44 protein-coding genes, 1 tRNA gene and 2 pseudogenes (1 of these 47 running past the window's edge) are annotated in these 57,671 nt (G+C 69.4%); 25 read left to right on the forward strand and 22 right to left on the reverse strand.

Going from position 1 to position 57,671, the window contains the following annotated elements:
- Positions 1-325 (reverse strand): annotated as a pseudogene (locus SPK54_RS08905) (hypothetical protein); the annotation flags it as partial.
- 191 nt (positions 326-516) lie between these two features.
- On the opposite strand from SPK54_RS08905, the gene msrA reads away from it, so the two are divergent.
- The 5 genes from msrA (at position 517) to tpx (ending at position 4,355) form a co-directional block, all read left to right on the forward strand.
- Positions 517-1,851, forward strand: a complete 1,335-nt coding sequence (msrA, locus tag SPK54_RS08910; protein WP_330947555.1) for a peptide-methionine (S)-S-oxide reductase MsrA — start codon at positions 517-519, stop codon at positions 1,849-1,851.
- A complete protein-coding gene (locus tag SPK54_RS08915; protein WP_330947556.1) occupies positions 1,848-2,675 on the forward strand; it encodes an amidohydrolase in 828 nt (275 codons plus the stop codon). The genes msrA and SPK54_RS08915 overlap by 4 nt, the downstream gene beginning before the upstream one ends.
- A complete protein-coding gene (locus tag SPK54_RS08920) occupies positions 2,672-3,016 on the forward strand; it encodes a biotin--protein ligase (protein ID WP_330947557.1) in 345 nt (114 codons plus the stop codon). Before SPK54_RS08915 ends, SPK54_RS08920 begins: the two co-directional genes overlap by 4 nt.
- The gene (locus tag SPK54_RS08925; protein ID WP_330947558.1) at positions 3,013-3,783 is read left to right on the forward strand and encodes a biotin/lipoate A/B protein ligase family protein; all 771 of its coding nucleotides are present in this window, start codon (positions 3,013-3,015) and stop codon (positions 3,781-3,783) included. Before SPK54_RS08920 ends, SPK54_RS08925 begins: the two co-directional genes overlap by 4 nt.
- A 71-nt stretch (positions 3,784-3,854) precedes the next feature.
- Complete coding sequence (tpx, locus tag SPK54_RS08930; RefSeq protein ID WP_330947559.1) at positions 3,855-4,355, forward strand: thiol peroxidase; 501 nt, start codon at positions 3,855-3,857, stop codon at positions 4,353-4,355.
- A 111-nt stretch (positions 4,356-4,466) separates the two neighbouring features.
- Here tpx and SPK54_RS08935 read toward each other — a convergent pair whose 3' ends face one another.
- Both SPK54_RS08935 and SPK54_RS08940 read right to left on the reverse strand, forming a co-directional pair.
- Positions 4,467-5,336 carry a pirin family protein gene (locus SPK54_RS08935; protein ID WP_330947560.1) on the reverse strand — a complete coding sequence of 290 codons (870 nt, stop codon included), beginning with the start codon at positions 5,334-5,336 and terminating at the stop codon, positions 4,467-4,469.
- A 123-nt stretch (positions 5,337-5,459) separates the two neighbouring features.
- Positions 5,460-5,843, reverse strand: a complete 384-nt coding sequence (locus SPK54_RS08940; RefSeq protein ID WP_330947561.1) for a hypothetical protein — start codon at positions 5,841-5,843, stop codon at positions 5,460-5,462.
- Between the two features lie 141 nt (positions 5,844-5,984).
- Between SPK54_RS08940 and SPK54_RS08945 the strand changes: the two genes are divergently transcribed.
- On the forward strand, positions 5,985-8,015 hold the full coding sequence (locus tag SPK54_RS08945; protein ID WP_330947562.1) for a diguanylate cyclase: 2,031 nt from the start codon (positions 5,985-5,987) through the stop codon (positions 8,013-8,015).
- A 102-nt stretch (positions 8,016-8,117) separates the two neighbouring features.
- On the opposite strand, the gene SPK54_RS08950 is transcribed toward SPK54_RS08945, so the two are convergent.
- The 3 genes and pseudogenes from SPK54_RS08950 to SPK54_RS08960 form a co-directional block, all read right to left on the reverse strand.
- Entirely contained in the window at positions 8,118-9,782 is a 1,665-nt protein-coding gene (locus SPK54_RS08950) for a pseudouridine synthase (protein WP_330947563.1), read from the reverse strand.
- A gap of 175 nt (positions 9,783-9,957) precedes the next feature.
- Positions 9,958-10,506: pseudogene (gene scpB / locus SPK54_RS08955) on the reverse strand (SMC-Scp complex subunit ScpB); the annotation flags it as partial.
- Positions 10,507-10,511: 5 nt separating this feature from the next.
- Positions 10,512-11,417, reverse strand: coding sequence for a ScpA family protein (locus SPK54_RS08960; protein ID WP_330947564.1), 906 nt, complete (start codon positions 11,415-11,417; stop codon positions 10,512-10,514).
- A 345-nt stretch (positions 11,418-11,762) separates the two neighbouring features.
- Here SPK54_RS08960 and SPK54_RS08965 point away from each other — a divergent pair, with 345 nt between their 5' ends.
- The 12 genes from SPK54_RS08965 (at position 11,763) to pbpC (ending at position 34,370) form a co-directional block, all read left to right on the forward strand.
- Positions 11,763-12,062: a YciI family protein gene (locus SPK54_RS08965; protein WP_330947565.1), complete on the forward strand. Its 300-nt coding sequence runs from the start codon at positions 11,763-11,765 to the stop codon at positions 12,060-12,062.
- 32 nt (positions 12,063-12,094) lie between these two features.
- A complete protein-coding gene (locus SPK54_RS08970; RefSeq protein WP_330947609.1) occupies positions 12,095-12,370 on the forward strand; it encodes a BolA family protein in 276 nt (91 codons plus the stop codon).
- A 131-nt stretch (positions 12,371-12,501) separates the two neighbouring features.
- A complete protein-coding gene (gene smc, locus SPK54_RS08975; RefSeq protein ID WP_330947566.1) occupies positions 12,502-16,005 on the forward strand; it encodes a chromosome segregation protein SMC in 3,504 nt (1,167 codons plus the stop codon).
- A gap of 22 nt (positions 16,006-16,027) precedes the next feature.
- Positions 16,028-16,744 carry a cell division protein ZipA gene (zipA, locus tag SPK54_RS08980; protein ID WP_330947567.1) on the forward strand — a complete coding sequence of 239 codons (717 nt, stop codon included), beginning with the start codon at positions 16,028-16,030 and terminating at the stop codon, positions 16,742-16,744.
- 439 nt (positions 16,745-17,183) lie between these two features.
- Positions 17,184-19,526 carry an NAD-dependent DNA ligase LigA gene (gene ligA / locus SPK54_RS08985; protein WP_330947568.1) on the forward strand — a complete coding sequence of 781 codons (2,343 nt, stop codon included), beginning with the start codon at positions 17,184-17,186 and terminating at the stop codon, positions 19,524-19,526.
- 196 nt (positions 19,527-19,722) lie between these two features.
- Positions 19,723-20,694, forward strand: a complete 972-nt coding sequence (gene epmA, locus SPK54_RS08990; protein WP_330947569.1) for an EF-P lysine aminoacylase EpmA — start codon at positions 19,723-19,725, stop codon at positions 20,692-20,694.
- A 148-nt stretch (positions 20,695-20,842) separates the two neighbouring features.
- Positions 20,843-21,562 carry a DUF3011 domain-containing protein gene (locus tag SPK54_RS08995; RefSeq protein ID WP_330947570.1) on the forward strand — a complete coding sequence of 240 codons (720 nt, stop codon included), beginning with the start codon at positions 20,843-20,845 and terminating at the stop codon, positions 21,560-21,562.
- A 68-nt stretch (positions 21,563-21,630) separates the two neighbouring features.
- Entirely contained in the window at positions 21,631-22,698 is a 1,068-nt protein-coding gene (gene mtnA / locus SPK54_RS09000; protein WP_330947571.1) for an S-methyl-5-thioribose-1-phosphate isomerase, read from the forward strand.
- 297 nt (positions 22,699-22,995) lie between these two features.
- Positions 22,996-25,575, forward strand: coding sequence for a DNA gyrase subunit A (gene gyrA, locus SPK54_RS09005; protein ID WP_330947572.1), 2,580 nt, complete (start codon positions 22,996-22,998; stop codon positions 25,573-25,575).
- Positions 25,576-25,748: 173 nt separating this feature from the next.
- Positions 25,749-26,810, forward strand: coding sequence for an HDOD domain-containing protein (locus SPK54_RS09010; RefSeq protein WP_330947573.1), 1,062 nt, complete (start codon positions 25,749-25,751; stop codon positions 26,808-26,810).
- 99 nt (positions 26,811-26,909) lie between these two features.
- Positions 26,910-31,859 carry an alpha-2-macroglobulin gene (locus SPK54_RS09015; RefSeq protein ID WP_330947610.1) on the forward strand — a complete coding sequence of 1,650 codons (4,950 nt, stop codon included), beginning with the start codon at positions 26,910-26,912 and terminating at the stop codon, positions 31,857-31,859.
- Between the two features lie 93 nt (positions 31,860-31,952).
- A complete protein-coding gene (gene pbpC / locus SPK54_RS09020; protein ID WP_330947611.1) occupies positions 31,953-34,370 on the forward strand; it encodes a penicillin-binding protein 1C in 2,418 nt (805 codons plus the stop codon).
- A 74-nt stretch (positions 34,371-34,444) separates the two neighbouring features.
- On the opposite strand, the gene SPK54_RS09025 is transcribed toward pbpC, so the two are convergent.
- Positions 34,445-34,927, reverse strand: coding sequence for a peroxiredoxin (locus SPK54_RS09025; protein WP_330947574.1), 483 nt, complete (start codon positions 34,925-34,927; stop codon positions 34,445-34,447).
- A 103-nt stretch (positions 34,928-35,030) separates the two neighbouring features.
- Between SPK54_RS09025 and SPK54_RS09030 the strand changes: the two genes are divergently transcribed.
- Positions 35,031-35,936 carry a DnaJ C-terminal domain-containing protein gene (locus SPK54_RS09030; RefSeq protein ID WP_330947575.1) on the forward strand — a complete coding sequence of 302 codons (906 nt, stop codon included), beginning with the start codon at positions 35,031-35,033 and terminating at the stop codon, positions 35,934-35,936.
- A gap of 105 nt (positions 35,937-36,041) precedes the next feature.
- Here SPK54_RS09030 and pilH read toward each other — a convergent pair whose 3' ends face one another.
- From pilH to purB, 9 genes are all read right to left on the reverse strand, one after another.
- The gene (pilH, locus tag SPK54_RS09035) at positions 36,042-36,422 is read right to left on the reverse strand and encodes a twitching motility response regulator PilH (RefSeq protein WP_190281261.1); all 381 of its coding nucleotides are present in this window, start codon (positions 36,420-36,422) and stop codon (positions 36,042-36,044) included.
- Positions 36,423-36,480: 58 nt separating this feature from the next.
- Positions 36,481-37,485 (reverse strand): YhdH/YhfP family quinone oxidoreductase, encoded by a 1,005-nt coding sequence (locus SPK54_RS09040; RefSeq protein ID WP_330947576.1) that lies wholly within the window; start codon positions 37,483-37,485, stop codon positions 36,481-36,483.
- A complete protein-coding gene (locus tag SPK54_RS09045) occupies positions 37,482-38,093 on the reverse strand; it encodes a TIGR00730 family Rossman fold protein (RefSeq protein WP_330947577.1) in 612 nt (203 codons plus the stop codon). Before SPK54_RS09045 ends, SPK54_RS09040 begins: the two co-directional genes overlap by 4 nt.
- Before the next feature lie 198 nt (positions 38,094-38,291).
- Entirely contained in the window at positions 38,292-39,722 is a 1,431-nt protein-coding gene (lpdA, locus tag SPK54_RS09050; RefSeq protein WP_330947578.1) for a dihydrolipoyl dehydrogenase, read from the reverse strand.
- A gap of 93 nt (positions 39,723-39,815) precedes the next feature.
- The gene (gene sucB / locus SPK54_RS09055; RefSeq protein WP_330947579.1) at positions 39,816-41,030 is read right to left on the reverse strand and encodes a dihydrolipoyllysine-residue succinyltransferase; all 1,215 of its coding nucleotides are present in this window, start codon (positions 41,028-41,030) and stop codon (positions 39,816-39,818) included.
- Positions 41,031-41,061: 31 nt separating this feature from the next.
- Positions 41,062-43,896: a 2-oxoglutarate dehydrogenase E1 component gene (locus tag SPK54_RS09060; protein ID WP_330947580.1), complete on the reverse strand. Its 2,835-nt coding sequence runs from the start codon at positions 43,894-43,896 to the stop codon at positions 41,062-41,064.
- A 160-nt stretch (positions 43,897-44,056) separates the two neighbouring features.
- Positions 44,057-44,554: a hypothetical protein gene (locus tag SPK54_RS09065; protein WP_330947581.1), complete on the reverse strand. Its 498-nt coding sequence runs from the start codon at positions 44,552-44,554 to the stop codon at positions 44,057-44,059.
- A complete protein-coding gene (locus SPK54_RS09070) occupies positions 44,551-45,765 on the reverse strand; it encodes a cupin domain-containing protein (protein WP_330947582.1) in 1,215 nt (404 codons plus the stop codon). Before SPK54_RS09070 ends, SPK54_RS09065 begins: the two co-directional genes overlap by 4 nt.
- 1 nt (position 45,766) lies before the next feature.
- Complete coding sequence (purB, locus tag SPK54_RS09075; protein WP_330947583.1) at positions 45,767-47,131, reverse strand: adenylosuccinate lyase; 1,365 nt, start codon at positions 47,129-47,131, stop codon at positions 45,767-45,769.
- A 118-nt stretch (positions 47,132-47,249) separates the two neighbouring features.
- On the opposite strand from purB, the gene SPK54_RS09080 reads away from it, so the two are divergent.
- Positions 47,250-48,647 carry a class II fumarate hydratase gene (locus SPK54_RS09080; RefSeq protein ID WP_330947584.1) on the forward strand — a complete coding sequence of 466 codons (1,398 nt, stop codon included), beginning with the start codon at positions 47,250-47,252 and terminating at the stop codon, positions 48,645-48,647.
- 64 nt (positions 48,648-48,711) lie between these two features.
- Here the strand turns inward: SPK54_RS09080 and SPK54_RS09085 are convergent, their stop codons facing one another.
- Positions 48,712-49,371 carry an energy transducer TonB gene (locus SPK54_RS09085; RefSeq protein ID WP_330947585.1) on the reverse strand — a complete coding sequence of 220 codons (660 nt, stop codon included), beginning with the start codon at positions 49,369-49,371 and terminating at the stop codon, positions 48,712-48,714.
- A 90-nt stretch (positions 49,372-49,461) separates the two neighbouring features.
- Between SPK54_RS09085 and serS the strand changes: the two genes are divergently transcribed.
- The gene (gene serS, locus SPK54_RS09090; protein ID WP_330947586.1) at positions 49,462-50,742 is read left to right on the forward strand and encodes a serine--tRNA ligase; all 1,281 of its coding nucleotides are present in this window, start codon (positions 49,462-49,464) and stop codon (positions 50,740-50,742) included.
- Between the two features lie 62 nt (positions 50,743-50,804).
- On the opposite strand, the gene SPK54_RS09095 is transcribed toward serS, so the two are convergent.
- Entirely contained in the window at positions 50,805-51,389 is a 585-nt protein-coding gene (locus tag SPK54_RS09095) for an NAD(P)H-dependent oxidoreductase (protein ID WP_330947587.1), read from the reverse strand.
- A 113-nt stretch (positions 51,390-51,502) separates the two neighbouring features.
- Here SPK54_RS09095 and SPK54_RS09100 point away from each other — a divergent pair, with 113 nt between their 5' ends.
- Positions 51,503-52,492 (forward strand): LysR family transcriptional regulator, encoded by a 990-nt coding sequence (locus tag SPK54_RS09100; RefSeq protein WP_330947588.1) that lies wholly within the window; start codon positions 51,503-51,505, stop codon positions 52,490-52,492.
- Here the strand turns inward: SPK54_RS09100 and SPK54_RS09105 are convergent.
- Positions 52,493-52,582 (reverse strand) — tRNA-Ser (locus SPK54_RS09105). It lies immediately after the preceding gene.
- A 49-nt stretch (positions 52,583-52,631) separates the two neighbouring features.
- Here SPK54_RS09105 and SPK54_RS09110 point away from each other — a divergent pair.
- Positions 52,632-53,120: an 8-oxo-dGTP diphosphatase gene (locus SPK54_RS09110; protein ID WP_330947589.1), complete on the forward strand. Its 489-nt coding sequence runs from the start codon at positions 52,632-52,634 to the stop codon at positions 53,118-53,120.
- 2 nt (positions 53,121-53,122) lie between these two features.
- Here SPK54_RS09110 and SPK54_RS09115 read toward each other — a convergent pair whose 3' ends face one another.
- Positions 53,123-53,707: a hypothetical protein gene (locus SPK54_RS09115; RefSeq protein WP_330947590.1), complete on the reverse strand. Its 585-nt coding sequence runs from the start codon at positions 53,705-53,707 to the stop codon at positions 53,123-53,125.
- 114 nt (positions 53,708-53,821) lie between these two features.
- On the opposite strand from SPK54_RS09115, the gene SPK54_RS09120 reads away from it, so the two are divergent.
- Positions 53,822-54,868 (forward strand): NAD(P)-dependent alcohol dehydrogenase, encoded by a 1,047-nt coding sequence (locus tag SPK54_RS09120; RefSeq protein WP_330947591.1) that lies wholly within the window; start codon positions 53,822-53,824, stop codon positions 54,866-54,868.
- Between the two features lie 412 nt (positions 54,869-55,280).
- Here SPK54_RS09120 and SPK54_RS09125 read toward each other — a convergent pair whose 3' ends face one another.
- Complete coding sequence (locus tag SPK54_RS09125; RefSeq protein ID WP_330947592.1) at positions 55,281-55,946, reverse strand: response regulator transcription factor; 666 nt, start codon at positions 55,944-55,946, stop codon at positions 55,281-55,283.
- Positions 55,947-55,950: 4 nt separating this feature from the next.
- The gene (locus tag SPK54_RS09130; RefSeq protein ID WP_330947593.1) at positions 55,951-56,760 is read right to left on the reverse strand and encodes a 3-hydroxybutyrate dehydrogenase; all 810 of its coding nucleotides are present in this window, start codon (positions 56,758-56,760) and stop codon (positions 55,951-55,953) included.
- 109 nt (positions 56,761-56,869) lie between these two features.
- Between SPK54_RS09130 and SPK54_RS09135 the strand changes: the two genes are divergently transcribed.
- A protein-coding gene (locus SPK54_RS09135; protein WP_330947594.1) for a 3-hydroxybutyrate oligomer hydrolase family protein crosses the window boundary here: on the forward strand, positions 56,870-57,671 show its 5' portion. It continues 986 nt past the right edge of the window; only the first 802 of its 1,788 coding nucleotides appear in the window; it begins with the start codon at positions 56,870-56,872; its stop codon lies beyond the right edge, outside the window.

The raw sequence follows: 57,671 nt of genomic DNA on the forward strand, positions 1-57,671 counted from the left end.
TATTGAAGTCTTGTGCCGGAGCAGTCCTCAGCGCGCTGTTCTGGCGGTTGCTGCGCACCGTATTGAAGTCTTGTGCCGGAGCAGTCCTCAGCGCGCTGTTCTGGCGGTTGCTGCGAACCGTGTTGAAGTCTTGTGCCGGAGCAGTCCTCAGCGCGCTGTTCTGGCGGTTGCTGCGAACCGTGTTGAAGTCTTGTGCCGGCGGCGCGTTGCTGGGGGCTGCGTTGGTTGCGGCCGGAGGTGCCGCTTGCTGAGGACTGGCAGGTCGTGCGAATACGTTGGTGAAACTGGCTAGCAGCAGGATGGCCAGAAGTCGTGAGCTGTGCATGGTCGTGCCTCGCAAAGATGAAGGGAGACTTGCATTGCCGGCGCATCAGAGGATGCGGGAGGGGGCAGCTGCGACTTTATTACTGCGGCGACAGGCATGTGCAACCGTTCGTCTGCCTGATGGGCCGCTGTTCAGCTGGCGTTACTGCGTGGCGGCGCGATAATGTTGCAGAACCCTTCAGGAGCGTGGCGATGCAGGCCGACAAGACCATCGCCCTGTTGTTTGCACTGCTGTTGACCGGCGCGGCGGCACTGCTGGGTTGGCGGGCGCTGCATGCCCGCCCGATGCCATCGGCGATGGAAGGAGCTGCCATGGAAACGCAACATTTGCAGGACATCTATTTCGGCATGGGCTGCTTCTGGGGCGCGGAAAAACGCCTGCGCGCGGTGCCGGGCGTGGCCGATGTCGAGGTGGGCTACGCCGGCGGCGACGCCCCGAAAGTGAACTACGAGGACGTGCTGCGCGAGGAGCGCCTGATCCGCGTCGGCCGCAGCCAGGCCCGCAACCACGCCGAAGTGGTGCGGGTGCGCTACGACCCCAAGCGCCTCGACCTGATGACCCTGCTTGCGGCGTTCTGGGAGAACCACGACCCCACCCAGGTGGGCGGGCAGGGCAACGACATCGGCAGCAATTACCGCAGCGCGATCTATTTCACCAGCCAGGCGCAGAAGACGCTGGCCGAGCAGAGCCGCGACATCTACCAGAAGAACCTGGCGCGCGCGGGCTACGGCCGGATCACCACCGAGATACTGCCGCTGCGCCACTACAACCGCGCGGAGGAGTCGCATCAGGACTACCTCGAGAAAAACCCGGACGGCTACTGCGGGCTTGGCGGCACCGGGGTGAAGTTCGGGCTCGACGCCGAGGTCGCCTCGATTCCGCCACTGGACGGCGGCACCCTGCGCGCCGACCGCCAGCTGGTGGTCTACGACGCAGAGGACTGCCCGTACTGCGAGAAGTTCGAGGCCGAGGTCCTGACGGACTGGAACGCGGAGGTGCCGTTCGCCAAGACGCGGTCGCAGAAGGCGCCCACGGGCTGGACGCTGGCCGGGCCGCTGCTGGGCACGCCGACCATCGTGCTGTTCCAGCAGGGCAAGGAGGTCGCGCGCTTCACCGGCTACACCGGCGACCCGAAGAAGTTCTGGCAGTGGCTGGGCTTCCACCTGCTCAGCCCCGAACAGCAGCGCATCGCCTTCGAATCGGGCACCGAGCTGCCGGGCACCGGGGCGCACCTCTATGAGTCCCGCCCCGGCACCTATTTCGACCCGGTCAGCGGCGCGGCGCTGTTCCGCAGCGACGCCAAGTTCGACAGCGCCTGCGGATGGCCCAGCTTCTTCGAGCCGATGGCGGGAGCGCTGGAATTCCTGCAGGACGACAGCCACGGCATGCGCCGCATCGAGGTGCGCAGCACCAGCTCCGGCATCCACCTCGGCCACGTCTTCGACGACGGTCCGCCGCCGACCGGCAAGCGCTATTGCATCAACGGCAACGTGCTGAAATTCCTTCCCGATCCGCCCAAGGCATGACCCCCTTGGAAGATTCCGCTCCCCAGTCCGACCTGCGCGTTTCCATCGTGCAGGGCGAGACCCGCTGGCACGATCCTGCCGGCAACCGCGACTACTACGCAGGGCTGATCGCGCCGCTGCACGGCATCACCGACCTGGTGGTGCTGCCGGAAACTTTCACCAGCGGGTTCTCCAACGATGCCGTGGCCGCGGCCGAGGACATGCGGGGCGCCACCGTGGACTGGCTGCTGGAACAGGCCGACCGGCTGGATGCGGCAGTGACCGGCAGCGTGCAGCTGCGCGACGGCGAGGGTGTCTACAACCGCATGCTGTTCGCCGCGCCCGGCGGCGGGCTGGCCCATTACGACAAGCGCCACCTGTTCTCGTTCGCCAACGAGCACCAGCGCTACGCCGCCGGCGACCGCCGGGTGATCGTGGAATGGAAGGGTTGGCACATCCTGCTGCAGGTCTGCTACGACCTCCGCTTCCCGGTGTTTGCGCGCAACCGCTTCGACGCCGCACGCCCGGGCCTGCCGGACTACGACCTGGCGCTGTACGTCGCCAACTGGCCATCGGTGCGCAGTCATGCGTGGAAGACGTTGCTGCGCGCGCGCGCGATCGAGAACGTCAGCTACGTGGTCGGCGTCAACCGGGTCGGCACCGACGGCAACGGCCTGCACTACAGCGGCGACAGCGTGGTGGTCGACTTCCTCGGCCAGCCAGTCAGCGAGTGCATGGATACCGAAGTGGTGGTCACCACCACCTTGCAGGCGGCGGAACTGCAGGCGCATCGCCAGCGCTTCCCGGCGCTGCGCGACGCGGACGCCTTCAACCTCGAGGCATGACCGGGGTCATGGCGGCGGCATCGGCGCCGGCGGACAATGCCGGCATGCACGGACATGGCGAGTACAAGATGCCGGGCGGCAAGCTGGTCGTGGCCGACGTGGCCATCGCCGGCGGCAAGCTCGCGCAGGTGGCGTTGAGCGGGGATTTCTTCCTGGAGCCGGACGAGGCGCTGGACGCGATCAACGCGGCGCTGGCCGGGCAGTCCGCGGACGCGGATGCGACGGCGCTGGCCGCGGCCGTGCAGGCGGCGCTGCCCTCGCAGGTGCGGATGTACGGCATCAGCGCGGACGCGGTTGCGGTCGCGGTGCGGCGCGCCATCGACGCGGCGGAGGCGGCATGAGCGCCTGGCGTGCGTTCGACTGGCAGCTGGTCCACGCTGGGCCGCAATCGCCTGCGCTGCACATGGCGCTGGACGAGGTGCTCACCGACGAGGTGGCGGCCGGACGCCGCCCGCCGACGCTGCGCGTGTGGGAATGGGCGTCGCCGGCGGTGGTGATCGGGCGCTTCCAGTCGCTGCGCAACGAAGTCGATGCCGAGGGCGCGGCGCGCCACGGCATCGAGGTGGTGCGCAGGATCACCGGCGGCGGCGCGATGTTCATCGAGCCGGGCAACACCATCACCTATTCGCTGTCGGCGCCGCAGTCGCTGGTGGCGGGGATGTCGTTCGAGCAGTCCTACGCGTTCATGGACGCGTGGGTGCTGGAGGCGCTGCGCACGCTGGGCATCGAGGCCTGGTACCAGCCGCTCAACGACATCGCTTCGAAGGCCGGCAAGATCGCCGGCGCCGCGCAGATGCGCCGCGGCAAGGCGGTGCTGCACCACGTGACCATGGCCTACGACATCGATGCCGACAAGATGCTGCAGGTGCTGCGGATCGGCCGCGAGAAGCTGTCCGACAAGGCCACCCAGAGCGCCAACAAGCGGGTGGATCCGCTGCGCAGCCAGACCGGGCTGGCGCGCGCCGAGGTGATCGCGCGGATGATCGATACCTTCCGCGAAACGCACGGCCTGTCCGACGACAGCGTCCGCCCCGACGAGCTTGCGCGGGCCGAGGCGCTGGCGCTGGAGAAGTTCGCCACGCCGGCATGGACGGCCGTGGTGCCGTGAAATGACGGCGGGCTTACGTCCGCCGCACTAGCATGGGTGTCCCGTTCCCCGTTCCCTTCAGGAGTTCCCGCATGGCCAGCGTCACCCTCAAAGGCAATTCCGTCCGCGTCGGCGGCCAGCTTCCCCAGGTCGGCGATCAGGCGCCCGCGTTCCGCCTGGTTGGCGTCGATCTTTCCGACCGCGCGCTGGCGGATTTCGCCGGCAAGCGCAAGATCCTCAACATCTTCCCCAGCGTCGATACCGGCGTGTGCGCCGCCTCGGTGCGCCACTTCAACCAGGACGCCGCCGGCCTCGCCAATACCGCGGTGCTGTGCATCTCCGCGGACCTGCCCTTCGCGCAGCAGCGCTTCTGCGGCGCCGAGGGCCTGGACAATGTCACCATGCTCTCGACCATGCGCGGGCGCGAGTTCCTCCGCGACTATGGCGTGGCGCTGGAAGACGGCCCGCTGGCGGGCGTGGCGGCGCGCGCGGTGGTGGTGCTGGATGCGCACGACAAGGTGCTCCACACCCAGCTGGTGCCGGAAATCACCGAAGAGCCGGACTACGCCGCCGCCCTCGCTGCGCTGGGTTGACGGCAGCGCGCCCCCTGGGGCGGGCGCGTTTCCCTGACGGTTCCCATCGCTGGCGTCCCTGTTGCAGGGACGCCAGTTCCGTTTGGAGCGCGCGCGGAGCTTGCGGCCGGCTTATCCGGCCATGCGCCCGAACTTGCCGCTGTTGAAGTCGGCGATCGCCTGGATGATCTCCTGCTGGCTGTTCATCACGAACGGGCCGTGACCCACCACCGGCTCGTCGATCGGCTCGCCCGCCAGCAGCAACAGCTTCGCCGCGCCGCTGGTCTCGATCTCCACCCCGCTGCCGGCGGTGGAGAGGGTGGCCATCTGCGAGGCGCGGACGATGGCCTCGCCGTTCACCTGCACCGTGCCATCCAGCACCACCAGCAGGGTGGTCCAGCCTTCCGGCTGCGGCAGCGACAGTCGCTGGCCCGCAGCCAGCCGCAGGTCCCAGACGTTCATGGGGGTAAAGGTGCGGGCCGGTCCCCGCTGGCCGGCGTACTCGCCCGCGATCAACCGTAGCGTCCCGGCGCCTTCCGGCAGGACGATCGCCGGGATCTGTGCGTCCAGGATGCCCTGGTAGCCGGGCGCGGCCATCTTGTCCTTGGCCGGCAGGTTGACCCACAGCTGCACCATCTCGAACGGGCCACCGCTGGCGGCGTACGCCTGCGAGTGGAATTCCTCGTGCAGGATGCCGCCCGCGGCGGTCATCCACTGCACGTCGCCCTTGCCGATGATGCCGCCGTTGCCGGTGGAATCGCGGTGTTCCACCTCGCCTTCGTAGACGATGGTGACGGTCTCGAATCCACGGTGCGGGTGCTGGCCGACGCCGCGCCGTTCCGTGGTCGGCTCGAACCGGAAGGGTGCGGCGTAATCCAGCATCAGGAACGGGCTGCGCTCGGCCACGCCGGGGCCGCTGTAGCCGAACATGCCGTGCACGGGGAACCCGTTGCCGACCCAGTGACGGCTGGGGGCGCCTGCGACTTCGAGAACCTTCTTCATGGCCTTGCTCCAATGCGGGCCGGCGCGATGCCGGTTGCCTTGGCCGCCATGATGGATTGCGTGCAAATACGGTTCAATCCGTCTGGAAATGACAAATTGTTCTGTTTTTGCTCATTTTTCGGCCTACTTGCCGAAACTGATCTCCAGCGAGGCGTGGAATGGGGCTTTCGGAGGTGCCACCAGCGTCTTGTCGCGCACGTAGCGCTGCAGGCAGATCGCCAGCGGCGAGCCGCCTTGCCGCCAGGTTTGCTGGACCCGCCCCTGCGCATCCAGCTGCATCACCACTACGAAGGGGGTGACGTCGCCGCGCAGGTCGAAGCGGTTGCATTCGGCCACGCCGGCATCCAACAGCGCTGCCTGCGCCGCCAGCAGTTCCGCCTTGGCCAGGCCGGTCACCGCGGCCTCGTCGGCATCGGCCAGGCGCTTGGCTTCGCTATAGTCCATGGCTGTGGCGGTTGCTGCCTGCGGGTCGGCAAGCAGTAGCAGGATCGACAAGATCGCGTACATGGGGGGCTCCGTTCGGAGTGCCGAGCTTACCGCGCCGCTGGCTTGGTGCCGGTGCCCGGTGCATGCGCCATGATTGCCAACACGGTCACGCAGCTTCGATGCGAAAGCGGGTAGAACTATGTCATGGGGTTTGGGGTGTCGATGAAACCGGGAATCCAGCGGGTTGCGGCCTTGTTGCTGTGCATGCTGTCGCCGCTGGCGATGGCGCAAGAGCGGATGGACGACGTGCTGGGCGATTTCCAAGCGCATGGCTATCCGTCGGTATCGGCAGCCATCACCCGCCTGCAGGCGGTGGACGACGTTCCGGGCAGGGACGCGCCGCTGGCTCGTCGCGCGAGCTACCACGGTGCGCTGCTGGAGCTGTCCAGGCTCGGCCAGCATCCGCAGGTGCGTCGCGCCAGCGAGGTCGAGCTGAAGCGGATGGCCGACGAGGAAAACTGCGTGCGCTGCCGGTTCGATCTGGCGTTGGCGGCGTTCTACGAGGGTGGCGCGGCCAAGTCTTCCAGAGCGGCCGCCGTGGCCCGCCTGCGCGAAGCGGAGGCCCTCCAGCGGCAATTGGGTTCGCAGGAGACGATGCGGAAACTGCTGTTGGCGCAGGCCGCACTGGGCAAGTGGCAGGACGACTACAACGAGGCCATCCTGCTGCTGGTGCGTGCCAGTGAGCTGGCGAAGAAAGACGGCGACGCGGCGGCACAGGTGGAATACCTGGGCGGAATGGCGGCGCTGAACGCGGATCGCGGCGACCCCAAGCGGGCCATCGACCTTAGCAACGAAGCCTTCAGGATGGCGGAGGAAATCGGCTATCTGGCCCAGCGTCCCACCATCCTGCTGGACCTCGGCCATGCCTATTCGCTCACAGGCCAGCGCCCGAAGCAGCGTGCAGCGCTGGAGAAGGCATTGGCGCTGGTCGGCGACGACCCGGATCTGCTTAGCGACAGGATCATCATCCTGAACAATCTGGCCGACTTCTGGCTGTCCCAGCCGAACGGCTACCCGAGGACGCTGGAATACGCGCGGAAGGCGCTGGCGCTGGCGCGGCAGGCGGGCAGGGAGCGCGAATCCATCGCGCCGCTGGCCAATATCGGCATCGCGATGGCCGGGCTGGGACAGGTGGACCAGGGCGTGGCTACGCTGCGCGAATCCATCGAGCTTTCGAAGAAGGGCGCCATCGAGGTCTTTACGCTGGGCATCACCCAGGAGCTGGTGCGCGTGCTGCGCGAGGCCAGGCGTTATGAAGAAGCGCTGGATGCCCTGCAAACCGTGACCGACCTGCAGGAGAAGCGCGCGATGCAGGCGCGCGAAACCGCGGTGCTGGACCTGCAGGAAAAATATGCCGCGCAGCGCAAGTCGGACGAGATCGAACGCCTTGCCGCGCAGAACCGGCTCAAGCAAACCCAGTTGGAGGCGGAGAGCTGGAAGCAGCGGCTGTGGCTAGCCTTGGCCGGGCTGCTGGCATTGGGGGGATTGATGCTGTGGCAGTCGATCAGGCGCGCCCGCAAGGCCAACCAGGCGCTGGCAAGCGCCAACCAGACGCTGGCATTGCAGTCGTCGACGGACGCGTTGACCGGGGCGTTCAATCGTCGGCATACCCAGGCCTTGCTGGAGCGGCTGCAGGCGCAGATGGCGCAGGTGCCGCAAGGGCAGGGCTTCGGGCTGATCCTGCTGGATATCGACCTGTTCAAGCGGATCAACGATACCCGCGGCCATGCGGCGGGGGATGCGGTACTGGTGGAGACCGTGCGGCGTCTGCGTGGGGCCCTGCGGCAGAACGACGTGGTGGCGCGCTGGGGAGGCGAGGAGTTTGTGCTGGTCCTGCCCGGCACGCCCACCAGCGTGCTGCCGACCGTGGTCGGAAAAGTGCTGGTCGCGCTCGGCAGCGCGCCCTACGAGGTAGATGGGCAGGCGATGGTGGTGACCGCATCGATGGGCGCCATCGGCTTCCCGGCGGTGCCGGGGCAGACCTGGTCGGCCGCCCTGGGCCTGGCGGACTCTGCGCTGTATCTGGCCAAGGCCAGTGGCCGCAATCAGGCGGTTTGCATCGCGCGGATCGACGTCGAGGCCACCAGCAGTGAAGTGGACCTGAACCTGCTGCAGAACAGCGGCAAGGCTGAGTGCCTGGTCATCCCCGGCCCCTCGCCCGCGGTTGTGCAACCGGGACCCCCTCCAGGCTGAAGGTGCAGGGTCACCGGCATGGACGCGCAAGCGGCTGCGGCACCTGAATGACGAAGGGCGCCCTGGGGTGCCCTTCGTCCTTTTCATCCTGCTGGCACCGGATCAGCGGTTGCCGCTGCGGGGGCCACGGTTGCCACCACCGGGCTTGCCTCCGCCGGGCCTGCCGCCGGCCGGACGCGGGCCGCGCGGGCCGGCATTGCCGCCGGGACGTCCGCCACCACCGGGACGACCGCCGCCGCCGGGCCTGCCGCCGCGCGGCTGCTGCGGCGCGCCGTAGGGGTTGAAGCCGCCGCCGTGGGCGTGGTCCGACGGGAAGTGCGGGGCATTGCCCGGATGGCCGTAAGGCTTGGGCGCGCGCTGCGGACGCGCATCGCCGGCGCCGGGGCCGCCTTCGCGGCGCGGACCGCGCTCACCGAACGGCTTGGGCCCGCGGGCGTCGCCGCCGAAACCGGCACCCGGTCCGCGCGGCTTGCCGCCGCCCGGGCGGCCTGCGCCGCCGCTGCGCTCGCCATAGGGCTTGTCGCCGAACTTCTTCGGACCGCGCTGGCCGGGGTTGCGGTGGCCGGACGGGCCGGTGTCCACGCCGTCCGGCACGAACCAGGTGCGCATCGCCGCCGGGTTGTCGCCGCGCTGCTCGCCGGGCTTCATGCGCTGGCCCGGCTGGCGCGGGCCTTTCACCTTCAGGCGCTTGTCGCGCTGCTGGGCGGCCATCTCGCCGGTCACGGTGAGGCCACCGGGCTTGCGGGGGGCGCCGCGACGGCCGCGGTCCTCGCGGAAGGCGTCGAAGCGACGCAGCTCGCGGCCTTCATCGGCGGTGGTGTGGCCGCCCACGTAGCCGTGGTTGCGCGCGTTGCCGGCGACCACGGTCTTGCCGGCCTTGCGCTGGCCCAGCACCGGCATCAGCGTCAGCGCGGACGGAGTGCCGTCCTCCAGCCCGACCGCCTTGCGCAGCGCCTCGACCTCGGCCTGCGGCAGCTCCTGCGACTGCCCGCGCAGCAGCGGCTGCGGCAGGCGCACCTGGCCGTAGCGGATGCGCTTGAGGCGGCTGACCTGGCAGCCCTGCGATTCCCACAGCCGGCGCACTTCGCGGTTGCGGCCCTCCTTCAGCAGCACCCGGAACCAGTCGTGGCTGCTTTCCTGCGGGGCGTTGGCGCCGGTCACGCGTTCGATCTCGTCGAACTTGGCCGGGCCGTCCTCCAGCGCCACGCCGCGGGCCAGCCGGTCGACCAGCTTGTCGGACACGGTGTCCTCGCCTTCCGGCGCGCGCACGCGGCAGACGTATTCGCGTTCGACTTCGTGCGAGGGGTGCATCATCGCGTTGGCCAGCTCGCCGTCGGTGGTGAGCAGCAGCAGACCGGTGGTGTTGATGTCCAGGCGACCCACCGCGATCCAGCGCGCGCCCTTCAGCGAGGGCAGGGCGTCGAAGATGGTCGGGCGGCCCTCGGGATCTTCGCGGGTGGTCACTTCGCCTTCCGGCTTGTTGTACATCAGCACGCGCGGCGGGTCGGTCAGCGCGCTGGCAACGAAGGTGCGGCCGTCGATCTCGATCTTGTCGCCGCCGGTGATGCTCATGCCGGTCTGCGCCACCTCGCCGTTGACCTTGACCAGGCCGTCGGCGATGCGCTGTTCCAGCGCGCGGCGCGAGCCCAGGCCGGCCTGCGCCAGCACCTTGTGCAGGCGTTCGCTGATGCGGGTCGCTTCGGCGGCGGGGGCGGCTTCGCGCTTCAGGCTCAGCGGACGGCGGGTGTTGTCGTTGTTATTGCTCATCTTTCTGCTCCGACGATGCGGCGGCCGCCTCGTCTCCATGGGGTTCTTCGTTGTGGGAAATGCTGTCAGCGGAAATGGTGTCAGGGACCATTTCCTCGGCTTGCTGCTGGATGGCGTCGTTTCCGTCGGAAATGGTCCCTGACACCATTTCTCCGACCGGGATGGCCGGTGCGAACGGCAGCTGCGGTTCCAGCTCGCCGATCTCCTTCAGTTCCGACAGCGGCGGCAGTTCGTCCAGCCGCTTCAGTCCGAAGTAATCCAGGAAGGTCTTGGTGGTGGCCAGCAGTTCGGGCTTGCCGGGCACGTCGCGATGGCCGACCACGCGGATCCACTCGCGTTCTTCCAGCGCCTTGATGATGCTGCTGTTCACGGTGACGCCGCGGATCTGCTCGATTTCGCCGCGGGTGATCGGCTGGCGGTAGGCGATCAGCGCCAGCGTCTCCAGGGTGGCACGGGTGTACTTGGTCTGCCGCTCGGACCACAGCCGCGCCACCCAGGGATGCACATCGGCCTTGACCTGGAAGCGCCAGCCCGAGGCCACCTCGACCAGTTCCACGCCGCGCGTCTCGCAGGCAGCCTGCAGTTCGGCCAGCGCGGTTTCCACGCTGCCTTCCGGCGCCGGCTCGTCCAGCGGGAACAGGCCCTTGAGCTGGACCAGCGTCAGCGGCTGGTGCGACGCCAGCAGCGCGGCTTCGACGATGCGGGTGACGAGGGCTTGGTCGATCTCGGTCATGCGTTCGGCTCGGTTGCGTCATCGAACTCGCTGGACAGCGTGTCCAGCGCGGGCGCGTCTTCGCCCGAGGTCAGCGACTTCACGTAGATCGGCGCCAGCGGCTGACGTTCGCCTTGGCGAACGTCTTCAGGCTCGCCCTGCACGATGTCGATCAGCTGTTCCTTGGCGAGGGTGAGCAGGCCGAGGAAGGTGACCACCACGCCCAGCTTGCCTTCCTCGACGGTGAACAGCGATTCGAAGCGGTGGAAGGCGCCACCGGCCAGCCGCTCCAGCAGTTCGCCCATGCGCTGGCGCACGCTCAGCGCGTCGCGTTTGATTGCGTGCTGGGTGTACAGCTCGGCGCGCTTGAACACGTCGTGCAGGGCCAGCAGCATTTCCTTCAGCTCGACCGGGGGCGGCAGCCGCACGGCGGCGCGGTCGGGCACGTGGGCCATGGCCACGCTGGTGTCGCGGTCCTGCCGCGGCAGCGTGTCCAGGTCCTCGGCGGCCTTCTTGTAGCGCTCGTACTCCTGCAGGCGGCGGACCAGGTCGGCGCGCGGATCGTCCTCGATACCTTCCTCGGTGGGGGGCCGTGGCAGCAGCATGCGCGACTTGATCTCGGCCAGGATCGCGGCCATCACCAGGTATTCGGCGGCCAGTTCGAAGCGCATCTCGTGCATGGCCTGGATGTAGTCCACGTACTGCCGGGTGATCTCGGCGACGGGGATGTCGAGGATGTCCAGGTTCTGCCGGCGGATCAGGTACAGCAGCAGGTCCAGCGGGCCTTCGAAGGCGTCGAGGATGACTTCCAGCGCGTCCGGCGGGATGTAGAGGTCCTTCGGGATCTCCACCACCGGCTGTCCAAGCACCATCGCCAGCGGCATTTCCTGCTGCTGCGGCGCGGCCTGCTGATCGGGGCGCATGCTCGGATTGTGGGCGGGGGCATCGGCCGCCGGGCCGCTGCTGGATTCGGATGTCATCTGGTTTGCGGCCCCCTCCGGGCCACAGCATGTGTCGATGGCCGTACCGGCCGGGTCACCTTGCGCCTGCAGCGGCCCGCCACCGTGCGCCTGCACCCGTCGGAGGGCGTCATCGGAACGGGTGGCGGGAGGCCGGATCGGCGGGCGCGGGGCGACGTGTGGGCGCCGGACGGCCGCGCGGGCCGCGGGATCGGGCCTTGCACGATCGGTCAAGGGTACGGGCTGCCGCCGCGGCTGTCCACTGGCCGCCCCTACAATGGCGACAACGGTTCATGGAGGGCGGACGGGATGTGGTACGTGATCGAAGGGTATGACGGACAGGATGTGCTGGCGCAGCGGCAGGCCACGCGTCCGGAGCATCTGGCGCGGCTGCACGCGCTGCGCGACGAGGGGCGGCTGCTGCTGGCCGGTCCGTGCCCGGCCATCGACGCCGAGGATCCGGGCCCGGCGGGCTTCTCCGGCAGCCTGGTGGTGGCCCGGTTCGACTCGCTGGAGGCCGCCCGCGCCTGGGCCGACGCCGATCCTTATTGTGCCGCCGGCGTGTACGCGCGGGTGATCGTGCGCCCGTTCCGCAAGGTGCTGCCGTGAGCGGCGGCTGGAGCGAGGCGGACATCCCGCGGCTGAACCCGGCGCGGGTCGAGCGCATCCGTGACCTGCTGACGCAGGCGCTGTCGCCGCTGTCGCTGGAAGTCAGCGACGACAGCCACAAGCATGCCGGCCACGCCGGCGCCCGCGGCGGGCAGGGCCATTTCGGCGTCGACATCGTCAGCGCGGCCTTCGCCGGCAAGCTGCCGCTGGCCCGGCACCGGCTGGTCTACGCCGCCCTGGGCGAGATGATGCAGACCGACATCCATGCGTTGGCGATCCGCGCGCGAACTCCCGACGAGGCCGCATAGCGCCGCTATACTCCTTCGTCGGCATCCGGTTGCCGTAGAGTTTCCCTTAGATAAAACAATGGTTTAGGGGATCGATTCAGTCCAAATTTCCAGCGGCGCGGATGCGCGCCGCCAAGGGTCCACCGACGCGCATGCGCCTGTCCACGATCAAGCTGTCCGGCTTCAAGTCCTTCGTCGATCCGACCACGCTGCACCTGCCGACCAACATGACCGGCATCGTCGGTCCGAACGGCTGCGGCAAGTCCAACATCATCGACGCGATCCGCTGGGTGATGGGCGAGAGCGCGGCCAGCCGCCTGCGCGGCGACTCGCTGACCGACGTGATCTTCTCCGGCAGCAGCGCGCGCAAGCCGGTATCGCAGGCCAGCGTCGAGCTGATCTTCGACAACAGCGACCACACCATCACCGGCGAGTACGCCGCGTTCAACGAAATCTCGGTCAAGCGCACGGTCAGCCGCGACGGCCAGAGCGGCTACTACCTCAATGGCGGCAAGTGCCGCCGCCGCGACATCACCGACCTGTTCCTCGGCACCGGCCTGGGCCCGCGCAGCTACTCGATCATCGAGCAGGGCATGATCTCGCAGGTCATCGAGGCCAAGCCCGAGGAGTTGCGCGTCTACCTGGAGGAAGCCGCCGGCATCTCCAAGTACAAGGAGCGCCGCAAGGAAACCGAGACCCGCATCCGCCACACCCGCGAGAACCTGGACCGCCTCAACGACCTGCGCGAGGAAGTCGGCAAGCAACTGCAGCACCTGGCGCGGCAGGCCAAGCAGGCCGAGCAGTACACCGCCATCCAGGCCGAGCGCAGGGTCAAGGACGCCGAATGGAAGGCGCTGGAGTTCCGCGCGCTGGACGCCCGCCTGCAGGGCCTGCGCGAGCAGCTGGCGCGCGAGGAAACCCGGCTCGAGCAGTTGATCGCCGAGCAGCGCCACGCCGAAAGCGAGCTGGAAGCCGGGCGCGAGCGGCGCGAAACCGCCAGCGACGCGCTCAACACCGCGCAGGCCGCGGTCTACCAGGTTGGCAGCACGCTGGCGCGGGTGGAACAGCAGATCGCCCACCAGCGCGAGCTGTCGGTGCGCCTGCAGCGCGCCCGCGACGAAGCGCAGGCGGCATTGGCCGAACTGGGCAGCCATATCAGCGGCGATCAGCAGAAGCTCGACGTGCTGCGCGAGGCGCTGGCCGAAGCCGAGCCCCGGCTCGAGCTGCTGCAGGAAGAAGACCTGCTGCGGCAGGACGCGCTGCGCGACGCCGAGGCGCGGCTGGCCGACTGGCAGCAGCGCTGGGACGCGCACAGCCGCGAGCAGGCCGAGGCCGCGCGCGCCGGCGACGTCGAACGCACCCGCATCGAACACCTGGACCGGCAGATCCTCGACGCCGATCGCCGCCGCCAGCAGTTGCGCGAGGAGCGCGCCGGGCTGGATCTCGACACCCTCACCGACGCCTTCGAACAGCTGCAGCTCCAGCATGAGACGCAGAAGGAGTCGCTGGAGTCGCTGACCTTTGATGTCGAGACCCGCAAGCAGGCCACCGCCGAGGTGCAGGAGCGCCAGCGCGCCGCGCAGGCGGAACTGGCCGAGCTGCGCAAGCAGGCGCAGGCCGCCCGCGGCCGGCTTTCTTCGCTGGAAACGCTGCAGGCCGCCGCGCTGGGGCAGGAGAAGGGTGCGGCGAAACACTGGCTGGAAACCCACGGCCTGAACGACGCCGCCCGCGTGGGCGAGCGGCTGCAGGTGGACGCCGGCTGGGAGAACGCGGTCGAGGCGGCGCTGGGCCAGCTGATCGAAGCGGTCATCGTCGACGCGCCGGAGCAGCTGGTCGATGCCTTGGCCGAGCTCGGAGAGGGCCGGCTGGCGCTGGTCGCCGGCGCGACCGATGACGCCACGTATCCGGCCACCTCGCTGGCGGCGAAAGTGCAGGGCCCGCGCGCGATCCGCCGCCTGCTGGCGCGGCTGCACGCCGCCGACACGCTGGCCGAGGCGCACGCACTGCAGGCCTCGCTGGGCGAGGGCGACTCGGTCATCACCCGCGGCGGCGAGCGGCTGGGCGACGGCTGGGTGCGCATCGCGCGTTCCGGCGCGGCCAAGCAGGGCGCGCTGCTGCGCGAGAAGGAAATCCAGTCGCTGCGCGCCGAAATCGAACAGCACCAGCAGCGCGAACGCGAGCTGGATGCCGCGCTGGTCCAGCTGCGCGATGCGCACCTGGCGGCCGAGCAGCAGCGCGAGGACGCGCAGCGCCAGCTGTACATGGCGCATCGCAACGTATCGGAGCTCGCCGGCCAGCTGCAGAGCCAGCAGGGCCGGCTGGAGAACGCGCGCAACCGCATCGCCCGCATCGACGCCGAGCTGGCGCAGCTGGACGAGGGGTTGGAGGCCAACAAGGAACAGGCTGCCGAAGCGCGCATCCGCATCGAGGACGCGCTGGGCCGGATGGGCAATCTGGAATCCACCCGGCAGACCCTGGACAACGAGCGCCGTTATCTCACCGACAAACGCGAGGCGGCCCGCAGCGCTGCCCGCGAGGCGCGCGACGCCGCGCACGCACTGGCGCTGACGCTGGAATCGCAGCGCGTGCAGGCGGTGGCGCTGGCGCAGGCGCTGGAACGCATGGGCGGGCAGCGCGGGCAGCTGGATTCGCGTCTCGGCGACCTGGCCGCGCAGATGGCCGAAGGCGATGCGCCCGTGCAGGCGCTTGAAGCCGAGCGGCAGGCCGCGCTGGAGGAGCGTGTGCGCGCCGATCGCGCGCTGGCGCAGGCGCGCTCGACGCTGGAAGGCATCGATGCCGAGCTTCGCCAGCACGAGCAGGTGCGCCAACAGCGCGACGCGCAGGCGCTGGCGCAGCGCGAGGCCATCGGCCAGCGTCGCCTCGACCAGCAGGCGCTGGCGCTCAAGGCCGAGCAGTTCACGGCGGCGGTGGTCGAAGCCGGCTTCGTCATGGACGAGGTGCTGAACACGCTGCCGGAAAACGCCGAGGCGGGCGCGTGGGAGCGCACGGTGAGCGAGTTGGACGCGAAGCTGCGCCGCCTGGAACCGGTGAACCTCGCCGCCATCGCCGAACATGCCGAAGCCGCCCAGCGCAAGGAATATCTGGATGCGCAGGACGCCGATCTCAGCTCCGCGCTGGAAACCCTGGAAGAAGCGATCCGCAAGATCGACCGCGAGACCCGCGGCCGCTTCCGCGACACCTTCGACCGCGTCAACGCCGGCGTGCAGGAGTTGTACCCGCGCCTGTTCGGCGGCGGCCATGCCTATCTGGAACTCACCGGCGACGACCTGCTGGATACCGGCGTGACGATCATGGCGCGGCCGCCGGGCAAGCGCGTGTCCAACATCACACTGCTGTCCGGCGGCGAGAAGGCGATGACCGCGGTGGCGCTGGTGTTCGCGATCTTCCGCCTCAACCCGGCGCCGTTCTGCCTGCTGGACGAGGTGGACGCGCCGCTGGACGAAGCCAACGTCGGCCGCTTCACCGCGATGGTCAGCGAGATGAGCGAGGCGGTACAGTTCCTGTTCGTGACCCACAACAAGGCCACGATGGAAGCCGCGCGGCAGCTCTCGGGCGTGACCATGCGCGAGCCGGGCGTGTCGCGCCTGGTGTCCGTCGACCTTGCAGAAGCCGCGCGCCTGGCCGGCGCCGCATAACCCGTTCCATGGAGACTGCCTGATGTCGGACATGACCCTGCTCCGGATTGGCATCGCGGTGGCGATGTCGCTGTTGCTCGGCGCGATCATCTTCTTCGGCCGCAGCCGCAAGGACGGGCAGGGCCGCCGCCTGCCGCGCGAGGCGACGCGCGATGCCGCGGCGCGGGCCGAGCCTTCGCTGGGCGAGCAGCTGGCCGACAGCTGGGGCCAGGGCGAGGCCGAACAGGAAGAGCTTCCGTTGGCTGCCGACGCCCCGCCGAGCGAGCTTGGCCGGCGCCCCGTCGACCAGTTCGACCGCATCATCTCGCTGTACGTCGCGGCCAAGGCCGGCAGCAAGCTGCGCGGGTCCGACATCGTGGTGGCCGCGGAAAAGGCCGGCCTGACCTTCGGCTACATGGATGTCTTCCACCGCCTGGTGGACGGCCGTCCGGAGGCGGGGCCGATCTTCAGCGTGGCCAACATCATCAAGCCCGGCAGCTTCGACATGACCCGCATCGCCGAAGTCGAAACCCCGGCGATCGCCTTCTTCCTCACCCTGCCGGCGCCGGTGCCCGCGCTGGATGCCTGGGAAACCATGGAGCCGGCGGCGCAGCGCATGGCCGACTTGCTGGACGGCGTGGTGCTGGACGAGGAGCGCAGCGCGCTGGGCCGCCAGCGCATCCAGCACATCCGCGACGAGCTGCGCGCCTACGACCGCCAGAACGCCGCGCCGCCACTGGGCCGGACCTCCCGCTGGTAACGCTGCCGCGAAGGCCTGTCCGGGCCGGGTTCCCCGTTGCTGTGGGAACACTCGGCGCAGGAGCAGGTCATGGCTTGGAAGAAGGTCGAGAGCTACAGCTTCGGCTACAAGCCCAGCGACAAGAAGTACTGGCTCTACTACACACTGGAAGGCTCGACGACGATCACCCAGTGTTCCTGAGTCCCACCCAGTTCATCGCCACCGCCGCGCTGTTCAACTTCGGCGGCGCGATCAGCGACGAGACCACGGGCGGGTATTTTTCCAGCGCGCCGCGTACGCCTTGAGTCGATCACGCCGGCGGCCCGGCCCTTCCGGGCGTGCCGCTGCTGCGGTCGCAGGCGGCTGCGTCGGGTTGCACGGCCGGCGGCGCGGCGGTCCCCGCCGTGCAGGCTCGCGCCGCGGCCCGCCGGCCTCGCCCGGCCAACGCTAAAATCCGGCCATGACCGCCCCCCTTGCCGCCCGCGCCGCCGCGCTGCGAAAGAAGCTGGAAGACGCCAGCTACCGTTATCACGTCCTCGATGCGCCGGACATCCCGGATGCCGAATACGACCGGCTGCTGCGCGAGCTGGAGGAACTGGAGGCCGCGCATCCCGAGCTGGCGACGCCCGACTCGCCTACCCGGCGCGTCGGCAATGCGCCGTCGGGCAGGTTCGCGGAAGTCCACCATGCCATCCCGATGCTCTCGCTGGGCAATGCCTTCAGCGAGGAGGAGGTGCGGGACTTCGTGCGCCGCATCGACGAGACACTGGACCGCGGCGAACTGGTTTTTTCCGCCGAGCCCAAGCTCGATGGCCTGGCGATCAGCCTGCGTTACGAACAGGGCGTGTTCGTGCAGGGCGCCACCCGCGGCGACGGCGCCAGCGGCGAGGACGTGACCGCGAACCTGCGCACGGTGAAGGCGATCCCGTTGAAGTTGCGCGGCACCGGCTGGCCGGCAGTGCTGGAAGTGCGTGGCGAGGTCTACATGCCCCGCGCCGACTTCGAGAAATACAACGAACACGCGCGGCTGCACGGCGGCAAGGTGCTGGCCAACCCGCGCAACGGCGCCGCCGGCTCGCTGCGCCAGCTCGACCCGGCCGTTACGGCGCAGCGGCCACTGAGCTTCTTCGCCTACGGCATCGGGCTGGTGGAGGACGGGGCGCTGCCGCCCACCCATTCGGCCACCCTGGCCCTGCTGCGCGAATGGGGGTTCCCGGTCAGCGACCTGGCCACGGTGGTGAGCGGCGTCGATGGCCTGCTGGCCTATTACCAGCGCATCGGCGCGGCCCGCGACGGCCTGGCCTTCGACATCGACGGCGTGGTCTACAAGCTCGACGACTACGCGGGACAGCGCGAGCTCGGCTTCGTTTCACGCGCGCCGCGCTGGGCCATCGCGCACAAGTTCCCGGCCCAGGAGCAGATGACGGTGCTGGAGTCGATCGAAGTCAACGTCGGCCGCACCGGCGCGGTAACGCCGTGGGCGCTGATGAAGCCGGTGCAGGTCGGCGGCGTCACCGTCACCCGCGCCACCCTGCACAACGCGGACCACGTGGCGCGGCTGGACGTGCGCAATGGCGATACCGTGATCGTGCGTCGCGCCGGCGACGTGATTCCGGAAGTGGTGCAGGTGGTGCTGGACCAGCGCCCGCCGGGCACGCAGCCGTGGTCGATGCCGGTGCGCTGCCCCGTTTGCGGCGCGGAGGTGGTGCGCGAAGAGGGGGCCGCGGTGTGGCGCTGCTCGGGTGAACTGAGTTGCCCGGCGCAACGTGTGCAGGCTGTGTTCCACTTCGCTTCGCGCCGCGCGATGGACATCGACGGCCTCGGCGAGCGCTACATCGAATCGTTGGCCGAATTCGGATACCTGCAGGACGTGTCCGACCTCTACGGGCTCACCCTCGACGACCTGCTGGAGATGAAGCGCCGCGCCGACGAGCGCGAGGGCGCCACGCCCGAGACAGTGAAAGCCGGCAAGATCGCGACCAAATGGGCCGACAACCTGATCGAGGCGATCGACCGCAGCCGCGAGACGACATTGGCCCGCTTCCTGTACGCGCTCGGCATCGAACACGTCGGCGAAAGCACCGCCAAGGCATTAGCGCAGTGGTTCGGCGACCTTGAGCTGATCCGCCACCTGCCCTGGCCGCTGTTCAAGCGCGTGCCCGACATCGGTGGCGAAGTCGCGCGCGCGCTGGGCCACTTCTTCGACCAGCCCGGCAACCAGCAGGTGATCGATCGGCTGCTGGCGCGCGGCGTGCGCATCGACGATGCGCATGCGCCCAGCCCCAAGCTGGGTGATGCGCTGACGCTGGCCACGCTGCTGGCGGACCTGGAGATTCCCAGGCTCACCGATTTGCGTGCGGCCCAGCTTGGCAGTGCGTTTGCGGACGCGCAGGCCTTGCTGGATGCGCCGGCGCACAATCTGGTCACCGCTGGCCTGCCCGCGGATACCGCGGCCGCTCTGGTGGCGTGGCTGGAGGAAGAGGCCAACGCCGCGCTGCTGCTGCGCAGCGCGCAGGCGCAGGCGCAACTGCGTGCGCGGCTGCCCGCTCGCGGCGAACAGGCCGCCGGGCCGCTGGAAGGCAAGACCGTGGTGCTGACCGGCACGCTGGCGTCGATGGGGCGGGACGAGGCCAAGGAGAAGCTCGAAGCGCTGGGCGCCAAGGCGGCGGGCAGCGTGTCGAAGAAGACCTCGTTCGTGGTCGCGGGCAGCGAGGCAGGCTCGAAGCTGGCCAAGGCGGAGGAGCTCGGTATCGAAGTCTGGGACGAGGCAAGGCTGCTGGCGTTCCTGGCGCAGCACGCATGACTGCGTCAGAGCCCGCTCTTGCCCGTCATTCCCGCAAAGGCGCGCAGCGCTTCGCAGCCCTTGTGGTTTCGTATCCGGCTTTTGCTTTCCAGGCACTACATCAAGCACTGGAATGGACAGACCTTCGTCTGTCGGCAGCGGCCCGCCTTCTCGGGAATGACTGGCCGGGGCATTGCCAGGGCGAACGGGACAGGCCATGACGGATTGGCAACCGACCGCCACGTTCGATGCGCTCCGCCTGCGCGCCGGCTTCAACCGCCTCGTGCGCGAGTTCTTCCACGCGCGCGACGTGCTGGAAGTGGAAACCCCGGTGATGTCGCTGGCCGGCAATACCGAGCCCAACATCGCCTCGTTCGCGCTGGAGTTCTCCGGCCGCACCGACGGCGCGCCGCGCAGGCGCTGGTTGCGCACCTCGCCGGAATTCGCGCTCAAGCGCCTGCTGGCGGCCGGCATCGGCGACTGCTACGAGCTGGGCCGGGTGTTCCGCGACGGCGAAGCCGGCGGTCGCCACAATCCCGAGTTCACCATGCTGGAGTGGTACCGGATCGGCTGGGATCACCTGCGCCTGCTCGACGAAACCGTGGCGCTGGTTCGCGCGGCGCTGGCGCTGGTCGGGCGCGATGCCGCGCCGGTGGTCACCACCTTCCGCGACCTGTACTGGCGGCAGCTGCAGCTGGATCCCTTGACCGCGGACATCCAGACCCTGCGCAGCGCGCTGGGCGAAGTGCGCATCGATCCGGACGGGCTGACCCGCGACGACTGGCTGGATTTGTTGATGACCCATCGGTTGCAGCCGCTGTTCGGTGACGACGTGTTGCTGGCGGTGCACGACTGGCCGGCATCGCAGGCGGCGCTGGCGCGCATCCGCGATGGCGACCCGCCGGTGGCCGAGCGTTTCGAGCTGTACCTGGGTCCGCTGGAACTGGCGAACGGTTACCACGAACTGTGCGATGCGGGCGAGCAGCGGACCCGTTTCGAGCGCGATGGCTTGGTGCGCGCGCAGCGCCGCCTGCCGTCGATCCCGATGGATGCGGCGCTGCTGGCCGCGCTGGAGCAGGGCCTGCCTGCCTGCGCCGGGGTGGCACTGGGCGTGGATCGGCTGTTGATGGCGTTGTTGGGCACGCCGCGGATCGCCGACGTGCTGGCCTTCGATTTCGCCAGCGCCTGACTCCCGCGGTGGAGAAATGCCGCAATCTGAATGCGTCGTGTCCGCGTGCGCGCCGGACGCGTTATTTTTGCCTGCGGTTAATCCGGCACGCCTACAGTCGGAACCGTGGATCGCGCCCATGCCGGGCCGAGGAAGGAGGAGCCAGACCATGCGTAGCCAGCTTGTCATTGCCGCCGCCCTGTTCGCCGCCTCCGCCGCGGCGCCGGCGGCCGCCCAGTACTACGGTGGCGACGGCTACCGCGACGACATCGTTCGCTGTGAATCGAACGACGGCCGGACCCGCGAGTGCCCGATCGACGGCGGTCGCGTGCTGCTCGAGCGGCAGCTATCGCGGGCGTCGTGCATCGAAGGCCGCAGCTGGGGTTACGGCCGCGGCAGCGTGTGGGTTGCGCAGGGCTGCCGCGCCGATTTCCGGGTGATCGGCCGGGGCGGCTACGGTCCCGGCAACGGGCAGGGCTACGGCAATATCGTGCGCTGCGATTCCGACGACGGCCGCTACAACCGCTGCGCGTTCCCGGGCGGCGGCCGCGCAGAACTGGTGCGCCAGGTGTCGCGCGCGGCCTGCGTCGAGGGGCGCAGCTGGGGCTCGGACCGCGGCAGCGTGTGGGTGTCGCAAGGCTGCCGCGGCGAGTTCGCGGTGCGCCGCGGCGGCGGCTGGAATCGCCCGGATTACGGTTATGGCGGCCGCGTGTTCCGCTGCGAATCCAACGATGGGCGCTACGTCGAATGCGCGGCCAATACGCGCGCCGGCATCCAGCTGGTCCGCCAGCTGTCGCGCGCCCCCTGCATCGAGGGCCGCAGCTGGGGCTATGGCCGCGCGGGCATCTGGGTGGCGCAGGGTTGCCGCGCCGAATTCCGCAGCTTCTGACCAAGCGCGCGGGTGACGGCATCGCGGGGTGCGCAGGTGCCCCGCGATGGCCGTGGTTAAATGCGCGCATGAACGATTCTTTCATCGATTACGACCGCTACGACCACGTTCGTCCGATCCGCTGGACCGGCGAAACGCTGGAACTGCTGGACCAGCGCGTGCTGCCGTTCACCGTGGTCCACGAGATCTGCCGCAGCAGCGACGAGGTGGCCGACGCGATCCGCGCGCTGACCGTGCGCGGTGCGCCGGCCATCGGCATTGCCGCGGCCTGGGGCGTGGTGCTGGCCGGCCGCGGCCTGGAGACGGCCGATGCCGCCGAAGCCTCGCGCCTGCTGGAGCCCGCGATCCAGCGCCTCAATGCAGCGCGCCCCACCGCGGTCAACCTGGCCTGGGCGCTGGCCCGCATGGCGAACGCGCTGGCCGCGCTGGACCCGGGCGACGACTGGCGCGCGGCGCTGGAGAGCGAAGCGCTTGCCATCGAAACCGAAGACCTGGCCGCCAACCGGGCGATGGGGCGCGCCGGCGCCGCGCTGATCGCACCCGGCAGCGGCGTGCTGACCCATTGCAATACAGGCTCGCTGGCGACCGCCGGCTTCGGCACCGCGCTGGGCGTGATCCGCGCGGGCGTGGCCGACGGCCGCATCGCGCGCGTGTTCGCCACCGAAACCCGCCCCTGGAACCAGGGCGCGCGCTTGACCGTGTGGGAGCTGGCGCAGGACGGCATCGATGCCACCCTGATCGCCGACGCCGCCGCCTCGCACCTGATGAAGACCGGGCAGGTGCAATGGGTGGTGGTCGGTGCCGATCGCATCTGTGCGAACGGCGACACCGCCAACAAGATCGGCACCTACCAGCTCGCCATCGCGGCGAAGCACCACGGAGTCAGGTTCATGGTGGTGGCGCCGTCCTCCACCGTGGACATGGCCACCGCGTCGGGCGACCTGATCGAGATCGAGGAGCGCGATCCGGCCGAGCTGCTGTCGTTCCGCGGCAAGCGCGTGGTGGCCGACGGCGTGCATGCGTGGAATCCGGTGTTCGACGTCGCCCCGCATGCGCTGATCGACGCCATCGTCACCGAGAAGGGCGTGCTCGAACGTCCCGACGCGGCGCGCATGCGGGCGGTGTTCGGCGGCTGAGACAGCGGTCGCGCGCCGCGCCTGCGTGCGTGGCGAAGGCGTGGCCTCCTTTGCCGCGCAAGTATTCCCGCATGCCTGCCCGCCGCCGCCGGAAATGCGGCCGCAGCGCCACGCGGGGTTCGCTGGAGGCCGCGCAACTGCTTGATTTCCGATGGAATCGGGGTGCTTTCGGGGCCCCCGGGTGGTATGATTTCACGTTGCTGAAATTCCCGCCGGACGCGCTTGCGGAACCTGATTCCGCTGGCCGCCTGCGGGCCGAAATTCACGCCAGGCACCACCACGAGAAACGGACGCACGATGGCCGAATCCGCCAAGGAAATCATCCCCGTCAAGCTGGAAGACGAGATGCGCCGCAGCTACCTCGATTACGCCATGAGCGTGATCGTGGGGCGCGCGCTCCCGGACGTCCGCGATGGCCTGAAGCCGGTGCATCGCCGCGTGCTGTTCGCGATGAACGAACTGGGCGCGCACAGCAACAAGCCGTACTACAAGTCGGCGCGCATCGTCGGTGACGTGATCGGTAAGTACCACCCGCACGGCGACCAGTCGGTGTACGACACCCTGGTGCGCATGGCGCAGCCGTTCTCGCTGCGCTACCTGCTGGTGGACGGGCAGGGCAACTTCGGTTCGGTCGACGGCGACAGCGCCGCGGCGATGCGTTACACCGAGGCGCGGATGTCGCGGCTCAGCCACGAGCTGATGGCGGACATCGACAAGGACACCGTCGATTTCCAGCCGAATTACGACGAGAAGGAACTCGAACCCACGGTCATGCCGACCCGGTTCCCGAACCTGCTGGTCAACGGCTCGGCCGGCATCGCGGTGGGCATGGCCACCAACATCCCGCCGCACAACCTCGGCGAGGTGGTGGACGCGCTGCTGGCGCTGATCGACGACCCGCAGATCGACATCGACGGGCTGATGGAATACATCCCCGGCCCGGATTTCCCCACCGCCGGCATCATCAACGGCGTCGGTGGCATCCACGTGGCCTACCGCACCGGCAAGGGCCGGGTGCGCATGCGCGCCAAGGCCGAGGTGGAAGTGGCCGACAACGGCCGCGAATCGATCATCGTCACCGAAATCCCCTACCAGGTGAACAAGGCGCGGCTGATCGAGAAGATCGCCGAGCTGGTGAAGGAGAAGAAGCTCGAGGGCATCAGCGAGCTGCGCGACGAGTCCGACAAGGACGGCATGCGCATCTACATCGAGGTCAAGCGCGGCGAATCCGCCGAGGTGGTGCTGAACAACCTCTACGCGCAGACCCAGATGGAGTCGGTGTTCGGCATCAACATGGTGGCGCTGGTCGATGGCCGACCGCGGCTGCTGAACCTCAAGCAGATCCTCGAGGCCTTCGTCCGCCACCGCCGCGAAGTGGTGACCCGCCGGACCATCTTCGAGCTGCGCAAGGCGCGCGCCCGCGCGCACATCCTCGAAGGCCTGACCGTCGCGCTGGCCAACATCGACGAGATGATCGAGCTGATCAAGACCTCGGAGAACCCGGGCGTGGCCCGCGAGCGCATGCTGGCGCGGCGCTGGCAGCCGGGGTTGGTGGGCGCGCTGCTGGCCGCCACCGGCGCCGAGGCGAGCCGGCCCGAGGACTTGCCTGCCGGCGTGGGCCTGTTAGCGGATGGCTACCAGCTCACCGAAACCCAGGCCCAGCAGATCCTGGAGATGCGCCTGCACCGCCTGACCGGGCTGGAGCAGGAGAAGCTGACCGACGAATACCGCCAGCTGCTGGAGGAGATCGCCGGGCTGATCCTCATCCTGGAAAACCCGGACGTACTGCTGGAGAAGATCCGCGAGGAGTTGCGCGCACTCAAGTCGGAGTACAACGACCCGCGCCGCAGCGAGATCCGCGCCTCCGAGGAAGATCTCGACATCCTCGACCTGATCGCGCCGGAAGACGTGGTGGTCACGCTGTCGCACGCCGGCTATGCCAAGCGCCAGCCGGCCACCACCTATCGCGCGCAGAAGCGCGGCGGCAAGGGGCGCAACGCGGCGGCGACCAAGGACGAGGATTTCATCGACCAGCTGTGGCTGGTCAACACCCACGACACCCTGCTCACCTTCACCAGCCACGGCCGCGTGTTCTGGCTGCCGGTGTACCAGCTACCGGAGGCGGGGCCGAACGCGCGCGGTCGCCCGATCATCAACTGGATTCCGCTGGAAGCGGGCGAGAAGGTGCAGGCGGTGCAGCCGGTGCGCGAGTACGAGGACGGCAAGTACGTGTTCTTCGCCACCCGCAACGGCACGGTGAAGAAGACCCCGCTGACCGAATACGCCTTCAAGCTGGCGCGCGGCAAGATCGCCATCAACCTGGCCGAGGGCGACGCGCTGGTGAACGCGGAACTGTCCGACGGCACCCGCGACATCATGCTGTTCGCCAGCAACGGCAAGGCTGTGCGTTTCGCCGGCGACAGCGTGCGCCCGATGGGCCGTACCGCCACCGGCGTGCGCGGCATGAAGCTGGCCGAGGGCGAGGAAGTGCGCAGCCTGATCGTGGTGGACGGCGAGGGCGACATCCTCACCGCCAGCGAGCGTGGCTTCGGCAAGCGCACGCCGGTCGAGGAGTTCCCGAAGAAGGGCCGCGGCACCCAGGGCGTGATCGCGCTCAAGACCAATGACCGCAACGGCGCGCTGGTCGGCGCGATCCAGCTGACCGAGCGCCATGACGTGCTGTTGATTTCCGACGGCGGCACCTTGGTGCGCACCCGCGCCGCGGAGATCGCGCAGGTCGGTCGCAACACCCAGGGCGTGACCCTGATGCGGCTGGCGGCGGACGAGAAGCTGCAGGCGATCGAGCGCCTGGACGCGACCCTGGACGCGGACGCCGAAGGCGCCGAAGCCGAGGGCGCGCAAGACGGCGCCCCCTGAGCCGGACTGGCACGGCAATCGCCCGGTCGGCGCGCGGATGCCATTTCCGCGCCGACATCGGCTAGCCTGTCCCCGTCCCCTGCAGGAAGCGGCGGGATGTGGGACGGGGAACACGCTCGGCGGAGTCGCGGATGGATGCTCTTGTAGGGATGGCGATAGCAGGCGCAGTAGCCGTGTTGGCCGGGATCGGCGCATGGTGGTACTACCGTGCGGAAGCGGCGGACGCGCGCCCGGCGCGCGCGCCTGCGGACGCGCAGGAGTCCGACGAGGACTGGGCGCCGGCCGCGGTGGATGAAACCGCCGACCCGGGCATTCCGCGCGGGCGTGCGCTGGTGCGCGAGCTGTACGCGCTGGCAGTGGATGCCCGCGGCACGGCATCGGCACCGCCGGCCGATACCGCCGCCGCACACGCGGCGATCGCCGCGGCCTGCGCCAACCTGCTGTCGCGGACCCAGTTCCAGGCCCGGCACATGCCGCGCCGGCCCTACCTGCTGCCCAAGCTGATGCGGGCGATCAACGACCCCGACGTATCACTGGAGCACATCGCGCGCATCGTCAGCGAAGACCCGGCGCTGTCGGCCAACCTGCTGCGCATCGCCAACAGCCCGTTCTACCGGATCCAGGAGAAGCCGGTGGAAAGCCTGATGCGGGCCGCCACCCTGCTCGGGCTGGACGGGCTGCGGCCGGTGATCGCAGCCGCGCTGGTGCAGCCGGTGATGCAGACCGGCGACGGCCCGTTCGGCCGGCTGCCCGGGGTGATCTGGGAACACACCCAGCTGACCGCGGACGTGGCGTCCGGCATGATCCGCGGCGGCCGCGGCGAAGAGGATTCGTTCGCCGCGCAGATGGTGGGGCTGCTGCACGGACTGGGGGCGATCATGGTGGCGCAGGTGCTGCGCGACAACTACGCCCTGCATCCCCACCTGCCGCCGGACCCACGCACCGTTGCGCGCGTGCTGGATGAGCAGACGGCGCCGATAGCGCACCGCATCGCGGTGTCGTGGGAGTTGTCCGAGCGGATCGGTACCGCGCTTGATGCGCAGCGATCGGATGCGATGCCCGCCGATCCGCTGGGGCGTGCGCTGCGTGCCGGCAGGCTTGCGGCGGCCTTGGCGATGCTGAGCCGGCAGGGCAGCTTCAGCCGCGACCAAGGATTGGCGATGCTGGAAGCCTGGGCCGAAAGCCGCCACGTGCAGGCGGATTTCGCCGGCATGTGGTCGCGCCTGCTGGTCTGAACCGCCGCCTCGCGGTGGGCGTCGTGGATCCCGCGCTCCCGCATGCACCGCCATGCTGGCGTCCTATACTCGGCCCGATCCCACGGAATGGACGTCGCGATGATGCGTGCATGGACCCCTGTGCCCGGGCGCCTGCTGGCGCTGCTGCTGATTGTCCTGCTGGCCACGGGGCCTGCCGGCTGCAAGCGCGATCCGGACGGCCAATTGCCGGCCCCCAGTGGCGAGGCGATCAAAGCCGAACGCGCGGAGATCAAGGGTTTCGCGGTGGCGCGCGTCTGGCCCGACCAGCGCCCGGACGGGCTGGCGGTGGCGGTTGAGTTCTCGCGCCCGCTGGTGGGCACGCAGGACTTCGACAAGCTGCTGGTGATCGATGCCAAGGGTGACGGCCAGAGCGGCTGGGCGCTCTCTGACGACGGCAAGACCCTGCGTTTTCCCTACGTCGAAGCCAACAGGCACTACACCTTGCGGATTGCCGCCGCGCTGACCGCCGCCGACGGCAGCAAGCTGGGCAAGGATCTGGAGCTGAAGGTGTTCACCGGCGAGCTGGAACCCGCCGTGGGCTTCGCCTCGCAGGGCAGCGTGATCCCGGCGAAGGAGTCGCGCGGGCTGCCGGTGGTGTCGGTGAACGTGGATGAAGTGGACGTGGAATTCCTGCGCGTGCGCGAAGACGCACTACCGAAGTTCTTCGCCGACTACCAGCGCGGCGGCCGCCGCGGCAGCTGGGAACTGGATCCCTCCTGGTACGACCCCGACGACGCCGACAGCCGCGCGCCGATCGGCAAGCTGGCCGAACCGGTGTACCTCAACCGCTTCGTGCTGGGCGGCGCGCGCAACGAGCGCGTGCTGACCTACCTGCCGCTGCAGGACATCGCCGAGCTGCAGAAGCCCGGCCTGTACTTCGCGGTGATGAAGAAGACCGGCAGCTTCCGGGGCGAGTTCGAGGTTGCCTTCTTCAGCGTCAGCGACATCGGCCTGCACGCGCGTGCCTACAAGGACAAGCTGTTCGTGCACACCGCCTCGCTGGCCAGCGGCGACGGCCTTGCCAACGTCGAGCTGCGGGTGCTGGACGCGCGCGGCCAGCCGGTGTTCAAGGGCAGCACCGACGGCAACGGCAACGCCCTGCTCGACTACCGGCTGGACGCGGGGCATGTGCTCACCGCGCTGCGCGGCAAGGACATGTCGATGCTGCCGTTCAACCAGCCCGCGCTGGACCTGTCCGAGTTCGCGGTGGCTGGGCGCGAGCAGGCCTGGTTCGACGTGTTCGCCTGGTCGGGCCGCGACCTCTACCGCCCCGGCGAAACCGTGCGCGTCTCCGCGCTGCTGCGCGACTTCGATGGCCGGCCGGTGCAGGCAAAGGGCGGCAAGTCGCAATCCCTGTTCGTCCGCCTGAGGCAGCCGGATGGCAGGACCTTCGTCGAATCGAAGCTGGAGCCCGGCGCGCAGGGCTATTTCCGTTTCGAGAAGGCCATCCCCGCCGAAGCCCCCACCGGCCGCTGGCAGGTGGAGTTCCGCACGGACCCGGCCAGCAAGGAGGCGGTGCAGGGCATGAGCCTGCGCATCGAGGAATTCCTGCCCGAGCGGATGAAGCTGGACCTGGACAGCGCGGCGCCGATCCTGCGCCCCGGCCAGCCGCTGGCGCTGCACGCCAAGGGCGCCTATCTGTATGGAGCCCCGGCCTCAGGCAACCGCTTCACCGCGAAGCTGGCGGTCAGGGTGGACCAGCATCCGCTGGAAAACCTGAAGGGCTGGTTCTTCGGCGATCCCACCGTGGCCCTGCCGAAGCAGGCCGCGGACGCCATCGATGCCGAGCTGGATGCGAAAGGCGAGCTGCGCAAGGACATCCCCCTGCCCGAAGACGTGAAGGGCAACACGCCGGTGCAGGCCATCGTCTCCGCCAGCCTGTTCGAATCCGGTGGCCGCAGCGTCAATCGCAGCCTTGCGCGTACCCTGTGGCCGGCCGATGCGCTGGTCGGCGTGCGCCCGCTGTTCGACGACGAGGACGGCGCCGACGCCAATGCCAGCGCCGGGTTCGAGCTGATGCGCTACGGCAGCGACGGCCGGCCGCGGCCGGCCGCCGGGCTGAAGGTGTCGCTGGTGCGCGAACTCCGCGACTACCACTGGACCCACGACGAGGACAGCGGCTGGCGCCACGATTTCACCCGCCGATTCCAGACGGTGGAGACGCGCAGTGTCGACGCCGGCGCCACCGCGACCCGCATCGACTTCCCGGTGGAATGGGGCGATTACCGGCTGGAGGTGTTCGATCCGGCGACGAAGTTGACCATGCGCTATCCGTTCCGCGCCGGCTGGGGCTGGGGCGACGAGAACCGCGGACTGGACGCGCGCCCCGACAAGGTCAAGCTGGCGCTGGACAAGACCGCCTATCGCGCCGGCGAAAAGCTGAAGGTCACCCTGACGCCCCCGCACGCCGGCAAGGGCATGGTGATGGTGGAAAGCGACCGCATGCTGTTCGTGCAGTCGGTGGACGTGAAGCCCGGCACCGTGGTGGAAATCCCGGTGACGCAGGACTGGGAACGCCACGACGTGTACGTGACCGCGCTGGTGTTCCGCGGCGGCAGCGCGGCCAGCAAGATCACCCCGGCGCGCGCGGTGGGCGAGGCGTTCGTGCCGATGGATCGGCGCGAACGCCGCGTCGCTGTGGGCCTTGCGGTGAAGAAGCTGGTGCGCCCGGAGCAGCCGCTGCAGGTCACCGTGAGTGCGCCGGCGCTAGCCGGAAAGACCGCCTACGCCACGGTGTCGGCGGTGGACGTGGGCATCCTCAACATCACCCGCTTCCCGGTCCCCGATGCGGGCGCGCACTTCTTCGCCCAGCGTCGCCTGGGCGTGGATGCCTACGACATCTATGGCCGCGTCATCGAGAGTTTCGACGGCGGCATCGCCAAGCTGCGCTTCGGCGGCGACATGGCGCTGGCCGCGCTGCCGCAGGCGCGCCGACCCACCGCGCGGGTGCAGACGGTGGACCTGTTCGCGGGGCCGGTGCAGCTGGACGCCAGGGGCAATGCGCGGATCGCGCTGCCGGTGCCGGACTTCAATGGCACGCTGCGGGTGTCGGCACTGGTCTATTCCGACATGCAGTACGGCAACCGCGATGCCGAAGTGGTGGTGCGCGCGCCGATCGTCGCCGAGGCCAGCATGCCGCGGGTGATGGCGCCGGGCGACCGCGGCATGGTCAGCCTGGACATCACCAACTTCACCGGCAAGGCCGGTGAGTTCAAGGTGAAGCTGGACGGCATCGGGCCTGCCGCGATCGGCGACGCCAGCCGCACGCTGAAGCTGGGCAGCGAGGCCAAGTCCACGCTGAGCTTCCCGCTCACCGCGCAGGACGGTTATGGCGTTGCCCAGGTGCGGGTGCGGGTGGACGGCAACGGCTTCAAGGTGGACCGGAAATACGACCTGCCGGTGCGCGCGGCATGGCCGCAGGTGCTGCGCTCGCGCACGCAGGTGCTGGGGGCGGGCGAGGCGGCGTCCATGGATGCCGGCCTTGCCGAGGGGCTGCTGCCGGGCTCGGTGCGCGCGCGCATGCTGGTCAGCGCGCTGCCGCCGATCCCGTTCGGCGCCGCGCTGAAGGGCGCGCTGGACTATCCCTATGGCTGCGCCGAGCAGACCGCCAGCAAGGGTTATGCGGCGCTGGCGCTGGATGCGGAAACGGCCCGGCGCTTCGGCGTGGCGGGGCTGGACGCCGGCAAGCGGCGCGCGCGCATGGAGGGTGCGTTCGGGCGGCTGGCCTCGATGCAGGCGGGCAACGGCCACTTCTCGATGTGGGGGGATGACGACAACGTCGATCCGCTGCTGACGCCCTACATCGCCGAATTCCTGCTGGATGCGCGGCAGGGCGGCTTCGTGGTGCCCGAGGCGGTGCTGCAGAAGGCGCTGCAGCGGCTCAGCGAGGACCTGCTGTCGGGCGGCAACGAGTTCTACGGCCGCAGCCACCGCCAGTACCTCAAGTTCGCCTACCAGGCGCATGCCGGCTACGTGCTGGCGCGGGTCAACCGCGCACCGCTCGGCACGCTGCGGGCGCTGTACGACAACGACCGCAAGCAGGCGTTGAAGGGGCTGCCGCTGGTCCACCTCGGGCTGGCGCTGTCGATGCAGGGCGACAAGGCGCGCGGCGGCAAGGCGATTGCCGCCGGCTTCGCCTTCCAGGGCGACCGCCACGACGGGCTGGGCGATTACGGCACGCCGCTGCGCGACCTGGCGCTGATGCTCGCGATGACCCACGAGCGCGGTTACGCCAGCCCGGCCTTCGATGCCAAGGTCATCGAGGTCAGTCGCGAAATTGATGCGCGCCGCCGCGCCTCGCCGTGGTTCTGGCTGAGCACGCAGGAACAGATCGCGCTGGCGCGGCTGGGCAAGGCGCTGTTGATGGACGTGAAGAAGGAAGTGGCCGGCAAGCTGGTCACCGGCGGCACCGAGGAAGCCATCGCCAAGGCGCGCAGCTTCGCCCGCGACGTCGACTACGCCACGCTCGCCAAGGGCCTGCGCTTCCTGCCGGATGGCGAGCCGCCGTTCTACGCCAGCCTGGACGTGGCCGGCGTGCCGCGCGCCGCGCCGGCGCCGGATGCCAGCGTGATCAAGGTCGAGCGCGCGCTGTACGGCACCGACGGCAAGCCGTGGGCGCCACGCCCGTTGAAGGAAGGCGAGGCGCTGATCGTGCGCGTGGCCATCACCGCCGACCGCGACATGCCGGACGCGCTGCTCACCGACCTGCTGCCGGCCGGGCTCGAGATCGAAAACTTCAACCTCGGCGATGCCAAGCAGTGGGCCGACGTCGTCGTGGATGGGATCGGCATCGGCGAGCGCGGCGACAGCGCCAGCCTGCGCCACGAGGAGTTCCGCGACGACCGCTTTGTTGCCGCGCTCAAGCTGGACGCGGGCCGCACCGCCAAGCTGTTCTACCTCGTGCGTGCGGTCACCCCCGGCAACTACACGGTGCCGCCGCCGCTGGTGGAGGACATGTACCGGCCGGCGCTGCGCGGCGTGGGCAGGGCGGTGCCGGCACGGATCACGGTCACCCAGCCTCATCCGTAGGCGCGTCTTTGGCCGCGACCGGACGCTCCGGATCGCGGCCTGGGTCGATAGGGGCCGAGGCCCTAGCGATAGGGAACGATTTCTTTCGTGGAGATGCAGGGAGTGGAACAAGGCGTCAGTGGCGAGCAAGTCCGTTCCCGCCTCACAGCGCTACGTCCGCTCTTGCCTTTCCTGCGCTGGGGCACTGCCGCCCTGCTGCTGGCGCTGCTGATCCTCGACCGCGCCTTTCCGCTGCCGCTGCCGAAGGCGCGAGATTCCGCCACCGTGGTGACCGCCCGCGACGGCAGCCCGCTGCGCGCGTTCGCCGATGCCGGCGGCGTGTGGCGCTATCCGGCTGCGCCGGAGCAAGTCTCGCCGCTGTACCTGCAGGCCCTGCTGGGCTACGAGGACCGCTGGTTCTGGCGCCATCCCGGCATCAACCCGGTGGCGATGCTGCGCGCCGGCGCGCAGATGCTGGGCAACCGCCGCATCGTCTCCGGCGGTTCCACCCTGACCATGCAGGTGGCGCGGATCATCGATCCCGACCTGCGCGGCGCGCGCACCCGCAGCGCCTCCGGCAAGCTGCGCCAGCTGCTGCGCGCGCTGCAGCTGGAAGCGCACCTGTCCAAGCGCCAGATCCTCACCCTGTACCTGGAGCGCGCGCCGTTCGGCGGCACCATCGAGGGGGTGGAAGCCGCCAGCTGGGCCTATCTGGGCAAGCCGGCCGCGAAGCTGTCGCACGCCGAGGCCGCGCTGCTTGCGGTGCTGCCGCAGGCGCCCAGCCGGCTGCGCCCGGACCGCCATCCGGAAGCGGCGCAGGCGGCCCGCGACAAGCTGCTGGCGCGGATGGCCGCGCGCGGCGTGTGGACGCGCGCGCAGGTGCAGGATGCCCGCGTCGAGAACGTCGTCTCGCGCAGCCTGCGTGCGCCGAAGGAGGCCGCCTTGCTGGCGCAGCGCCTGCACGCCGCGCAGCCGACCGCACGCCGGATCGTCTCCACCCTCGAGCCGGCCCTGCAGCGCGCGCTGGAAGAGCTCGTCACCGCGTACTTCTCCGATCTGCCGCCGCGTACTTCGGCGGCGCTGCTGGTGGTCGACAACGCCACCCTCGAGGCGCGCGCCTACGTCGGCTCGGTCGCCTTCGCCGACAAGGCGCGGCTGGGCCATGTCGACATGGTGCAGGCCTGGCGTTCGCCGGGGTCCACGCTCAAGCCGTTCCTTTACGGGATGGCGCTGGATGGCGGGCTGGTGCATTCGGAGAGCCTGCTGGTGGATGCGCCGCAGTCCTTCGATGGCTACCGGCCGTCCAATTTCGACACCGCCTTCAACGGTCCTGTCGGCGTGGCCGAGGCGCTGCGGCTGTCGCTCAACGTGCCGGCGGTGGATCTGCTGGACCGGGTGGGGCCGGCGCGCTTCGCGGCGCGGCTGGAGCACGCGGGCATCGCGCTGCGCTTTCCGCGCGGGGCGGCGCCGAACCTGTCGATGATCCTGGGTGGCACCGGCGCGCGGCTGGAGGATCTCGTCGGCGCGTTTGCCGCCCTGCAGCGCGGCGGGATCGCGGGGCGGGTGCGCTACACCGGCGATGCGCCGAAGGTGGAGCGTCGCCTGCTGTCGCCCGGTGCGGCCTGGATCGTGCGCGAGATCCTCGCTGCCAATCCGCGCCCCGGCGAGGCCGAAGGCATGTTCGACACCGGCCGGCGGCCGCAGGTCGCATGGAAGACCGGCACCAGCTACGGCTTTCGCGACGCCTGGGCGATCGGCGCCACCCCGCGCTACAGCGTCGGCGTGTGGGTGGGGCGGCCGGACGGCACGCCGCTGCCCGGCCAGTACGGCGCGGTGACCGCGCTGCCGCTGCTGTTCGAAGTGGTCGACAGCCTGCCGCGCGCGCCCGGCGACGCCCGGCGCGTGCCGATGCCGGCCAGCGTGGCGGAAACCGAAATCTGCTGGCCGCTGGGTACCGCCGCCAGTGCGCAGCCGCCGTCGCTGTGCCAGCGCCGACGCGAAGCATGGACGCTGGACGGCGCGGTGCCGCCAACCCTGCCGGAGCGGCAGGCGCGGTTGTGGAGCGCCGGGATCGAGCGTTTCGAGGTGGACGCCGCCAGCGGGCGCCGCTTGTCCGCCGACTGCCGGCGGCCGCACGTGGCGCAAGCGCGGCAGATCGCGCGCTGGCCGGCGCTGGCCACGCCGTGGCTGCCGGCGGCATGGCGTGCCGCGTCAAACCTGCCGCCGCTGGCCGAGGACTGCGCGGATGACGGGCGCGGCGCGCGGGAAACCCTGCGCATCGAAGGCGTCAACGATGGCGCGGTGCTGGCGGTGCCGCCGGGCCGCGACCGCGGCGTGCGCCTCTCGCTGCGCGCGCCGGCGGCCACCACGCGGGTGCAGTGGCTGCTGGATGGGCGCTGGATCGGCGAGACCGACGGCGGCCGGCCCCTGCTGCATGAGCTCACCCGGCCTGGCCGGCACGAGCTTACCGCGCTGGCCGACAGCGGCGCCTGGGACAGCCTGCGTTTCGCGGTCCTGCCGCCGTCCCCGTAGGCGTCCGGATCCAGCCCCTGCCTGCCGGCGCTATCGGTGCCCGTCGCCCGCGGGAGGACCGCAAGGGGCGGGATTCAGCCCGGCAGGCTGGCCAGCACGTTCTCCGCCGACGACACCCGGAACTCACCCGGTGCTTCCACCCACAGGCCCTTGACGACCTCATCCTCGGCGTACAGCGCGAAGCGCTTGCTGCGCACGCCCATGCCGTAGCCGCTGGCGTCCAGCTCCAGCCCCAGCGCGCGGGTGAAATCCGCGTTGCCGTCGGCGAGCATCTTCATGCCCTGCGGCACGCCCTGGCTCCTGCCCCAGGCCTGCATCACGAACGCATCGTTCACCGCCATGCAGGCGACCTCGATGCCCTTGGCGCGGAACGCATCGAACTGCTGGATGAAGCCGGGCAGGTGGCGTTCGGAACAGGTGGGCGTGAACGCGCCCGGCACCGAGAACAGCACCAGCTTGCGGCCGCCGAACAGGGTATGGGTGTCGATCCGGTGCACACCGTTGTCGATGTACTGCAGGATCGACGCGGGAACGTGTTGCCCGACTTGAATCGACATGACCGGACCTCACTTCGACGGGGACACAGTGTAAGGCCAGTGGCTGCGGTTGCGGCGCGCGGTGGGATAATCCCCCGCGGGCAGGCCGCGGTAGGGAGCATCGATGGAATTCAAGGACTACTACGGGATCCTCGGGGTCGAGCCCAGCGCGGGCGAGGCCGAGATCAAGACCGCCTATCGCCGGCTGGCGCGCAAATACCATCCTGACGTCAGCAAGGAGAAGGGCGCCGAGGAAAAGTTCAAGGCGGTCAACGAGGCCTACGAGGCGCTGCGCGACCCGCAGAAGCGCGCGGCCTACGACCAGCTGCGCGCGGGCGGCTACCGCCCAGGCGACGAGATCCGTCCGCCGCCCGGCGGTTTCGGTCGCGGCCCCGGCGGGCAGCCGGACTTCGACTACGACGAGATTTTCGCCGGCGGCGGTGCGGGCGGCGGCTTCTCGGACTTCTTCGAGAACCTGTTCGGCCAGCGCGCGCGCGGCAATGGCGGCGCCCGCGGTGGCCCGCCGGCCGGCGACACCCGGGCCAAGCTGGCGGTGCCGCTGAACGCCGTTTACAACGGCAGCACCGTGCGAATCGGCGTGGCCGGCAAGACGCTGGACGTGCGCGTGCCCAAGGGCGTTCGCCCCGGCCAGGTGATCCGTCTGGCCCGGCAGGGCAACGGTGGCCGCGATCTGCTGCTGGAAGTGGAATACGCCGCCGATCCGCAGTTCGAGGTGGACGGCCGCAACGTGATCCACGTGCTGCCGGTGGCGCCGTGGGAAGCGGCGCTGGGCGCCACCATCAGCGTGCCGACGCTGGGCGGGTCGGTGGAGCTGAAGATCCCCGCCGATTCCGAATCCGGCCGCAAGCTGCGGCTGCGCGGACGCGGGCTGCCCGGCTCCGCCGGGGCGGCGGACGGCGACCAGATCGTGGAGTTGGAAATCCTGGCCCCGAAGGCGCACAACGACGCACAGCGCAAGGCCTACGCGAAGATGCGCGACGCCTTCGGGGACGACTGGCGGCGCGGCTGACGCTGCCTCATTTTTTCGCAGGAGCGCACCGCAGGGGCGCGAACGCTTTCGCGGGATACTGCCAAGAGCATCGCGCCCCTGCGGTGCGCTCCTACGGAGAACGCCCTATGCGGCGCTGGGGCCGGTGGCGATGTACTGGTTGATGACATCGGCCAGTTCGGATTCGCTGAACGGCTTGGTGATGTAGGCCTTGGCCCCCTGGCGCATGCCCCAGACGCGGTCGGTGTCCTGGTCCTTGGTGGTGACCAGGATGACCGGGATGTGCTTGGTGGTGGCTTCGCGGCTGATCGAGCGGGTGGCCTGGAAGCCGTTGAGATTCGGCATCACCACGTCCATGAGGATCAGGTCCGGCAGCTCGCGCTTGGCCGCTTCCACGCCGGCGGCGCCGTCCTCGGCGGTGAGCGCGTCGTGGCCGAGTTTCTCGACGATGCGTCGGATGCTCATCAGCTGGGAGGGCGAATCGTCGACGATCAGGATGCGTGCCATGTGAATCCCCGGGTATGCGGGTCGATTGTAGCCGCAGGCCCGCGGCCTGCAAGCCGGGTCAGGAGACGGGTTGGATGCGCACCAGGGTGCGGCCCAACGCGCCGCCGGCCAGCATGCCCTCGAATACCGGCGGCAATTCCTCCAGGCTGGCCTCGCGGGTGCAGATCGCCCCCAGGTTGTCCGGCTTCCAATCGCCGGCCAGGCGGCGCCAGACCTCGTCGCGGATGTCGCGGGCGGTGCCGGCCGAGGCCACGCCCAGCAGCGAGACCCCGCGGATGATGAAGGGCATGACGGTGGCGTGCAGTTCGGGCGAGGCGGCCAGCCCGCAGCTGGCCACATTGCCGTAGGGGGCGGTCTGGGCGAGCAGGGCGGCCAGCATCGGTCCGCCCACGTTGTCCAGGCCGCCGCCGAAGCGGGCGGACGCCATTGGCGCGGTCGTGGCCAAGGCCTCGCGACCGAGGACCTCGCTGGCGCCGAGCGACTTCAGGTAGTCCGCATGTTCCGGCTTGCCGCTGATCGCGTGCACGTCAAAGCCGGCCTTGCTGAAGATGGCGACCGCCAGCGAGCCCACGCCGCCGGTGGCCCCGGTCACGGCCAGCGGGCCCAGCGCGGAGGTCTGCCTGTTCTCGGTCATCCGCAGCAGCCCCAGCGCTGCCGTGAAGCCGGCGGTGCCGAGGATCATCGCTTCGCGCAGGCTCAGGCCCGCAGGCAGCGGGATGACCCAGCGCGCGTCCAGCCGCGCATATTCCGAATAGCCGCCGTCGCGGGTTTCGGACAGGCCGCTGCCCGTCACCAGCACGGCGTCGCCCTCGCGGAACGCGGAATCGGTGGATGCCACCACATGGCCAGCCACATCGATGCCGCCGACGAGCGGGAAGCGGCGCAGGATCTTGCCTTTGCCGGTGCCGGCCAGCGCGTCCTTGTAGTTGACCGAGGAGTACGCGGTCTTGACCACCACCTCGCCGGGGTTGAGATCGTCCAGCGACACCGTCTCGATGCCGCTGCGGTAGCCGGCGGCGTCGTTGTGGATACGGAAGGCGCGGAACGTCGCCGGCATGGTCATACATCCCCCGAGGTGAGCTTGAGCTGGCTGCGGCGCTTCTCGTCCAGCCATTTGTCGGCCTGCGCCGGAATGTAGCTGCGCATCCAGCCCAGCATCGCGTCGAGGTCGGTGCCGTGCCACATGTCGGCTCGCTGCTCGGGATGCAGGAAGCGCTCGCGCACCATCGTGTCCAGCATCGCCATCAGCGGCTGCCAGAAGCCGTTCACGCCGAGGAAGGCGCAGGGCTTGCGGCCCAGGCCCAGCTGGCGCCAGGTCAGCATCTCGAACATCTCGTCCAGCGTGCCGAAGCCGCCGGGCAGGGCGACGAAGCCGTCGGCCAGTTCGAACATGCGCGCCTTGCGGGTGTGCATGGAGTCGACGACTTCGAGGCGGGTGACGCCCTTGTGGGCGACCTCCCAGTCGACCAGCTGCTGCGGGATCACTCCGATCACTTCGCCGCCACCGGCAAGCACTGCATCGGCCACGATGCCCATCAAGCCAACGTTGCCGCCGCCGTACACCAGCGCGATGCCGTCGCGGGCGAGGCGGGTGCCGAGGTCGCTGGCCAGCGCGGCATAGGCGGGGTCGTTGCCGGCGTTGGAGCCGCAATAGACGCAGAGGGTTTTCATGCGTCGATTATCGCCTGCCGCCAACAAAAACGGCGCACCAAAGTGCGCCGTGCTTTTCTGCGTGCCATTCCGAAAAGGCCGGGGCGTGGCGCGGGGTTTTCGCGACAATCGGCGGCATGGATGCCGCCGATTAGCCTACATGGACGTACTTGCGGCGTGTCGCGGAAACGTCGCGCCGCGATCCGGCCGCCAGCGGAATCAGTTGGCCTTGTGGATCGCCCGCTTGTGCACCGCCATCGCGGCGTCGTGCACGGCTTCGCTCAGCGACGGGTGGGCGTGGCAGATGCGCGCCAGGTCGTCGGCGCTGCCCTTGAACTCCATCGCCAGCACGCCTTCGTGGACCAGCTCGGACACGTTGGCGCCGACCAGGTGCATGCCCAGGATGGTGTCGGTTTCGGCATGCGCCAGCACCTTCACGAAGCCTGCCGGCTCGGCCATCGCCACCGCGCGGCCGACCGCCGCGAACGGGAAGCTGCCGGCCTTGTACGGGATACCTTCGGCCTTCAGCTGCTCCTCGGTCTTGCCGACCCAGGCGATTTCCGGCTCGGTGTAGATCACCCACGGGATGGTGTCGAAGTTGACGTGGCCCGGCAGGCCCGCGATGAGCTCCGCCACCGCGATGCCTTCCTCGAAGCCCTTGTGCGCCAGCATCGGGCCGCGCACGCAGTCGCCGACCGCCCACACGCCGTCGACGCCGGTATGGCAGTGCTCGTCGACCACGATCTGGCCGCGCTCGTTGAGCTGCACGCCGGTGCCCTCGGCCAGCAGGCCCTTGGTAGCGGCGCGGCGGCCCACGGCCACCAGCAGCTTGTCGACCACCAGCTCCTGCGCCGCGTCCTTGTCGTCGGTGTAGCGGATGTGCACGCCGTCCTTCTTGACCTCGGTGGCGGTGCACTTGCAGCCCAGCTTGATGTCCAGGCCCTGCTTCTTGAACTCGCGCGCCGCGACCTTGCTCACTTCCGCATCGGCGGCGGCGAGGAAGTTCGGCAGGCCTTCGAGGATGGTGACCTCGGCGCCCAGGCGCTTCCACACGCTGCCCAGTTCCAGCCCGATCACGCCGGCGCCGATCACGCCGAGACGCTTCGGCACCTTCTCCAGGTCCAGCGCGCCGACGTTGTCGATGATGTGCTCGCCGAACTTGGCGAACGGCAGCTCGATGGAATCGGAGCCGGCGGCGAGGATGACGTTGGTGGCCTTCAGCGCCACTTCGCTGCCGTCGTGCTGCTTGACCGTCACCACGTTGCCCGGCTGCAGCTGGCCGAAACCGTAGAACGCGGTGATCTTGTTGGCCTTGAACAGCGCCGCGATGCCGCCAGTGAACTGCTTCACGATGCCGTCCTTGCGGGCGACCATCTTCTTCACGTCGATCGCCGGCTTGTCGAAGCTGATGCCGTGCTGGTCGAACAGGTGGCCCATGTTCCAGAACTGGCGGCTGGAATCCAGCAGCGCCTTGGACGGGATGCAGCCCACGCGCAGGCAGGTGCCGCCCAGCGCCGGCTTGCCGTCCTTGCCCAGCGCGGCGTCGATGCAAGCGGTCTTCAGGCCCAGCTGCGCGGCGCGGATGGCGGCGTGGTAGCCGGCGGGGCCGGCACCGATGACGACGACGTCGAATTGCTGTTGTTCGCTCATTAGCTTCCTTCCTGAACTTGGTGGCGGGCGCGGGTTTGAACCTGCGGCGCCGCGAAACGAGACGGGAACCGTTGCCGGTTCCCGTCGTCGGCATCACATGCCCAGCAGCATGCGGTGCGGGTTCTCGAGCTGGTTCTTGATGTCGACCAGGAACAGCACCGCGTCCTTGCCGTCGATGATGCGGTGGTCGTAGGAGAGCGCGATGTACATCATCGGCGCGGCGATCACCTGGCCGTTCTCGACGATGGCGCGCTCCTTGATCGCGTGCATGCCGAGGATGGCGCTCTGCGGCGGGTTCACGATCGGGGTGGACATCAGCGAGCCGAAGGTGCCGCCGTTGGTGATGGTGAAGGTGCCGCCCTGCAGGTCGTCCAGGCCCAGCTTGCCGTCGCGCGCCTTCTTGGCGTAGTCGGCGATGCCCTGTTCGATCTCGGCGAAGCCCATGCGCTCGACGTTGCGCAGCACCGGCGTGACCAGGCCCTTGTCGGTGGACACGGCGATGCTGATGTCGGCGTAGCCGTGGTAGATCACGTCGTTGCCGTCGACCGACGCATTGACGATCGGGTGGCGCTGCAACGCGTTCGCCGCGGCCTTGGCGAAGAAGCTCATGAAGCCGAGCTTGATGCCGTGGGTCTTGACGAAGTCGTCCTGCAGCTCCTTGCGCATCTCCATGACCTTGGCGAGGTTGACCTCGTTGAACGAGGTCAGCATGGCGATGGAGTTCTTGGACTGCATCAGGCGTTCGGCGATGCGGGCGCGCATGCGGGTCATGGGGACGCGCTCCTCCGGACGCGCGCCGCCGGCCACGCCGGCGGTCTTGCCGCTGGCGTAGTTGACGATGTCTTCCTTGGTGACCATGCCGCGGCGACCGGTGCCGGCCACCTCGGCCGGGTTCACCCCGGAGGTGGTGGCGGCGAAGCGCGCACCCGGCGGGAGCTCGCCGCCGACCGGCTTCGGGGTGGTGCTGGCGGGCGCGGCGGCGTGCAGGGCGGCGGCCTTGTCCTTCGGCATCACCTCTTCGGCGCCGGCGGCCGGCTTGGGGGCCTCGGCGGCGGGGGCGGCGGCAGTAGCGCCTTCCTCGATCACCGCGATCACCTGCTGGCTGGTCACGGTGGCGCCGGCTTCGAACTTGATCTCCTTCAGCACGCCATCGACCGGCGAGGGCACTTCCAGCACCACCTTGTCGGTTTCGAGGTCGAGCAGGTTTTCATCGCGCTTGACCGCGTCGCCGGCCTTCTTGTGCCAGCTGGCGATGGTGGCGTCGGAAACGGATTCGGGGAGAACCGGGACTTTGACTTCAATGGCCATGAGGGCGTCCTGTCGGAATGCGGGAATGGGGTTAGTCGGCGTCGCTGTCGTCGCCGACCGGGTTCACCAGTGCGTCGGCCAGCAGCTTGTTGAGTTCGGCCACGTGCTCGGCCATGTGCCCGGCGGCGGGCGAGGGCGAGCGCAGGCGGCCGGCGTAGCCGAGCACCTGCTTGGGCTGCAGGCAGGCGCGCAGGTGGTGCTGGATCTGGTACCACGCACCCTGGTTCTGCGGCTCTTCCTGGCACCAGACCACGTCGGTGGCGGAGCCGAAGCGCTTCAGCTCGGCGACGAGCTCCGGGCGCGGGAACGGATAAAGCTGCTCCACGCGGACCAGCGCCACGTCCTTGATCTCCTTCTTCTGCGCTTCTTCCAGCAGGTCGTAGTAGACCTTGCCGGCGCAGACCACCACCCGCTTGACCTTCTTGGCGGTGGCGGTGGTGTCCGGGATCAGGCGCTGGAACTCGCCGCTGGCCAGCTCGTCCAGGCTGGACACCGCCAGCTTGTGGCGCAGCAGCGACTTCGGCGTCATCACCACCAGCGGCTTGCGGGTGCTCTGGCGCATCTGCCGGCGGATCATGTGGAAATCCTGCGCCGGGGTGGTGGGCGTGCAGACCACCATGTTGTCCAGCGCGCACAGCTGCAGGAAGCGCTCCAGGCGCGCCGAGCTGTGCTCGGGGCCCTGGCCTTCGTAGCCGTGCGGCAGGTACAGGGCCAGGCCGCACAGGCGGTCCCACTTGGCTTCGCCGGCGGCCAGGAACTGGTCGATCACGACCTGCGCGCCGTTGGCGAAGTCGCCGAACTGGGCCTCCCAGATGTCCAAGGTCATCGGGTCGGCGGTGGCGTAGCCGTACTCGAACGCCATCACCGCCTCTTCGCTGAGCAGCGAATCGATGATGGTGACGTCTTCCGGGTTCTGCACCAGCTCGCGCAGCGGCAGGTGGTAGGCGTCGGTGTTCTGGTCGTGCAGGATCGCGTGGCGGTGGAAGAAGGTGCCGCGGCCGCAGTCCTGGCCGACCAGGCGCAGGCGGTAGCCTTCGTCCAGCAAGGTGGCGTAGGCCAGGTTCTCGGCGAAGCCCCAGTCGGCCGGCTGCTCGCCGGCCGCCATCTTGCGGCGGTCCTCGTAGATCTTGGCCACGCGCGGATGCAGCTTGACTGCGTCCGGGATGGTGTTGATCTGCGACGCCAGCTTGTCCAGCGCCTTGCGCGGCACCTTGGTGTCGACCGGATCGGACAGCTTGCCGGCCAGGTACGGCGACCAGTCCACGGTCAGCGCGTCGGGCTGCGCCTTCACGATCTCGGTGGTGACTTCGCCGGCGTCGAGGCGGTCGCGGCAGGCATCGACCAGCGCCTGCGCATCGGCTGCGGACAGGGTGCCTTCCGCCGCCAGCTTCTCGGCGTACAGCTCGCGCGTGGTCTTCATCGCGCGGATCTTCTTGTACATCACCGGCTGGGTGGCCGCCGGCTCGTCGGCCTCGTTGTGGCCGTGGCGGCGGTAGCAGACCAGGTCGATGACCACGTCCTTGCCGAAGGCCTGGCGGAAATCGAAGGCCAGCTCGGCCACGAAGGCCACGGCCTCCGGGTCGTCGCCGTTCACGTGCAGCACCGGTGCGCCGACCATCTTGGCCACGTCCGTGCAATACAGGGTGGAGCGCGCATCCTCGGCGGCGCTGGTGGTGAAGCCGACCTGGTTGTTGACCACCACGTGCAGGGTGCCGCCGACGCGGAATCCGCGGGCCTGCGACATCTGGAACAGTTCCATCACCACGCCTTGGCCGGCGAACGCGGCGTCGCCGTGGATCAGCACCGGCATGACCTGCTTGCGCTCGGCATCGCCGCGGCGGTGCTGGCGCGAGCGGACGCTGCCGGCGACCACCGGGTCGACGATCTCCAGGTGCGAGGGGTTGAACGCCAGCGCCAGGTGGACCGGGCCGCCGGGGGTGGCGACGTCGGCGCTGTAACCCATGTGGTACTTCACGTCGCCGGTGTGGGCATGATCGCCCTGACGGGTCTTCTCGAACTTGCCCTCGAACTCGTCGAACAGCTTGCGCGGCGGCTTGCCCAGCGTGTTGACCAGCACGTTGAGGCGGCCGCGGTGGGCCATGCCCAGCACCACGTCCTTGACCCCGGCCTGGCCGGCGCGGCGGATCGCCACGTCCAGCAGCGGGATCAGCGAATCGCCGCCTTCCAGCGAGAAGCGCTTCTGGCCGACGTACTTGGTGTGCAGGTAGCGCTCCAGGCCTTCCGCGGCGGTCAGCCGCTCGAGGATGCGCTGCTTGTCTTCCTTGCTGCGGCCGTAATTGCCGGCGGCGGCTTCCAGGCGCTCGTAGATCCAGCGGCGCTGGTCGGCATCGGTGATGTGCATGAACTCAGCGCCGATGCTGCCGGCGTAGGTCGCACGCAGGCGCGCGTACAGGTCGCGCAGCTTCATCCGCGGCTGGCCGCCCACGCCGCCGGTGCTGAATTCGGTGTCCAGGTCGCTGCCGGACAGCTTGTGGAAGGCGAGGTCCAGATCCGGCGGGTTGACCGGCGGCGTCAGCCCCAGCGGGTCGGTGTTCGCGCCGAGGTGGCCGCGCGAACGGTAGGCGGTGATCAGGCGGCCGACGTGGCGCTCGCGCTCATCGCCGCTGCCGCTGCTGGCGGCGACCACGCCGCGCGCGGCCTGACGGCCGGCTTCGGCGATCTGGTCGATCACCGCGGAATGCGGGATGTCGCCGGCCTCGCGGCCCTTCAGGCCATCGAAATACTGCTGCCATTTGGGGTCGACGCTGTCGGGCGCGACCAGGTACTGCTCGTAGAGGTCTTCGATGAACGCGCCGTTGGCGCCGAGCTGGGAGGTTTGAGCGAACTGCTTGAGGAGACTGTCCACGGTGTGGCTAGCAACCTATCGGTGGGGTGGGGGGTGTGCCCGCCGGTACTGGCGTCAGACCGGGGCGGAACAAATTCTGAATGCGCGCAAGCAAAGAGCCGGAATTATAGCCGCAGGGGGGTCGCCGGCGCATGCGACCAAAGTCAAGAACGCGGCGATTTCATATTCCGAGGGCGCGATATTCAGTTACCGGACGGGAACGCTCCCAGATTTCCTCGAAGCGCTGCTGCAGCTGGCGCACCCGCGCGCGCGAATCGAACGCGGCCACGCCTTCGACGCGGTCGCCCTGGGTGCGGACGTAATACCCGCCGGCGTCGTTGGCGACCAGCGCCACCCGCTCCTCGCGGTAGACCGGGTCGTCCACCTCGCGGAACTGGAACACGCTGGGCAGGCGCTGGGCCAGCGCCAGCAGCTTGGCGTGGGCGGCCTGCGGGGCGGCGGCGTCGTGCAGCAGGACCTGCACCTGCACGTCACGGCCGGAGGTGGCGAAGCCGCGCATCGCGGCCAGGAAGTCGGGGTGGTCGAACAACCAGCCTTCAAGGTCGAGGCTGCGGATCCACAGGGCGCGGCGCGCCTCCGCGGCGATGCGGGTGGCGGCCTCGATGGCTGCCGGATGGTCGGTGATGCGGATCGGTTCGCTGCTGGCGTCGCCGTTCATGCTTCGTCCTCCTGTTCCAGCCGGTAATGGCCGGCGGCCAGCAGGGCGGCGACCGCCGCCCGTCCCGCCTGGCCCAGCCCAGCGTACAGCCCGCCATCGATACTGTCCGCGGCGGCCAGCCGACGGGCATCGTCGACGCCCAGTGGATAGGCGGTGCCGCCCGCGTAGAGCCGGGCTGCGTCCGCGTTGCTCCCTTCGCGGGTGCGGCGCCAGGCCATGCGCGACCACGGGTGGCGCCACAGCAGCGCGCCCTCGGCCAGCGCTTGTTCCATCGCGGCGCGCGGCAGCGGGCGGTCGTCGGCCGCCGGCAGCACCGCGCTGCGGTAGGTGGTGATGAAGCTGCCGAACCAGTCGCCGAAGCGGTCGGGATCGTCCATACGCAGCTGGCGCAAGGCCGTTTCCACCCGCTGCATGGCCGCCGCGTCGATCTCGCAGGCATCGGCTGGCAGGGCGAGGTCGGGGTCGGCGTAGCGCAGCTCGTCCGGGGCGTCGGCGGCCAGGGTATCGGCGTAGTCGCCCAGCAGCTCGGCGGCGGCGGGCGCGCGCATGCCCACCGAGAAGGTCAGGCACGGATCCTGGGCCACGCCGTGGTGCGGCACGCCGGGCGGCAGGTAGAGCATGTCGCCGGGTTGCAGCACCCAGTCGTGGGTCGGGTGGAATTCGCGCAGCAGCCTGATGTCGACGTCGTTGCGGAAGTCGAGCGGTGGATTGGGTGAAGCGTCGATCTGCCAGCGGCGGCGGCCCTGCGCCTGCAGCAGGAACACGTCGTACTGGTCCACGTGCGCGCCCACCGATCCGCCAGTGGCGGCGAAGCTGACCATCACGTCGTCGATCCGCCAGCGCGGCAGGAAGCCGAAGTGGGCTAGCAGGGCGCGAATGTCGGCGTCCCACTTGTCCACGTCCTGCACCAGCAGGGTCCAGTCATGGTCGGGCAGGCCGGGGAAATCGTCCTCCGCGAACGGCCCGTGGCGCACCTTCCAGCCATCGCTGGCCTTGTCGTGCTCGATCAGCCGCGCCAGCACGCCGTCCTCGCAGGCAAGGCCAGCGAGGTCTTCGGGTTCGATCGGGGACGCATAGCCGGGGAAGGCGTTGCGGACCAGCAGCGGGCGCTTCTGCCAGTAGTCGCGCAGGAACGTCGCCGGCGGCATGCCCAGCGGGGCCGGGCCGGCGGTGGCGTCGATCTCGATGGGCGGCGCCGCGGGCTGGGCCACCTCAGGCCTCCCGCGCCAGCCGCTCCGCCAGGCCGGTGTAGCGGCCCGGGGTCATGTCCAGCAGGCGCTGCTTGTCGGCCGCGGGCAGGTCCAGCGAATCGACGAAGGCGCGCATGGAGTCGGCGGTGATGCCATGGCCGCGGGTCAGCGCCTTCAGCTGCTCGTAGGGATTGGGCAGGCCGTGGCGGCGCATCACCGTCTGCACGGCTTCGGCCAGCACTTCCCAGCTGGCGTCGAGGTCGGCGGCCAGGCGCTCCGGGTTGACGCTGAGCTTGTTCAGGCCGCGCTGCAGGGCGTCGAAGCCGATCAGCATGTGGCCGAAGGCGGTGCCCAGTGCGCGCAGCACGGTGGAGTCGGTGAGGTCGCGCTGCCAGCGGCTGATCGGCAGCTTGATCGCGAAGTGCTCGAACAGCGCGCTGGCGATGCCGAAGTTGCCTTCGGCGTTCTCGAAGTCGATCGGATTGACCTTGTGCGGCATGGTGCTGCTGCCCACTTCGCCGGCCTTCACCGCCTGCTTGAAGTAGCCCTGCGAGATGTAGCCCCAGATGTCGCGGCACAGATCAATCGCGATGGTGTCGATGCGCTTGCAGGCATCGCACAGCTCGGCCACGCCGTCGTGCGGCTCGATCTGGGTGGTGTAGGGCTGCCAGTCGAGGTCCAGCGACTCCACGAAGCGGCGCGAGAACGCCGGCCAGTCCACGTCCGGATAGGCGGCCACGTGGGCGTTGTAGTTGCCCACCGCGCCGTTGATCTTGCCCGGCATCGGCAGCCCGGCCAGCACTTCGCCCTGCCGCTGCAGGCGCGCGACCACGTTGGCCAGCTCCTTGCCGACGGTGGTGGGGGAAGCAGTCTGGCCGTGGGTGCGCGAAAGCATCGGCAGCGCCGCGTGCTCGTGCGCCATCGCGCGCAGTTTCTGGATCAGCGCGTCGAGCTTCGGCAGCAGCACGTCCTCCCGCGCCTGGCTCAGCATCAGCGCGTAGGACAGGTTGTTGATGTCTTCGCTGGTGCAGGCGAAGTGCACGAATTCCAGCGCCGGGCCGAGCTCCGCGTCGTCCTCCAGCTGTTCCTTGATGAAGTATTCCACCGCCTTGACGTCGTGGTTGGTGGTGGCTTCGATGGCCTTCACCCGGGCGGCGTGCTCCACGCTGAAGCCGTCGGCCAGCGCGCGCAGGCGGGCGGCGGAGGAAGCGGAGAACGGAGCCAGCTCGGGGATGCCCGGCTCGGCGGCCAGCGCCAGCAGCCATTCCACTTCCACCCTCACGCGGGCGCGGATCAGCCCGTATTCCGAGAAGATCGGGCGCAGCGGATCGACCTTGCCGGCATAGCGGCCATCGAGCGGGGACAGGGCGGTCAGGGCGTCGGACATGGGGGCGGCGGCTGGCAACGGGGCCGATATTGTAGAGCGGAGGCTGCGCCGCTGCCTTGTGGAAGTGCGCCCGGCCGCGCAAGCTCCAGCCCTACACGTCAATCAACGGCAGGGCGAGATGGCCAGCAGCAAGCGCAGGGGATTCCGCAGCGAACACGACAGCATGGGCAGGCTGCAGGTGCCCGCAGACGCGCTGTGGGGGGCGCAGACCCAGCGCGCGGTGGACAACTTCCACATCTCCGGGCGGCCGATGCCGGCGGCATTCATCCGCGCGCTGGCGCTGGTGAAAGCCTCGGCGGCGCTGGTCAACGGGCACCTGGGGCTGCTGGATGGCAAGCGCGCCGGCGCCATCGTCGAGGCCGCCACCGCCGTGGCCGGCGGCGCGCATGCCGACCAGTTCCCGATCGACCGCTACCAGACCGGCTCTGGCACGTCCTCCAACATGAACGCCAACGAGGTGATCGCGCACCTCGCCGGCAAGGCCACCGGCCTGCCGGTCCATCCGAACGACCACGTCAACCTCGGCCAGAGCAGCAACGACACCATCCCCACCGCGCTGCGGGTGATGGCGGTGCGCGAGACCGAAGCCGCGCTGCTGCCGCAGCTCGAACACCTGCGCAACACCCTCGAGGCGCAGGCCAAGGCGATCGGCGCCGTGGTGAAGACCGGGCGCACTCACCTGATGGACGCCATGCCGCTGACCTTCGCGCAGGAGTTCGGCGCATGGGAGGCGCAGCTGGCGTCGGCGCAGGCGCGGATCGAGGACAGCCTGAAGCGGGTGGCGCGGCTGCCGATCGGCGGCACCGCCATCGGCACCGGCATCAACGCCCACCCGAAGTTCGGCAAGGCCGTGGCCAAGGCGCTGAATGCCGCCACCGGCCTCGGCTTCAGCCAGAACCCGAACACCTTCGAGGGGCTGGCCGCGCAGGACGACCTGGTGGAACTGTCCGGCCAGCTGAGCGTGCTGGCGGTGGCGCTGATGAAGCTCGGCAACGACCTGCGCTGGATGAACTCCGGCCCGCTGGCGGGACTGGGCGAAATCGAGCTGCAGGCGCTGCAGCCCGGCAGCTCGATCATGCCGGGCAAGGTGAATCCCGTGATCCCTGAGGCGCTGTGCATGGTCTGCGCGCAGGTGATCGGGCTGCACCAGGCCAATACCGTGGCCGGGCAGAGCGGCAACTTCCAGCTCAACGTGATGCTGCCGCTGCTGGCCGGCAACCTGGACGAGGCGATCGGCCTGCTGGCGAATGCCATGCGCGAGCTGGCCGACAACGCCATCGCCACGCTGAAGATCCGCCGCGACGTGGTGGCGCGGGCGCTGGACCGCAATCCCATCCTGGTCACCGCGCTCAATCCGGTGATCGGCTACGAGCAGGCCGCGAAGATCGCCAAGCGCGCCTATGCCGAGCAGCGCCCGGTGCTGGAGGTGGCGCTGGAGGACAGCGGCCTGACCGAAAAGCAGCTGCGCAGGCTGCTGGACCCGGCGGCGTTGGCCAAGGGTGGGATCAAGGGTTGACCGGTAACGTTTTCCGGCTGCGACGCCGCCAACCGTAGGCACCGTCCCGGACTTCCGACCAGCGCTAGTTCCGCTCGGGGTTGAACACGATCGGCACCGACACTTCGGCCGCCACCGGCTGGCCGTTGCGGGTGGCTGGCTGGAAGCGCCAGCGGCGCACCGCCTCCAGCGCGGCGCGGTCGAGATAACGGTTGCCGCTGCTCTCGGCCAGCGCCTGCCGCTCCACGCTGCCATCGGGCGCCACGGTGACGGTGATCCGCACGGTGCCGCCGGCGCCCATGCGCAGCGCTTCCTGCGGGTAGCGCGGGGCGGGCGTGGACAGCGGCTGCGGCTGGGCGCGGTCGCCCGGCGCCGGCGCGGCCGGGGCCACGGGCGGCGGCGGCGCGCGCCGGGCCGGTGCCTCGATGATGCGCGGCTGGCTGCTGTCCGGAGCGGATGCCGGGTCGGCCACGCTGCCCTTGCCGACCGTGCGCAGGCCGCTGGCGGTCGCGTTGCCGCCCTCGCTGCCGGCCACGTCCGGCGGGAGGGGGACAGGCAGCGCATCGGCTTGGCCGGCCGTGGCCTCGGTGCCGTCGGCCTTGTAGAAGTCGTAATCGCGGCGGGAGTTCAACCAGACCAGCAGGAACAACAGCAGGCCGACGCCGAAGGCGATGGCCAGGCGGATCGCCAGCTGGGGCGGCAGCAGCGGCTTGCGCTGCGGAAGCTGGGGGTCGGGCGCGGACATGGCCGCATTCTTGCACAGCCGCCGCAACGCGCTGTCATCACGGTCGCGCTCGGCGATAATGTGGGTTCACCCTCGCACCGCGAACCTCCCATGCTCGATCCCGCCCTGCTGCGCAACCAACCCGCCGAACTGGCCGAGCGCCTGCGCGCCACCCGCGGTTTCGAACTCGATGTCGCCAGGCTGGAAGCGCTGGAGGCCGACCGCAAGCGCATCCAGGTGCGCACGCAGGAACTGCAGAACCTGCGCAACACCCGCAGCAAGCAGATCGGCATGCTGAAGGCGAAGGGCGAGGACGTGGCCGCGGTGATGGCGGAAGTGGCCGGCTTCGGCGAGGAACTGAAGGCGTCCGAAATCGAGCTGGAGCGGATCCGCGGCGAGATCGAAGCCATTGCCGCCGGCATCCCCAACCTGCCCGATGCCAGCGTGCCGCTGGGCGGCGGCGAGGCCGACAACGTCGAGCAGCATCGCTGGGGCACCCCGCGCAGCTTCGATTTTGTGGTCAAGGATCACGTCGAACTCGGCGCGCGCCACGGCTGGCTGGACGGCGAGACCGCCGCCAAGCTGTCCGGTTCGCGCTTCACCGTGCTGCGCGGCCAGCTGGCCCGCCTGCACCGCGCGCTGGCGCAGTTCATGCTGGACCTGCACACCGGCGAGCACGGCTACGAGGAAACCAACGTGCCGGTGATCGTCAACGCCGAGTCGATGCGCGGCACCGGCCAGCTGCCCAAGTTCGAGGAAGACCTGTTCGCAACCCAGCTGGGCGAGCACAGGCGCTACCTGATCCCGACCAGCGAAGTGCCGCTGACCAATATCGTGCGCGACGAGATCCTCGACGCCGATCGGCTGCCGCTGCGGATGACCGCGCATTCGATGTGCTTCCGCTCCGAGGCCGGCAGCGGCGGACGCGACGTGCGCGGGATGATCCGCCAGCACCAGTTCGAGAAGGTCGAACTGGTCAGCGTCGCGAAACCGGAGGAGTCCGACGCCGAGCACCTGCGCATGACGCGCTGCGCCGAAACCGTGCTGGAAAAACTGGGCCTGCCGTACCGCAAGGTGCTGCTGTGCACCGGCGACATGGGCTTCGGCGCCACCAAGACGTTCGACCTGGAAGTCTGGCTGCCCTCGCAGGACACCTACCGCGAGATTTCCTCCTGCTCCAACTGCGGCGATTTCCAGGCCCGCCGCATGCAGGCGCGCTGGCGCAATCCGGCCACCGGCAAGCCCGAGCTGGTGCACACGCTCAACGGCTCCGGCGTGGCGGTGGGCCGCGCGCTGATCGCGGTGATGGAGAACTACCAGAACGCCGACGGCAGCATCGACGTGCCCGAAGCGCTGCGCCCGTACATGGGCGGGGCCGAGCGGATCGGCTGATCGTCAATGGGCAATCCGAACGGGCCCGGAAGGACCCGTTCGCGTTCTTCCGCGGCGCTCGCTCAGGCCGCCAGCGGCAGCGCTTCGCTGATCACGGCATGGGCGGCGGCCATGGCCTGGCTGCGCATCTCGGGCGAGATGGCCAGGCCCTCGGCCGTGACGAAGCTGACGTCGTCGATGCCGAAGAAGCCGAACACCTGGCGCAGGTAGGGCTCGATGAAATTGCGCCCTTCCGCCAGCGGGTAAAGCCCGCCGTAGGTCCCGGCCACGATCACCTTCTTGCCGCCGGCCAGCCCCACCGGGCCGGCTTCGGTGTAGCGGAAGGTCTGCCCGGCCACCGCCACCCGGTCGATCCAGGCCTTGAGCTGGCTGGGGATGCCGAAGTTGTACATTGGCACGCCGATGACCACCACGTCGGCGGCCAGGAATTCGTCCAGCGCGCGCTGCGCACGGGCGGCCTGCACCGCATCCGCCTTGGCCAGGCTGGCGCCGTCGAAATGGGGCAGGGTGTGGCTGCCGGCAAGGTCGCGGTGGGTGACTTCGAGGCCGGCGACGTCGCGCTGCCAGCGGGCCACGATGGCAGCGGAGAGTTCGCGGCTGGCGGAGTTTTCGGCGAGGATGCTGGAGTCCAGATGCAGCAGTTTCATGAGATGCGATCCCGGTGATGCGGCGCGGCCGCGATGGGATCAATGTAGATTGTTGCTTTTTTGGGATAAAGTAAGTCAAATACTACTTTACGTTCCATATTTGGAATTTCCCCATGCAGGACCTCAACGACCTTTACTACTTCGCCGTCGTCGTGGACCACGGCGGGTTCGCCGCGGCCGAACGCGCCCTGGGCATTCCGAAGTCGCGCCTGAGCCGGCGCATCAGCGCGCTGGAGGCCGAACTCGGCGTGCGCCTGCTGCAGCGCTCCACGCGGCGCTTCGCGGTGACCGACGTCGGCACCAGCGTGCACCGCCACGCGCAGTCGATGCTGGCCGAGGCGCAGGCGGCGCGCGAGGCGGTGGACCGGCTCAGCGCCGAACCCCGCGGCAGCGTGCGGGTCAGCGTGCCGGTGTCGATGGCGCAGCAGCAGATGCCCAAGCTGCTGCCTGAGTTCATGGCGCTGTATCCGAAGGTGCGGGTGCAGCTGACCGTCAGCAATCGCCGCGTGGATGTGATCAACGAGGGCGTGGATGTGGCCATCCGCGTGCGCAGCAAGCTGGACGAGGACGGCAGCCTGGTGATGCGCAGCTTCGGCCAGATCCAGGAATTGCTGGTGGCCAGCCCGAAATACCTGGACCGCGCCGGCCGACCGCGCACGCCGGAAGAGCTGGCCGACCACGTCACCCTGAGCGTGAGCGAGGATGAAGCCCGCCAGCGCTGGGAGCTGCACGGTCCGAACGGCGAGGTGCGCCGGATCGAGCTGCAGCCACGGGTCACCGGCTTCGACTTCCCGATGATGCAGGCAATGGCGGAGGGCGGCGAGGGCATCACCCTGCTGCCGGAAACCATCTGCGCCGACGCGGTGCGCAGCGGTGCGCTGGAGGTGGTGCTGCCGGACTGGCGCCTGCCGCAGGGCATTGCCCATGCGGTGTTTGCATCGCGCCGCGGCATGCTGCCGGCGGTGCGGGTGTTCATCGATTTCCTTGCCCAGAAACTCCCGAAGATGCTGGAGGGGGCGCGGCTGGAATGCAGCGACCCCGAATGCCTGAAGGCCAAGGCAAGGGCGAAGACCGGCGGGAAGGCCAAGGCCGCGCAGGGGTAATGGCGGAAGCGGTGAGATTCGAACTCACGGATGGTTTGACCCATCGGCGGTTTTCAAGACCGCTGCCTTAAACCACTCGGCCACGCTTCCGTAAGGGGCGGATTGTCGCATGCAGGGGCCGAGCTGGCACACTGTGCGCATGCCTTACACCCCCATCGTCGCCACCCTCGGCTACGTGCTGTCGCCCGATGGCGGCAGCGTGCTGATGATCCATCGCAACGCGCGGCCCGGCGACCACCACCTCGGCAAGTACAACGGCCTGGGCGGGAAACTCGAGGCGGACGAAGACGTGCTGGCCGGCATGCGCCGCGAGATCCGCGAGGAGGCTGGGATCGAGTGCACGGCGCTGCGCCTGCGCGGCACGATCAGCTGGCCGGGCTTCGGCAAGCATGGCGAGGACTGGCTGGGCTTCGTGTTCGTGGTGGATGCGTTCGAAGGCGCGCCGCTGGAGCGCAACCCGGAAGGTGCACTGGAATGGGTGGCGCGCGAGCGCATCCTGGAACTGCCCTTGTGGGAGGGCGACCGCCACTTCCTGCCACTGGTGTTCGATGATGACCCGCGCCCGTTCCATGGGGTGATGCCGTACCGAGATGGGCGCATGCTGTCGTGGCGGTACTCCCGTTGTTGACGTCAGCGCATTTTGGGGTCGTTTTTAATGGAGCTCCATGGCCGTAGCCGGGCGTGTTCGATGCCAACAAGAATGGCTTTCGTTGGTCGTTGCGCGGGAGTCGCGAACACTCCCACGCGGGCATTGCCGTTACCTTCCCAGAGACCGATGATTCTGGGCGTCCCGAGCTTCGCTGCATCCGCCAGTAATTGGTCGGAGACGTCCCGTGCCGGGTCGAAGCCAAATACATCGGAGATGTGGGGACGGGTAACGTACGACTTCCAGACATCCTTGGCCTGTTTGCTCCAGGCTTGATTGGTGTCATGGGTGCCGATGTGGGCCGCGCGCAATTCGCCATGGCGGCGATAGCGGAATAGATAGCAGCCACTCATGAAGCCGGTGATGACAGTAGTGCCACGGATCCCGCAAAAGGTGCTGAGGCCTGGAACGTAGTGCAAGAGCGTGTACGACATGGTCTTGCCGCTATTGCTCGTCAGTGTTTGATTCTTGGTACGTTGTTTCTGCATCTTGTGCTGAAGCCCGCTCAGACTGCCAACGGCGGCGCTTTTGATCGGGTTGTCGAACTCTTCATTGATGAAGTCGTACATGGTTTTGGCATGCCTCGCGAGGGTGTCTGCCGAGAGTTACGCTGGCGGCATGGAAATACGGCCAGGGGACAGGATGGGCGCATACTCCGCTTCCACATCCTGCGGAGTCTGGCCATGACCATCAAAGCCTGGGGCGCCCACGCCGCCGACAAGCCCATCGTCGCCATCGACATCGAGCGCCGTGCGCCGGGGCCGCGCGACGTGCAGATCGAAATCGCCTACTGCGGCATCTGCCATTCCGACCTGCATACCGTGCGCGCGGAATGGGCGGGCACCCTGTACCCGTGCGTGCCCGGGCACGAGATCGTCGGCCATGTCAGCGCGGTCGGCGCCGAAGTCTCCGGCTTCCAGGTGGGCGATACCGTCGGCGTGGGTTGCATGGTCGGCAGCTGCCGGCATTGCGCCGCCTGCGGCGAGGGGCTGGAGCAGTACTGCGAGCAGGGCATGGTCGGCACCTACAACGGCCCCACCGCGGACGCGCCGGGCCACACGCTGGGCGGCTATTCGCAGCGCATCGTGGTCGATCAGGATTTCGTGCTGCGCGTGCACCACCCGAAGGAACAGCTGGCGGCGGTGGCGCCGCTGCTGTGCGCGGGCATCACCACCTATTCGCCGCTGCGGCACTGGAAGGTGGGGCCGGGCAAGAAGGTCGGCATCGTCGGCATCGGCGGGTTGGGCCACATGGGCATCAAGATCGCGCACGCGATGGGCGCGCGGGTGGTGGCGTTCACCACCAGCGAATCCAAGCGCGCGGAAGCGCACGGGCTCGGCGCCGACGAGGTGGTGATCTCGCGCGATGCCGCGCAGATGAAGGCGCAACGCAACAGCTTCGATTTCATCCTCGATACCGTGGCGGCCAGCCACGACCTCGATGCGTTCTCCGCGCTGCTCAAGCGCGACGGCACGCTGTGCCTGGTGGGCGTGCCGGAGCATGCGCACCCCTCGCCGAACATCGGCAACCTGATCTTCAAGCGCCGCGCGATTGCCGGCTCGCTGATCGGCGGCATTGCCGAGACCCAGGAGATGCTGGATTTCTGCGCCGAGCACGGCATCGTCGCCGACATCGAGATGGTGCGCGCGCAGGACATCGATGCGGCCTACGAACGGATGCTCAGGAGCGACGTCAAGTACCGCTTCGTGATCGACGCCGCGACGATGTGAGGCGCCGAGATTGTCCACAGCTGCTGTGGACCGGTGGTTGCATAAGGATGTGGATAAGCGGCTGATCGCAAGCCGTGGCGATGTTTCCAGCGGGGTGGCGATTATTTCGCCACCCCGCTCTCGTTGCCCGCGCCGACGCGGTGGCGGTTGTCCACAGCGCTTGTGGATGGAACTCGTATAAGGGTGTGGATAACCGCCTGCGCGCCAGGCGTGGCGCGGCTGTCAACAGTTGTGGTGAAAAAAACACCAGCGATTTTCAGGCGTGCGGCGCGCTCCGGGAAACGCGTTGTCCACAACCGCTGTGGATGGAAATCGTATAACGGTGTGGATAACCGTCCGAGCGCAAGGCGGGGTGCGGCTGTCAATGGAGTTGGCTAAAAAGTAGCCATGCGTTTCACGCCCGTGGTGGGGATCAGGCTTCGATCTGCCGCGCGGGGTCCGAGAGCTCCAGTTCGCGCAGCACCACGCTGGCTTGGGTGCGGTTGCGCACGCCGAGGCGCTCGAAGATGGCGGTCAGATGCGCCTTCACCGTGCGTTCCTGCACGTCCAGGCGGTCGGCGATCTGCTTGTTGAGCAGGCCTTCGGCGACCAGCGCCAGCACCCGGAACTGCTGCGGCGACAGGCTGGCCAGGCGCGCGGCCAGGTCCGCGTCCTGCGGCGCGCTCTGCGCCCGCGCCACGCTGGCGCGCAGCGCCGGTGGCAGCCAGGTCTCGCAGGCCAGCACGCAGCGGATGGCGTCGCGCAGTTCGTCGAGGCCGGCGCTCTTCGGCAGGTAGCCGGCGGCGCCGTGGTCCAGCGCGCGGCGCACCACGCGCGGGTCGTCGTTGGCCGAGACCACGATCACCGCCACGCCCGGGAATTGCGCGCGGATCGCCGCCAGCCCGGCCAGGCCGTGGTTGCCCGGCATGTGCAGGTCCAGCAGCACCAGGTCGACCTGTGGCTGCGCGTCCAGCAGCGCCAGCACCTGGTCCAGCGCGCCGGCTTCGAACAGCTGCACGTCGCCCAGCGCGTCGCGCGCGGCCTGCCGCAACGCGGCGCGGAACAGCGGGTGGTCGTCGGCGATCAGCAGGGAAGCCATGGCCTTACTGCGCCGTCCAGCCCCCGTCCACCGGCATCGCCGTGCCGGTGATGTTGTGCGCCTCGCGCCGGCACAGGAACACCGCCAGCGCGGCGATCTCGGCGGGCAGGGTCATGCGCAGGCTGGGCTGCTTTTCCGCCAGCAGCGCGCGCACGCCGTCGTCGCGGCTGCCGCCCTGCATGCGCGCCTCGATCTGCGGCTCGATCAGCGGGGTCTCCACCCAGCCCGGGCAGATGCAGTTGACGGTGATGCCGCCGGAATCGCGGTTGCCCTGCGCGGCATATTCCAGCGCGGCGACCTTGCTCAGCCCGACGATGCCGAACTTGCTGGCCACGTACGGCGCCTTGTCCTTCGATGCCACCAGCCCGTGCACCGAGGCGATGTTGACCACGCGGCCGTAGCCGCGGCCGGCCATCGCCGGCATCGCCAGGCGCATGGTGTGGAAGGCGGAGGAGAGGTTGATGGCGATGATGTCGTTCCACTTCGCCACCGGCATTTCGTGCAGGGGCACCGCGTGCTGGATGCCGGCATTGTTGACCAGGACGTCGATGCCGCCGTTCGACCAGCCGGCAAGCTCTGCCATCATCGCCTCGATCGCCGCGGGGTCCCGCAGGTCGGCGCCGAAATGCGCGGTGCCGCCACCGCCCGCGGCGTCCACCTCGGCGAGCGCGGCGGCGATCTGCCCGGGCGAGCCCAGCCCGTTGATCGCCACCTTCGCGCCGGCGGCGGCAAGGCCCTTGGCGATGGCCAGCCCGATGCCGGACGTGCTGCCGGTCACCAGCGCGGTGCGGCCCTGCAGGAAGGTGTCGCTCATGGTGCGGCTCTGCAACGATGGGGAAGCGCATACGCTAGCAGGAACGCGCTGGCGCCTGCTGGTACGAAAGTACGATGCGACGCGCCGCGGCAGCAGCTATGGTCGCGGCATGAACACACTCCGCCATTGTGTCCTCGCCGTGGCCGCCGCCCTGGCGGCCGGCTGCGCCAGCCTGCCCGCCGCGAAGGAAACCGCCGCCATGTTCAGCCAACCGCGCGCCACCGAACATCGCGGGCAGGACGACCTGCTCACCGGCGGGCTGGGCCTTGCCGGCCTGCAGTCGATGCTGCCGCCGGGCTTCGCCGACGCCGCGCATCCGACCCCGGCCGAGCTGCGCAAGCGCGCGCTGTGGAGCAACTGGCGCGGGATCGCGGATCTTTCGCCCGGCGGCGGCTACGGCAGCCTGTACGGCAGCGTCGCCGCCGTACCGGGCCGCGAGTTCAGTGCGTTCGCCAAACTCGCCGGGGCGACCCAGCCGCATCGCGTGCTGGTGCAGCTGCCGGACGCCTTCGACGCCGGCAAGCGCTGCGTGGTGGTGGCCGCCTCGTCGGGTTCGCGCGGCATTTACGGCGCGATTGCGGTTGCCGGTGCGTGGGGCCTGCCGCGCGGCTGCGCGGTGGCCTATACCGACAAGGGCGCGGGCACGGACTATTTCGATCTGGATGCGGGGCAGGACGTGGCCGCCGACGGCACCTTGGCGCCTGCGGACGCCGCGTTGGCATTCGTTCCGCAGCCGGCCAGCGGCAGCGGCGTGGCGTTCAAGCACGCGCATTCGCAGGACAACCCGGAGGCCGACTGGGGCCGCCACGTCAAGCAGGCCGCCCAGTTCGCGCTGGCCACGCTGGATGCGCAGCTGCCGCAGCAGGCGCCGTTCACCTTCGACAACACCCGCGTCATCGCGGTGGGCATCT

It is taken from the genome of Thermomonas sp. LB-4 (assembly GCF_036409385.1).
In the GTDB taxonomy this organism is placed as follows: Bacteria; Pseudomonadota; Gammaproteobacteria; order Xanthomonadales; family Xanthomonadaceae; genus Thermomonas.

What these genes read in the sequence shown, in the direction of transcription:
- msrA (WP_330947555.1), top strand. Translation starts at nt 517, where the DNA reads ATGCAGGCCGACAAGACCATCGCCCTGTTGTTTGCACTGCTGTTGACC.
- SPK54_RS08915 (WP_330947556.1), top strand. Translation starts at nt 1,848, where the DNA reads ATGACCCCCTTGGAAGATTCCGCTCCCCAGTCCGACCTGCGCGTTTCC.
- SPK54_RS08920 (WP_330947557.1), top strand. Translation starts at nt 2,672, where the DNA reads ATGACCGGGGTCATGGCGGCGGCATCGGCGCCGGCGGACAATGCCGGC.
- SPK54_RS08925 (WP_330947558.1), top strand. Translation starts at nt 3,013, where the DNA reads ATGAGCGCCTGGCGTGCGTTCGACTGGCAGCTGGTCCACGCTGGGCCG.
- tpx (WP_330947559.1), top strand. Translation starts at nt 3,855, where the DNA reads ATGGCCAGCGTCACCCTCAAAGGCAATTCCGTCCGCGTCGGCGGCCAG.
- SPK54_RS08935 (WP_330947560.1), bottom strand. Translation starts at nt 5,336, where the DNA reads ATGAAGAAGGTTCTCGAAGTCGCAGGCGCCCCCAGCCGTCACTGGGTC.
- SPK54_RS08940 (WP_330947561.1), bottom strand. Translation starts at nt 5,843, where the DNA reads ATGTACGCGATCTTGTCGATCCTGCTACTGCTTGCCGACCCGCAGGCA.
- SPK54_RS08945 (WP_330947562.1), top strand. Translation starts at nt 5,985, where the DNA reads ATGAAACCGGGAATCCAGCGGGTTGCGGCCTTGTTGCTGTGCATGCTG.
- SPK54_RS08950 (WP_330947563.1), bottom strand. Translation starts at nt 9,782, where the DNA reads ATGAGCAATAACAACGACAACACCCGCCGTCCGCTGAGCCTGAAGCGC.
- SPK54_RS08960 (WP_330947564.1), bottom strand. Translation starts at nt 11,417, where the DNA reads ATGCGCCCCGATCAGCAGGCCGCGCCGCAGCAGCAGGAAATGCCGCTG.
- SPK54_RS08965 (WP_330947565.1), top strand. Translation starts at nt 11,763, where the DNA reads ATGTGGTACGTGATCGAAGGGTATGACGGACAGGATGTGCTGGCGCAG.
- smc (WP_330947566.1), top strand. Translation starts at nt 12,502, where the DNA reads ATGCGCCTGTCCACGATCAAGCTGTCCGGCTTCAAGTCCTTCGTCGAT.
- zipA (WP_330947567.1), top strand. Translation starts at nt 16,028, where the DNA reads ATGTCGGACATGACCCTGCTCCGGATTGGCATCGCGGTGGCGATGTCG.
- ligA (WP_330947568.1), top strand. Translation starts at nt 17,184, where the DNA reads ATGACCGCCCCCCTTGCCGCCCGCGCCGCCGCGCTGCGAAAGAAGCTG.
- epmA (WP_330947569.1), top strand. Translation starts at nt 19,723, where the DNA reads ATGACGGATTGGCAACCGACCGCCACGTTCGATGCGCTCCGCCTGCGC.
- SPK54_RS08995 (WP_330947570.1), top strand. Translation starts at nt 20,843, where the DNA reads ATGCGTAGCCAGCTTGTCATTGCCGCCGCCCTGTTCGCCGCCTCCGCC.
- mtnA (WP_330947571.1), top strand. Translation starts at nt 21,631, where the DNA reads ATGAACGATTCTTTCATCGATTACGACCGCTACGACCACGTTCGTCCG.
- gyrA (WP_330947572.1), top strand. Translation starts at nt 22,996, where the DNA reads ATGGCCGAATCCGCCAAGGAAATCATCCCCGTCAAGCTGGAAGACGAG.
- SPK54_RS09015 (WP_330947610.1), top strand. Translation starts at nt 26,910, where the DNA reads ATGATGCGTGCATGGACCCCTGTGCCCGGGCGCCTGCTGGCGCTGCTG.
- pbpC (WP_330947611.1), top strand. Translation starts at nt 31,953, where the DNA reads ATGCAGGGAGTGGAACAAGGCGTCAGTGGCGAGCAAGTCCGTTCCCGC.
- SPK54_RS09025 (WP_330947574.1), bottom strand. Translation starts at nt 34,927, where the DNA reads ATGTCGATTCAAGTCGGGCAACACGTTCCCGCGTCGATCCTGCAGTAC.
- SPK54_RS09030 (WP_330947575.1), top strand. Translation starts at nt 35,031, where the DNA reads ATGGAATTCAAGGACTACTACGGGATCCTCGGGGTCGAGCCCAGCGCG.
- pilH (WP_190281261.1), bottom strand. Translation starts at nt 36,422, where the DNA reads ATGGCACGCATCCTGATCGTCGACGATTCGCCCTCCCAGCTGATGAGC.
- SPK54_RS09040 (WP_330947576.1), bottom strand. Translation starts at nt 37,485, where the DNA reads ATGACCATGCCGGCGACGTTCCGCGCCTTCCGTATCCACAACGACGCC.
- SPK54_RS09045 (WP_330947577.1), bottom strand. Translation starts at nt 38,093, where the DNA reads ATGAAAACCCTCTGCGTCTATTGCGGCTCCAACGCCGGCAACGACCCC.
- lpdA (WP_330947578.1), bottom strand. Translation starts at nt 39,722, where the DNA reads ATGAGCGAACAACAGCAATTCGACGTCGTCGTCATCGGTGCCGGCCCC.
- sucB (WP_330947579.1), bottom strand. Translation starts at nt 41,030, where the DNA reads ATGGCCATTGAAGTCAAAGTCCCGGTTCTCCCCGAATCCGTTTCCGAC.
- SPK54_RS09065 (WP_330947581.1), bottom strand. Translation starts at nt 44,554, where the DNA reads ATGAACGGCGACGCCAGCAGCGAACCGATCCGCATCACCGACCATCCG.
- purB (WP_330947583.1), bottom strand. Translation starts at nt 47,131, where the DNA reads ATGTCCGACGCCCTGACCGCCCTGTCCCCGCTCGATGGCCGCTATGCC.
- SPK54_RS09080 (WP_330947584.1), top strand. Translation starts at nt 47,250, where the DNA reads ATGGCCAGCAGCAAGCGCAGGGGATTCCGCAGCGAACACGACAGCATG.
- SPK54_RS09085 (WP_330947585.1), bottom strand. Translation starts at nt 49,371, where the DNA reads ATGTCCGCGCCCGACCCCCAGCTTCCGCAGCGCAAGCCGCTGCTGCCG.
- serS (WP_330947586.1), top strand. Translation starts at nt 49,462, where the DNA reads ATGCTCGATCCCGCCCTGCTGCGCAACCAACCCGCCGAACTGGCCGAG.
- SPK54_RS09095 (WP_330947587.1), bottom strand. Translation starts at nt 51,389, where the DNA reads ATGAAACTGCTGCATCTGGACTCCAGCATCCTCGCCGAAAACTCCGCC.
- SPK54_RS09100 (WP_330947588.1), top strand. Translation starts at nt 51,503, where the DNA reads ATGCAGGACCTCAACGACCTTTACTACTTCGCCGTCGTCGTGGACCAC.
- SPK54_RS09110 (WP_330947589.1), top strand. Translation starts at nt 52,632, where the DNA reads ATGCCTTACACCCCCATCGTCGCCACCCTCGGCTACGTGCTGTCGCCC.
- SPK54_RS09115 (WP_330947590.1), bottom strand. Translation starts at nt 53,707, where the DNA reads ATGTACGACTTCATCAATGAAGAGTTCGACAACCCGATCAAAAGCGCC.
- SPK54_RS09120 (WP_330947591.1), top strand. Translation starts at nt 53,822, where the DNA reads ATGACCATCAAAGCCTGGGGCGCCCACGCCGCCGACAAGCCCATCGTC.
- SPK54_RS09125 (WP_330947592.1), bottom strand. Translation starts at nt 55,946, where the DNA reads ATGGCTTCCCTGCTGATCGCCGACGACCACCCGCTGTTCCGCGCCGCG.
- SPK54_RS09130 (WP_330947593.1), bottom strand. Translation starts at nt 56,760, where the DNA reads ATGAGCGACACCTTCCTGCAGGGCCGCACCGCGCTGGTGACCGGCAGC.